Raw genomic sequence first — 51,200 nt, forward strand, 5'->3', positions numbered from 1 at the left:
CCACGCGCTCGGTGACGGACAGGTCATCCACCAGGAGACTCTGCTCGACTATGTGGCGTACTACCAACGCTCGCCGGAATTGGTCCCGAGCGTCTTCCTCGACGCGGTGGCCGGGCCGTTGAGCCCAGATGTCCTCGCCGCCTACGACGCACCGTTCCCCGACCGTAGGTTCACGGCCGGGCTGCGTCAGATGATCGCGTTGATCCCGTTGACGCGCAACGATCGCGGGGCTGCGATCGGACGCGCCACCATGGCCGCGCTGAGTGATTGGCGGCGGCCGTTCCTCACCGCGTACTCCGACGGCGATCCGGCAACGCGCGGTTGGGACAAGGTGTTCACCGACCACGTTCCCGGTGCGAAGGGCCAACCTCACACGACCGTGACAGGTGCCGGCCATTTCGTCCAGGAGCAACGGGGTGAGGAACTCGGTCGCATCATCGCCGAGTTCGTCACGCGCACCGGCTGATTACAGACCGAACTGGTCGTCGATGACGCCGAGCCAGATCTGGGCCGCGTCGATGGCCACCTTCTCGCTGATGAACGCGTGCTGGGTGCCGGTGTACATGTCGCGAAACGCTCGTTCCAGGCGGGTGCCCTCGCGAATCGAGCTGGTGCCCGCGACGAGATGCGCCCACTCCGCACATTGACGGGCCACGTCGGTGGCGTATACGGCGGCCACCCGCATGTCTGCGCGCAGGGCCGGGGTCAGATCCTCGCCCGCCGCGACAGCGCTTTCGGCCGTCTCGAAGGCGTCGAGCACCAGCAGCCGCGCCGCCCGCCAGGCAGCGACGTGGTGGGCCAGCCCCTTCTGGAAGGTCGGCCGACTGGCCAGCGACGCCATGTCGCTCATCCGGAACTTCGTCGCGGCAAGCTCTTGGACATCGTCGAGCATGCTCTTGGCCACCCCGAGTGCCCAGGACGCATGGCCGGCGGCGGTGACCGGCATCATCCCCATCCTCGTCGCGGGCGACGATCCGCGCAGCGGTTCGCGGGTGAACAACGCGAAAGTCCGTTCGGCCGGCACGAAGACGTCCTCGACGCTGTAGTCGTAGGAGCCCGTACCCTTGAGCCCCTGCACATGCCAGCCGTCGTTGAAGCTCACCTGCTCGCGCGGCAGCACCGCGACCTGCATGTCCGGCACACCTTCGCTGACCCAGCGCATCTCGCTGCCGTCCATCGGCAGGAAGCCCGCGGCGACATAGTGCGAATGCCCGATCCCCGACCCGAAGCTCCACGACCCGGTCAGCCGGTAACCGCCCGGTACGGCGGTGCCCTGACCATTGGGGAAGAACTGCCCGCCCATGGTCACGCGATTGTCGTGTGCGGTGAACACCTCGGCGAATCCCGCGTCGGGCAGGTAGGCGGCCGCGGCGAACGACGACGGCAGGTTGGCGATCCCGATCCACCCGAACGATCCGTCCTGCCATGCCATTTCGATCCAGGTCTCGATCATCTCGGCGAAGGACGGTTCCACCCCGCCTGCGGGTGCCGGATTGAACGCCGTCATCAGACCGGTATCCCACATCGCCTCGACGATCGCCGGGCTCAGCGTGCGCAGCCGCTCCGACTCCCCGGCTTCGCCCTGTACGGTCTCGCGCATGGTGCGGACCCGCCCCGCGATGCTCTCGGCGGATTCCAGTGTCGACGTCACCCGTCCTCTTTATCAGAAGGCCGCGTCAAAGCGCCGACATGTCACAAATCGGGTGCCTGCATACGTCTTGGGGTTGTCAATCACCGAACAAGGAAGGCAGCACCATGTACGAGATCGTGATCCTGGGCGGCGGCTACACCGGTATGGCGGCGGCGACCGGGCTGGCCGGGCGCCTGAAGCGCCGCGACGACGTGCGCGTCACGCTGGTCAACGCGCAGGCCCGGTTCACCGAACGGCTCCGTCTGCACCAGGTCGCCTCCGGACAGCGATTGAACGACCTGCAGATTCCGGACCAGCTCGCGGGCACCGGTGTCGAATTCGTCCAGGGCTGGGTGACCGGCTTCGATGCGCAGGCGCGGACCGTTCGGGTCGATGACGCGACGACGCTGCGCTACGACACCCTGGTCTTCGCGCTGGGCTCCGTCGCCGACACCGTCAGGGTGCCCGGGGTCGACGAGTTCGCTTACACCCTCAACAGCGCGCAGGACGCCCAGCTGCTCGCCGACCAGCTGGCTCGGCTCGGGGATGACGGCACGGTAGTGGTCGCTGGCGGCGGACTGACCGGCATCGAGGCAGCCGCCGAGATCGCTGAACAGCACCCCGGACTCGACGTTGTCCTGTTGAGCCGGCAGGAACCCGGCTCGATGATGGGCGCCCGCGCACAGGTGCGCCTGCATGCTGGTCTTGAGCGGCTCGGAGTTCGGGTTCGAGCCGGAGTCGACGTCGTCAAGGTGATGTCGGACGGCGTCGCGCTCGGCGACGGTGAGGTCATCACCGCACAGGCGGTCCTATGGACGGCGGGCGTGCGCGTCTCCCTGGTCGCGGCGGCGGGCGGGTTGGCCGTGGACGACCATGGTCGCATCGTCACCGACGAGTCGCTGCGGTCGATCACGCACCCGAACGTCTACGCCGTCGGCGACGCGGCCGCAGTTCGCCAGGGCTACGGCGTCATCCACGGCACCTGCCAAAGCGGCATCCCCACCGCGATGCACGTCGCCGCCTCCATCGCCCGGGAGCTGAAAGGCAAGCAGCCCAGGCGGTTCCGCTTCGGCTACATTCACCAGCCGGTGAGCCTGGGCCGTAACGACGCGGTGATCCAGTTCACCCACGCCGATGACACGCCGGGCCGGTTCTACTTGGCCGGCCGAATGGGGGCGGCGTACAAAGAGACGGTGAGCTCGAGCCCGTGGTCGACCTATCGGTTGGTGAAACTGATTCCGGCACTCGGCGCTGCGATGTGGCGCCGCGGCGGCAGGGCCACCCGGTGAACGATCAGCAGACATTCGCCGACCACCGGAACCTGTTGTTCGCGATCGCTTACCGCATCCTCGGCTCGGCCGCCGACGCCGAGGATGTGGTGCAGGACGCGTGGTTCAGGTGGTCGGCCGACGATCGCGCAATGGTCTCCGATCCCAAGGCCTATCTTTCCCGCATCGCCTCCAACCTGTCGATGGACCGGCTGCGTGCAACGCAGCGTCAGCGCGAAACGTACGTCGGGCCGTGGCTTCCAGAGCCGATCCTGACCGAATCCGACGCCTCCGACGACGTTGTCGCCGTCGATTCGGTATCGATGGCGATGCTCGTTGTGCTCGAGACCCTCAGCCCGCTGGAACGCGCGGTGTTCGTGCTCAAAGAGGCATTCGACTTCAGCTACCGCGAAATCGCCGAAGCCGTGGAGCGTTCCGAGTCCGCGGTGCGGCAGGCCGCGCATCGCGCTCGCGGACACGTGCAGGCCCGCAGGCCGCGATTCGAGGCCGACCGGTCCAAGAAGCGGCAGGCCACCGAGCGGTTCTTCGCCGCGAGCGTGGGTGGTGATATCAATGCGCTGATGGAGCTACTCGCGCCTGAGGTTACGTTGTGGACCGACGGCGGTGGCAAGGTCCGCCAGGCGATGCGCCCCTTGATCGGTGCAGAAAAGGTCGCACGCTGGATCGCCGGAACGGTTCAACGCCCGTACGAAGGCGTCGAAATCAGCGATATGACAGCGGAAGTCGTGGAGATCAACGGTGCGCCCGGGATCGTGCTGCGCGGCGCCGGCCGCGTGCTCGCCACTCTCACCGTCGATCTCGACGACACCGGCCGTATTGCGGTAATCCACAACATCGCCAATCCCGACAAGCTGCATGCCGTCGCCGACGGGGTTCGCAGGCTCTAAGCTGATACCGAAAGCACCTGTCCGCCAAGGGTAATCCGAGGCTAGCGGCCGCCCTACCGCCGCGCGCTGTCAGTGCACCAGCAGAACGTGGGTCGGGGTCCTGCGCGTCACCTGCTCGCTGATGGACCCGATGAGTTGCGACATCCGGCCCGTGAGCTGGTGGTTGCCCATCACTATGAGGTCGGCACCCGTCTTGTCGGCGACCTTGAGCAGACCCTTCATCGGGTCGCCCGCCACGATCACGCGCTCGGCCACCCGGGCACCGAGCGCCCGGGCGTGGCGCTCGGCGTCCTTCAGCACGGACTCGATCGAGAAAGAGCCCTGAACCAAGTAGCTCTCGTCGTCGAGGGCATTGATGGCGTTCTCCAGCGTGGGTCGGAAGAGTTCCTCGTAGGCTCCGAAGAGGATCAGGTCGGCGTCGAAATCGACGGAGAGCTTGGCCGCCCTGTCCAGCGCGGCCCTCGATCGCGGGGTGTCGTGCACGCCGACGAGGACCGTGCGGCGGTAACTTGACGGCCGCCTCCGCAGGCGGACGCGCCAGCGCTGAGAGGTGGTCTGCACGACGAAGACGTCGCACTCGGCCTCCCGGACGACCCCGCCCGGGACAGAGCCCAGCAATCGGCCACTCAGCGTTGCCAGCCCGTGGCTACCCACCATGAGCACGGGCGCCTGGTGCTCCCGCACGGCGTTGACCAGCACTGTCACCGGATCGCCCGCGACCGCATGCGTCTCGGCGTTGTCAACTCCGAACGCCTCGCATATCTCCAGGGCGCGCTTGAGGGCCAACTCGGCCGGACCAGGGCCGGCTTCCAGGTAGGAACCGCTTTCATGCGGCCGACGCTCTCCGGCGCCGTAGGCAGCGACGAGGACGAGCCGAGCCGCCGTCTCGGTACTCAGTGACGCCGCGAGCTCAACGGTGCGGCGGCCGCTGGCGCTGTCATGTACGCCGACAACGACCTTCTCGTATGTGGGCATCGTTCCGCCATTCCCTCGGACGTCCGCGGTCAGCAGCCGCTGTGCAGTGGACGTCTTGCTGGTATCGATGCTCCTCCGCGCGATGCATCACCGCAACGGAATCGGCGAAACCGTCAAATGCCTGGTAGGCAGGTGAATTCGGCTGATGCGGTCCGAGGCCGTCATCTTTGGAGACTGCGCGTACCACGCGGTCGTCGACTGCGGACTTCTATGCTTCCGGGTGGAGAAGCGTGGCAGTTGCGTAGCGTGACATAGCGTCGAGGCCTGCCTCTCACTTGATGATGCGAACCAGGTACGGCGCCATGTTGTTGGTGCGCACTGCCGAGACGGTGACAGCAGGCTCGGTGGCCTCCAGCATCTGCCCGTTGCCGAGGTACAGCGCGACGCTCTGGTTTCCGTTGGGGCCGTAGAAGATCAAATCGCCGGGCAACGCCTCCGACGGCAACACCTTCTGTCCGACGGTGTACTGCGCGCCCGACGACCGCGGCAGCTTCACCCCGATGCCGGCGAAGGAATAGACCATCAGACCGGAGGCGTCGAAACCGACGGTGCTGACTGCCGGGTTGAGGCCGACGACGTGACCCTCGCGGTCGAGCCCTGCGACGTTCTCGGCCGTGCCACTACCTTTGGTCGGTCCGTTCGCATCTCCCCCGCCGTAGGAGAACGGGACACCGCGCTGCGCCAGGCCGCGGGCGATGACGGAGTCAACCGCCTGCTGGTTGGCCGCGGACCGCGGGGACGGTGCGGCGGCGGCTACCCCGGGAATGGTCACCAACAGGGCGACACCGATCACCAAGGCGTAGATGCGTCTCATGGTTCGTTGCTCTTTCTCGACTGCGCATACCGATGGCGCTGTATCACTTGTACCGTCTGGACCTTCGAAGCTGCCAATTCGCGCCTGGCTCAAAGTCAATGAGATGCAGTACCGTAACCGAACAGTGATTACTCCCCTCCGATGCCCGTGCTGGACCAGCGATGAGTGAACGCGTCGCAGTGGTCGGCGGCGGCATCCTCGGCGTCGCAGTGGCCCGCGAGATCCTGCGGCGCAGCCCGGACTGCGGGGTGACGCTGTTCGAGAAGGAAGACCGCCTCGCGAAACACCAGACCGGGCGCAACAGCGGGGTGGTGCACGCGGGTCTGTACTACCCACCCGGTTCGCAGAAGGCGGTGCTCTGTCGTCGCGGGGTGAAACTCCTCGAGGCATTCTGCGCCGAGCGCGGGATCCGCCGGATCGCTTGCGGCAAGGTGTTGGTGGCGCTCACCGACGAAGAGCGGGCGCGGCTTGCCGACATCGAGCAGCGGGCGTTGGCCAACGGCGTTCCAGGGGTGCGGATCATCGGCGCCGAGGAGCTGAACGAGCTCGAGCCCAACGTGCGGGGAGTCGCCGCCCTGTACTCACCCTCGACCTCGATCGTCGACTACGCCGAGGTGACAAGGGCACTTGCCGCCGATGCGATCGACGCGGGCGCGAAAGTGCTTCTGCAACAGCAGATAACGGGGATGCGGCCGGGCAGTGCCGAAGTGGTTGTCAGCGCCCGTACGGCCGCCGGCGACGAGGAGGCCGCGTTCGACCGGGTCGTCGTGTGTGGCGGTCTGCAGAGTGACCGGCTCGCCGAGTTGGCCGGTGACGGCTCCGATCCGGTGATCATGCCGTTCCGCGGCGAGTACTATGCGTTGAAACCACACCGGCGCGATCTCGTCAACGGATTGGTCTATCCCGTGCCGGACCCGCGCTATCCCTTCCTCGGTGTCCACATCACCCCACGGGTGGACGGTGAGGTGCTGATCGGACCCAACGCCGTGCTGGCACTGGCGCGCGAGGGCTACTCGTGGCGCACGGTGTCGATGCGGGATGCGGCTGAAATCGCGCGAGCGCCTGCCTTCTGGCGCTTCGCCCGGCGGCACTGGCGCACGGGGATCCGCGAGGTGGCGGGTTCCTTGTCCAGGCGGCGGTTCATCACGGCCGCGAGGGCCTATGTGCCCGCATTGCGTGACGACGACGTGGTGCCCGGCACCGCGGGGGTGCGGGCCCAAGCCCTCGACGCCGACGGCGGGCTCGTCGACGACTTCCGGATCAGCATCCGCGATCGCGTTGTCCTACTCCGTAATGCGCCGTCTCCGGCCGCGACGTCCGCGCTGGCGATCGCCGAACACATCGTCGCCAGGCTCACGCCGGGCGAACAGCCCGGTAATAGGTGAGCCTGCCGACGAAGCGATGCCGTTGAGTGTCGACCTCGCTGCAATCGAAGCCGACGCTGCGCAACAGCCGCGGAATCGCGTCGCCGAGATTGCCCGCGACATGCGAGCTGCGGAGCATGCGTCGTGCCGCAAGCCCGTCGTCGGCGGTCATGTCGCCTCCGACGTCGACGAGGTACAGCCTGCCGCCGGGCCGCAGGACGCGGAAGATCTCGCGTGCGGCTTCGCTTTTCACATCGCCACCGAGATGGTGCCACATCATCGACGACAGCACCCGGTCGAACTCGCCTTCGGCATACGGGAGCTTCTGGACGTAGCCGCGCTCGAACCGAATTCCGGTCAATCCGCGGGCCTTTCGTTGAGCACGGGTAAGCGCTCGCGGGTCGGGATCGCAGCCGACGGCCGTAAGGGCCGGATAGCGGCGCTTCGCGCGGATACTGACATTTCCCGTCCCGCAACCGACTTCGAGCACCGACCTCGCGGCCGCGAGTTCGGCCCGGCTGATCAGAGCGTCGTAGACCCTGTTCATCCCCAATAATCGGGTCAGCAGGTCGTAGCCCGGCAGAAATGCATCATGGCCCGCGGCGGGTAGATAGTCATGTCGGTTACCCATGGCACCGGCGACGGAGTTTGGATGATTTTCGGTCATGCTTCCATCGTGAACGCCTGCAGCCTAACTAAGTTAGGTGATATTTGTAGAAACTAGGACTATCTTTCGTCATATGGCGCTGGCATCCCGGTTGGTCAGGCATCGAAGTGGCGTACCGATGTACCAGTATCCGACCGGTCCGGACACACCCCCGGTCTCGGTGGTCCGCGCTGGCCGGGATGAGGTGCTCGAAAGGGGTCGCCACATCCACGACTTTCCCGCCTTGTGGTACGTCTCGTCGGCCGGGCTCGTCTATGTCGCGGCGGCCGGTGCGGTGCTCGATCCGAGCCGGGTGGACCGCTCCGGTGGCGATGTCGGAATCTTCTTCGACCCCGTGGCGCTGGGCGAGGACGGCGAGTCGCCGTGGCCGGCGTGGCGGGCGCATCCGCTGCTGTTTCCATTCCTGCACAGTGAGTCCGGCGGCCTGCTCGAACTACGGCTGCCTACCGCCCGCCGCGGCGCCTGGGACGCCGCGATCGGGTCGATCGAAGCCGAGCTGACGGAGCGGAAGGACGGCTACCGGCAGGCCGCACTCGCCCACCTCACGCTGCTGCTTATCGACCTCGCCCGCCTCGCCGTTGACGTCGTCGGCGACTTGCGTCACAGCGGCGAACCCGTGCTCGCCGAGGTGTTCGCGGTGATCGACCGGCGGCACAACACGCAGCTCTCGCTGCGCGACGTGGCCGCCGAGATCGGCATGACGCCCGGCCACCTGACCACGTTGGTGCGCCGGCGCACCGGGCGCACCGTGCAGGAGTGGATCATCGAACGGCGCATGGCTGAGAGCCGCCGGCTGCTGGCCGATACCGACCTGTCGATCCAGGAGGTGGCGCGTCGGGTCGGGATAGCGGACCCCGGCTACTTCTCCAGGCAGTTCCGCCGGGTACACGGCACCTCACCGCGCATCTGGCGCGGTCGTCCCGGCTGATAACGGCAGCGTCAGCCAAGCGGTCGCCGTAGGGTGAATTCATGGCCATCATCGAAACGGACGCCGCGCCTCAGACCCCGTTTGAGCAGGAGGTCGCTGCCACCCAGCGGTACTTCGACAGCCCGAGATTCGACGGGATCACCCGCCTGTACTCAGCGCGCCAAGTCGCTGAACAGCGCGGCACGATCGCCTCCGACTACATCGTCGCGCGTGAGGCCGCCACCGCGTTCTACGCGCGTCTTCGCGAACTGTTCGCGCAGAAGAAAAGCATCACCACGTTCGGCCCTTACTCGCCCGGGCAGGCCGTCACGATGAAACGAATGGGCATCGAGGGCATCTACCTCGGTGGCTGGGCGACGTCGGCTAAAGGGTCCACGACCGAGGACCCGGGACCCGACCTCGCCAGCTACCCCCTCAGCCAGGTGCCCGAGGAGGCTGCCGGTCTGGTCCGTGCGCTGCTCACCGCGGACCGCAACCAGCAGTACCTGCGGTTGCAAATGTCGGACAAGCAGCGCGACGCGACGCCTGCCGTCGACTTCCGCCCGTTCATCATCGCCGACGCCGACACCGGCCACGGCGGAGATCCACACGTGCGCAACCTGATTCGCCGATTTGTGGAGGCCGGGGTGCCCGGTTACCACATCGAGGACCAGCGCCCGGGTACCAAGAAGTGTGGCCACCAGGGTGGCAAGGTGCTCGTGCCGTCCGACGAGCAGATCAAACGGCTCAACACCGCCCGTTTCCAACTCGACATCATGAAGGTGCCCGGCATCATCGTCGCCCGCACGGATGCCGAGGCGGCCAACTTGATCGACAGCCGCGCCGACGAGCGCGACCAGCCGTTCCTGCTGGGCGTGACGAATCTGAAGGTGCCGTCGTACAAGTCCTGCTATCTGGCGATGATGCGTCGCTTCTACGAGGCGGGCGTCAGCGAACTCAACGGCCACCTGCTCTATGCGCTGCCCGAGGGTGAGTACGCGACCGCCAACGCGTGGCTGGACCGCCACGGTATCGGCGACGCCGTTGCCGAGGCGGCCTCGACGTACCACGACCGGCCGGACGGGGCCATCGACGAGATCTTCGACGAGGTCGAGTCGAAGTGCGTCGACGCCTGGCAGGTCGATGCCGGGCTGATGACCTATGGGGAGGCCGTCGCCGAGCTACTCGAGTTCCGCGAGAGTGAAGGCGAACAACTCGATATGAGTGTGACGGAGTGGCGCGATTTTGCCCGGCTCGCACCGTTGTACACCGCGCGCGAGAAGGCCAGGGAGCTCGGCGCGGCGGTCGGCTGGGACTGCGAACTCGCCAAGACCCCGGAGGGCTACTACCAGGTCCGCGGCGGCATCCCATACGCGATAGCCAAGTCGCTTGCCGCCGCGCCATTCGCCGACATCCTCTGGATGGAAACCAAGACCGCCGACCTCGCCGACGCGCGCGAGTTCGCCGAGGCGGTCCACGCCGTGTTCCCCGACCAGATGTTGGCCTACAACCTGTCGCCTTCCTTCAACTGGGACACCACCGGCATGACCGACGACGAGATGCGGGCGTTCCCAGTGGAACTCGGAAAGATGGGTTTCGTCTTCAACTTCATCACCTATGGCGGGCACCAGGTCGACGGCGTCGCATCCGAGGAGTTCGCCACCGCACTGCGACAGGACGGCATGCTCGCGCTAGCACGGCTGCAGCGCAAGATGCGGCTTGTCGAATCTCCTTACCGCACACCGCAAACGCTCGTCGGCGGCCCGCGAAGCGATGCTGCGCTGGCTGCGTCGTCGGGCCGCTTGGCGACCACCAAGGCGATGGGCAAGGGCTCGACCCAGCATCAGCATCTGGTGCAGACCGAGGTGCCGAAGAAGCTGCTCGAGGAGTGGCTGGCGCTGTGGGGCGAGCACTACAAACTCGATGAGAAGCTGCGGGTGCAGCTACGGCCGACGCGGCCCGGGTCGGACGTGCTCGAACTCGGGATCTACGGCGAGCGTGACGGCGAGGACGAGAAGCTCGCCAACGTGATCGTCGACCCGATCAAGGACCGGCACGGCCGCAGCATCCTGACGGTGCGTGACCAGAACACCTTCGCCGAGAAGCTGCGCCAGAAGCGGCTGATGAGCGTCGTGCACCTATGGCTGATTCACCGGTTCAAGGCCGAGATCGTCTACTACGTCACGCCGACCGAGGACAACATCTACCAAACCGAGAAGATGAAGTCGCACGGCATCTTCAGCGACGTTTACCAGGAGGTCGGGGAGATCATCGTGGCCGACGTCAACCAGCCGCGAATCGAGGAACTGCTGGCCTCCGACCGGGAGGCACTGGGCCGGTTGATCCGTAAGGAGGATTAGAGCGCGGCTCAGTTGCCCGGCGGTGACCAGTGCACGACCTTCATCACGGTCATCTCGTCGAGCAGTTCGGGTCCGAAGCCGAACCCGTTGCCGCTGGCGCGGCGCGGTTGCGACGCCCCGCCGGGTGCGCCCCCGAAGACGTCGTTGATCTTGACGGTGCCGACCGGCAACGCCCGCCAGGCCTGCTGCGCGTGGGCCATGTCGGGGGTCAGCACGGTGGCGGCCAACCCGTAGCGATCGTCGGCGGCCTCGCGCAGCGCGGTCTCGAAGTCGGGCACGACCCGCACCGGCGCGACCGGACCGAACGTCTCCTCCCGAAACACCCGCATGTCCGGTGTGCAGTCGGCCAGCACGGTGGGCGGGTAGAACGCGCCCGGGCCCGGTCGCGGTTCGCCGCCGATCAAAGCCCGCGCGCCGTTGGCGACCGCGTCGTCGACGTGGTCCTGCACCACCGCACGCTGCTGCCGATCGACCATCGGCCCGATCCGCTCGTCCCATCCGCGCGCTTCGTCGACCAAAGCGTCGAGGAAGGCGTCGGCCATCGAGCCGACCACGAAAACCCGCTCGACCGACACGCAGATCTGCCCGGCGTTCGCGTACGCGCCCAGCGCGGTCTGCTCGGCCGCCCACCGCGGATCCACTCCGGCGTCGACGATCAACGCGTCGTTGCCACCGTTCTCCAGCACCGTCTTGGCGCCGCGCTCCGCGCACGCCCGCGCGATCGCCCGGCCGGCCGCACTGCTGCCGACATGTGCCACCACGTCGACGTCCTGCGCCGAGGCCAGCTGGGCACCGACCGTTCCGTCGCCGTCGAGGATTTCCAACACACCGTCGGGAAGCTGTTCGGCCAGGAGTTCGGCGAACCGCCGACCGGTTGCCGGGCACCGCTCACTTGGCTTGTGCACCACCGTATTTCCGGTCACCAGCGCCGCGCCGAGCAGACCCGCCGCCACGGCTACCGGATCGTTCCACGGGGTCAGCACCGCCACGACACCGCGTGGTTCCGGGACCATCAGGTCGGTCGCGGCCCATGACCCGTGCAGGCTGCGCCCGCGGTGCACTGGACCGAGTTCGGCGTACTGCACCAACGTGCCCGCGCCGGCGTCGACTCCGCCCAACGCGTCGTCTCGCAGCTTGCCGGTCTCGCGTTCGTTGAGCTCGGCCAGTTCGGCTGCCGCTTCGCGGACCGCAGCGGCCGCTCGCGTCAGCGCGCCGGCCCGTTCTGCCGCGGGGGTACGCGCCCACGCCGGCGCGGCCTCATGCGCTCGCGCCACGGCTTCGGCACAGGCTGCGGGGTCGGTGACCGGAATCCGGGTCACCATGTCGCCGGTACGCGGGTCCAGAACAGTCAGATCCATGGTTTGGGACATCGAAGGGTGTTACCCGCTTCCCACAGGGTCAACCGCCGTCCGGCTCAACCCTCAGGCTCAAGCCCTCAGGCTCCAACCTCAAGCGTAAAGCTCCTCGAACTTGCGGATGGACCGGTCGATATCGCCCTTGACCGCCCGCGCGGCCGCCGATCCGATCGGCCCGAACAGCGGCGCGCCGCCGAGGTTGAGGGTGAGGGTGAAGGCGCTGCCCTTCTTCGTCGGAGCCACGGTCATCGTCAGCCCATACCTGGTGCCGCCGACGCCGTTTCCGGTCACCTCGATCAGCTGGGGCGGGTCGAACTTCTTGATGGTCCAGGTGACCCGGTTGCGCAGGCCTTTCGCGCCGGCCACTCCGACGATGGTGGTGCCTACCGACAGTTCGTCGGGCAACTCGCTTCGCCAGCCCTCGTGCATCACCAGCCAGTCACCCAGCGAGCTGAGGTCCGAGACGTGTTCCCACGCGTCCTGTGGGCTCAACGCCAATTCGCGCGACAACTCGAGTTTCGCCATCTTGGGATGCTAACCACCTCAGCTCGGCGCGGGCAGGCTCAGCACCAGCCGCGCGCCGCCCAGCGGGCTGGTTTCCATTGTCGCGGTTCCGCCGTGCAGCTCGGCCTGCTGGGCCACCAGCGCCAAGCCCAGTCCAGAACCGGAGCGTGCCGCGGTCGAGCCGCGCGAGAACCGTTCGAACACCGCGGCCCGTTCGTCCTCCGGTATCCCCGAGCCGTTGTCGTCGACGGTGATTCTCACGCCTTCGCCGGAACTGTCCGCGCCGAGCTGGATCTCGGTGGCGCCGCCGTGCTTGATCGCATTGGTGATCGCGTTGTCGACGACGAGCCGCAGCCCGGCCGGCAAGCCCAACATGAGCACCGTCGTCGACGAAGCCAGCGACACCCGCAGACCGGGATAGTTGCGCATCGCGTCGTGCGCGGCCCGGTCCAGCAGCTCGGTGATGTCGACGGGCACGAAGTCGTCGACGGTGGTCAACTGGCCCTGGGCCAGGCGTTCCAGTGCCGTGAGCATCGCCTCGACGCGGCTCTGGGTGCGCATCACGTCGGCGATCACCTCCTGGCGCTGCTCGTCGCGCATCTGCAATGTGGACAGCACCTCGAGATTGGTGCGCATCGCGGTCAGCGGGGTGCGTAGCTCGTGCGACGCCACCGCGGCGAAGTCGCGCGCCGATTCCAGCGCCGCTCTGGTGCGTTGCTGTTCGTCGCCGATACGGGCGAGCATCCCTTCGACCGCCTCGGCGATCTCGACGGCCTCCTGCACGCCGCGCACCTGAACCTCGTCGGGTTTCGACTGCGCGTTGATCGCGCGGGCCTGCTGGGCGAGCAGGCGGAACGGGTTGATCATGATCGACCACATCACCCAGCCGACGAGGACGGTGCCCACGATCACGCCGCCGCAGATCAGCAGCACCCGGCGGTGCAACTCGTCGATGCGGCGCTGGGTCTCGGCCAGCGGCGCGCCGACTGCGATCAACGCGTCACCGGCGGCGAATGTCCGCACCCGGTATTCGACGCCGTCGATGGTGGTGTCGGCGTAGCCGATGTCGAACTTCGGCAACACCACGTCCTCGGGTATGGAGACGGTGACGCCGTCAACCCGCGCGGTGCGCACCAGCCCGCCGTCCGGGATGGGTGGGTCGACGTCCACCTGCTGTGCGGTGCGCAGCAGCGTGCTGATGTCGCCCAGGCTGCTGACAGAGTCGAGGCGGCGGTCCAGTTGACTGTATTGGTCGTTGGTGACGCCGAACCACACCCATGCGCCCAGCGTGATCACTAGCGCCACCACCGACAGCGCCGCCACGATCACGATGATCCGAAGCGACAACACCCGCGTCAGCAGCTGGTACAGGCGTCCGCCGAGGACCATCAGATGCCGCGCGGCAGTTGCGCGCCGATGAGCGGCGCGATCTTCTCGGCCATATAGGTGTGGCCCGCATCGGTGGGGTGAACGCCGTCGGAGCCGATCAGCTCGGGTCTGTCGACGAACCAGCGCGCGGCGATCGGGTCGATGAACGTCGCACCCGCCAGCTCGGCCTGGTACTCGAGGGTGTCGCGGATGCGCATCACCTCAGCGGGGACGTCGGCTGTCGGCCACGGCGGCCCGATCACCAGCAGTCGCGCCGACGGTGCGATCCGACGCGCCAACTGGAATGTGCCGTAGATGAGGATCGACAGCTGGGTGGGATCGACACGCTGATCGTTGCGGGAACCGAAGAACACCACGAGGGTGTCGTCGGGCTTCACCGTGGCGGCGGTCAAATCCTCGAACAGGCTGCCGCGGTTACCGCGGGTGCCGTAGCCGGCCCCGCCTTCGGCACCGACGTCGGCCGTGGTGGCGACCCCTTGTCGAGCCAGGATCTGCCATGCCTGTGTCGGCCATCCTTTCGCGTCGAGCCCGCCTTCGTCGCTGCCGGTCGTGTACGAGTCACCGATCACCGCGATGCGATTGACCGCGAAGTTGAGCTCGACGATCTCTTTGTCGCGCAGTGGTTCCCGATGCTGGCATCCCGCGACGATCAAGAGTGCGAGCGACAGCACAATCGTCACCACGCGCCTCACCGCTCCAGCGTAGGGCTGCGACGACGCCAGCACCGCAGCGACTCGCGTGGTCATCCGGCGCGGGCCGAAAACACCTCTGCTCGTTCGCGCGGGTGCAACACGGTGTGCAACTTGCCATGGGTATCCGAACGCGTGGGGGCGCTCATCATGCCGCGCATCCATTTCCGGGCAGGCTCCTCGACGAAGTGGTACAGCATGACCGCGCCGATCAGCGCGGTGCCGAGCAAGGCAACCATTATCAACTTGCCCGTGAGGTCCGGCGACAGTTGCAGCTCGAATTGCGCCACCATCCAGTTCCAGGTGGTGTGCACCAGTTCATGGACCATGTACAGGCTGAACGACACGTGGCCCAGGTACACGATCGGCCGCAGCGACAGCAACCAGGGCAAGGTTCCCGACCCGATGGCCAGCGTGAACAGCAAGGGTACGAACAGCACATCGACCAGGCCTGCGCTGTCGGGGACCTTAGACAGCGGGTGGGCGTCGAGCAGGTAGAGGATGGCGACGATCGCACCGCCCAGCAGAACTGCGGCGTACCCCGCCGCACGCCGGGTCCGGTCGCTGGGTTGCAGCTTGCGGACTGCGGCACACACCAGCGCACCGGCGGTGAACTGCATGACGATCCGCGGCAGCCAACTCCACGGTGTGTAGAACAGCCCGGTGGCCAGCAGCAGCAGGATCGGCGGCATGGTGGCGACGAAGGCCAGCGCGATCAAGCCCCGCGCCCGTGTCGCTCGCGCGATCCGGAAGATCACCAGGATCAGCGCGCCGAACAGCAGATAGGCCAGCCATTCGGCGCTGATCGACCAGGCCGGGCCGTCCCAGCTGGACCCGTCGAAGAACGGCACGAACCACAATTGGACCATCAGCGCCTGGCGGATGTAGTTCGTGGCGGTCAGAGTGTCGGCCGCCGGCGACGGCACGTGGCCGATGTACAGGGTGAAGATGATCCACAACGCCGCCAGATGCATCGTCACCAGGTACACCGGCCATACGCGGGCCAGCCGCAACCAGAGAAAGCGCGCGGTGGCCCGCCACGAAAACGACGGCCCCATTCGATCGAGATAGTTCCACGTGAGCACGAACCCGCTGAGCATGAAGAACAGGTCCACGCCCTGCGCACCGCAGTTGAGCAGCGGCGCAAGCGCCGACCGGAAGCCCGGCACCGACTCCTCTAGAAGCGGCCGGAAGTGGAACAGCACCACCCACACGGCGGCGACGATGCGCAGGCCGGAAAGGGCTCTGATTTCGCCGGTGCGCACAACACTCTCTTCGCGGAAGTCCGTAGCTTCTCGTTCGGGTCTCGCCTGATGTCCACTCGCCGGGTGGTCCACTCCCCTGACCACAGACGGTCCCGACCCGGCAGCTTGGGAACAGTACCAGCCGCGCCGGTATCCGGAACAAGCGTGGAAACCCCGTGACACGGCCTCTGCGACATCGAAAAACGTTGGCGACGAGGCACTTCGGTCACTGCAGCAACGGTCCTGTCCGAATTTGCGACACGCCGCAGAAAGCCATGCCCAATCAAGTCTTGACTCATTCCAGATAACGCGGCATATTGACAGCGTGCCTTCCACGCCCGACTACGCGGACCGGCTGCGCGCGGCCGACCTTCGCGTGACTCGCCCGCGACTCGCGGTGCTCGAGGCGGTCTACGGCAACCCCCATTCGGACACCGAAACGATCTTCGGCGCGGTCCGCCTCGCTCTCCCGGACGTCTCCCGTCAGGCCGTCTACGACGTGCTTGCCGCGCTCACCACCGCTGGGTTGGTACGCCGGATCCAGCCCTCCGGTTCGGTGGCCCGATATGAGTCACGCGTCGGCGACAACCATCACCATGTCGTGTGCCGGTCGTGCGGCGTCATCGCCGACATCGACTGTGCCGTCGGCGAAGCGCCCTGCCTGACGCCGTCGGACCCCGACGGCGCGCTGGACGGCTTCGTGCTCGATGAGGCCGAGGTCATCTACTGGGGCCTGTGCCCGGACTGCTCGGCATCGCAAGTTTCCGGATCACGACCGTGATCGCAGCCCAAACAACCGATCGGAAGGAACGCTGTGTCTGATACCTCTGACGCTCGCCCGCCTCACGCCGACTCCAAGACGGCCAGCCACAGTGAGAGCGAGAACCCGGTTATCGATTCGCCGAAGCCGAAGACGCACGCTCCGCTGACGAACCGGGACTGGTGGCCCGAACAGGTCGACGTGTCGGTGCTGCACAAGCAGAACGAGAAGGGCAACCCGCTCGGCGAGGACTTCGACTACGCCGAGGAGTTCAAGAAACTCGACCTCGAGGCGTTCAAGCGGGACGTCGTCGAGTTGATCAACACGTCGCAAGATTGGTGGCCGGCCGACTACGGCAGCTATGCCGGTTTGTTCGTCCGCATGAGCTGGCACGCCGCGGGCACTTACCGCATCTTCGACGGCCGCGGTGGCGCCGGACAGGGTGCCCAGCGTTTCGCCCCCCTCAACAGCTGGCCGGACAACGCCAGCCTGGACAAGGCCCGCCGGTTGCTGTGGCCGATCAAGCAGAAGTACGGCAACAAGATCTCCTGGGCCGACCTGATCGCGTACGCCGGAGACGCCTCATTGGAGCAGTCGGGCTTCAAGACGATGGGTTTCGCGTTCGGCCGCGAGGACATCTGGGAGCCCGAGGAGATGCTGTGGGGCCAGGAAGACACCTGGCTGGGCACCGACAAGCGCTACGGCGGGACCAACGACAGTGACCGCCAGTTGGCCGAGCCCTACGGCGCGACCACGATGGGCCTGATCTACGTCAACCCGGAAGGCCCGGAAGGCAAGCCGGATCCGCTGGCCGCGGCGCACGACATCCGCGAGACGTTCGGCCGGATGGCGATGAACGACGAGGAGACCGCTGCGCTGATCGTCGGTGGTCACACGCTGGGCAAGACCCACGGCGCAGGTTCGGACGAAGGCATGGGGCCCGAGCCCGAGGGGGCCCCGATCGAACAGATGGGATTGGGCTGGAAGTGCCCGTTCGGCTCCGGCAAGGCAGGCGACACCGTCACCAGCGGGCTGGAGGTGGTCTGGACCCCGACTCCGACCAAGTGGGACAACAGTTACCTGCAGACCCTGTACGGCTACGAGTACGAGCTGACCAAGAGCCCCGCCGGCGCCTGGCAGTTCGAGGCCAAGGACGCCGAGGCGATCATTCCCGACCCGTTCGGCGGCCCGCCGCGCAAGCCGACCATGTTGGTCACCGACCTCTCGATGCGGGAGGACCCGATTTACGGCGAGATCACCCGCCGCTGGCTCGACCATCCCGAGGAGATGGACGAGGCGTTCGCCAAGGCGTGGTTCAAGCTGATGCATCGCGACATGGGCCCGATCAGCCGCTATCTCGGGCCGTGGATTCCCGAGCCGCAGCTGTGGCAGGACCCGGTTCCGCCGGTGGATCACGAACTGGTCGACGAGCAGGACATCGCGCAGCTCAAGTCGAAGCTGCTCGACTCCGGCCTGACGGTGCAGCAGCTGGTGAAGACGGCATGGTCGTCGGCATCGAGCTTCCGCGGCACCGATAAGCGGGGCGGCGCCAACGGCGCACGGATCCGGCTGGAGCCGCAGAAGAACTGGGAGGCCAACGAGCCGGCCGAGTTGGCACAGGTGCTGCCGGTGCTCGAGCGCATCCAGCAGGAGTTCAACTCCTCGGCCACCGGCGGCAAGAAGGTCTCGCTGGCCGACGTGATCGTGCTGGGTGGTTCGGCGGCGATCGAAAAGGCCGCCCGCGACGGTGGTTTCGAGATCGATGTGCACTTCGCGCCGGGTCGGACCGACGCCACGCAGGAGAACACCGACGTGGAGTCGTTCGCGGTGCTCGAACCGCGGGCGGACGGGTTCCGCAACTTCGTGCGGCCGGGCGAGAAGAATCCGTTGGAGCAGCTGCTGGTCGAGCGGGCTTACATGCTCGACCTGACGGCTCCGGAGTTGGCGGTGCTGATCGGCGGCCTGCGGGTGCTCAACGTCAACCACGGCGGCAGCAAGCACGGCGTGTTCACCGACAGGCCGGGCGTGCTGAGCAACGACTTCTTCGTCAACTTGGTCGATATGGGCACGGAGTGGAAGCCGTCGGAGACCGCCGAGAACGTCTACGAGGGTCGGGACCGTTCCTCCGGGGCGGCCAAGTGGACCGCCACCGCCAACGACCTGGTGTTCGGTTCGAACTCGGTGCTTCGTGGCATCGCCGAGGTCTACGCGCAGGACGACAGCAAGGACAAGTTCGTCGAGGACTTCGTCGCCGCCTGGGTGAAGGTCATGAACAACGATCGGTTCGAACTGGACTGAGCGCAATCGACGACGCGCGGCACCCCGCGGGCTCACCGAGTTCGCGGGGTGCCGTGCTGTCTAAGCCGTTCCTGCTGCTGTCGATCCGCGGCGAGGACGAAGCCGCCGACGAGGAGTATCGGGCGATGATGCGCTTCGCCGGCCTCGACACGTGCGGCATGCGGCGCATCCGGTTGACCCACGAGTCGTTGGGCCGCATCGACCTGACGGACTGGTCCGGCATCATCCTCGGCGGCGGCCCCTACAACGTCAGCGACACCGCCGAATCGAAGTCGGCGACGCAGCGGCGGGTCGAGTCCGAGTTGCTGGAGCTCATCGGCCGCATCGTCGACCACGATTTCCCCTTCCTCGGATGCTGTTACGGCGTCGGCACCCTCGGTACGGTCATCGGCGCGACAGTGGACCGGACACACCCGGAACCGGTCGGCGGGCTCACTGTGACCGTGACGCCCGCGGGCCGCGATAACGAGTTGTTCGCCGAGGTGCCCGACGTCTTCGACGCGTTCGGCGGGCACCGGGAGGGCGCGACCTCGCTTCCGCCGGACGTGGTGCGCCTCGCCTCGTCGCGGGACTGCCCGGTGCAGGCGTTTCGGGTCGGGGGTCACGTGTACGCCACGCAGTTTCATCCGGAACTGGACCTCGACGGCATGATCACTCGCATCGACGTCTACAAGAACCACGGCTACTTTCCGCCCGAGTCGGCTGAATCGCTGAAAGCGGCTGCCCGCCAGTGGGATGTCCGATATCCGCGAACCATCCTTCAACGATTCGTCGACAGGTATGCGCGTCGGCGGTGACAGGCACGGTTGGCCTCGCGGTTATCGGGGCACTCCGTAGTCCGTGCACACCGTCGAGTACTCCCCCGGCCGGTCCGCCGACGTCTTCGGCGACGCGTCCCAACCGACAGTCCTGATGTGGCACGGCGCGCAGACCGATTCGCGCGCCGCGATGCGACCGCTGGCCGAACGCTTGCACGAGCACGGCCCGGCCGTCGTGCTCGCCGACTGGGACTCGCACGCCGACGACCGCGGCCGGGCGGACCTGCTGGCGTCGGCCGGCTATGCGCGGGAACGCGCCGACGGTAAGCCGTTGGTACTTGTCGGCTGGTCGATGGGCGGGTTGGCGGCGGCGGGGCTGGCGATCCACGCCGGACAGTTCGGTGTGACCCACACCGTCTGCCTCGCAGGGGCATTCATGGTTGCCGACCCGATTTCCGGTGCCCGGCTGCCGGACCAATTGGACGGCGACCCGGTGTCGTTCACGCTGTTGCACGGCGAGCACGACGACGTCGTACCCGTCGAGGTGAGTCGCGGTTTCGCCGAGACGCTCTCGCGTAACGGCTGGCCGGTCGACTATGCGGTGGTGGCGGCGGATCACGGCTCGATCGCGGGCGCGACCTACGACCCGGCGGCGGACTGTTATCACCCGGCCTCCGACCCGACGACGCTCGAGGTCGCGGCCGACGTGGCGGCCCGGATCGCCGCTACGCTCTGATCACTCCGCAGTGTCGATTCGGTGGGCCCACCGCAGGTGGCCACCACCCATGTCGGCGCACACGAACGCCACGCCATCAGAGCCTTGAGCGGACAGATTTCGCTCCGGGCAGTCCATTGCGACGTTGTGCACACCGACCAGTGGGCCCGCGGGGGTCCAAACTCCGACCCTGTTGCAGACGAACGTCGCGCCGGTGGGGCCCAGCCCGTAGTTGAAGAACTTGCCCGGAGCACAAGGCGCTCCCTCTACGACGTTGCGCTCGACGTTGGGTACGCAGTCAGCGGAATAGCAGACCGCGGAGGCATTGGGCGCGAACACGATCGACGCGGCGACCGCCGTCAGGACCGTCGTCAGGACCGCCGTGCCGGCGGTGTGTGAGCACGCCATCTGTTGATGGTGGCACCTGGCTTCGAAGTTCGGGGAGAAATGACTTGACCTCAACAATAGTTGAGGTCGCAGGATCTTGTCATGGCTACTTCAACGACGCACGAAATGCTTCAACTACGCGAAGATCTCTGGCAGACCCGGATGGACACGCCTCTTCCGGGACTCACGACGCACGCCTACCTGTGGCGTGGTCCGCGCGGCAACGTGCTTTTCTACAGTCCCGCCACGGAAGCGGACTTCGACGCGATCGACGCCCTCGGTGGTGTCGCAGCGCAGTACCTGTCGCACCAGGACGAGGCGGGGCCGAACCTGGCGCAGATCGAGAAGCGTTTCGGTCGCCGACTGCACGCACCGGAAGCTGAGATCGAAGTAATCGCAAAGCACGGCCGCGTCGACGTGCCCATCGGTACCACGCGCCACGTCGATGACAACGGCGTCGAGGTGCTTCCCACGCCGGGGCATTCACCCGGCAGCACAAGCTATCTGGTCACCGGGGTCGGCGGGGAAAGGTATTTGTTCACCGGCGACACCATGTTCCCCACCGCTGAAGGCTCGTGGGCCACGTTCCTGGTTCCCGGCCGCGGCGATGCCGGTCAGCTCCGGGAAAGCGTGCTGCTGCTGGGCACGGTTACGCCTGATCTCGTGATCTCCAGCGCCTTCGGTGGCGACTCGGCATTTGTGGTCGTCGACGAGGCCCGGTGGGCCGAGTGCGTGGCTCAGGCGTTGGCGAGCGTCCCGTCCTAGCTTGGGAGTCTGGTGAACGAATCCCGCGCGTCAGGCACTCCTGACCGGTTGACTACAGCCACCGGGTGCGTGCTACCAACCGGCTAAGCGTCCTCGAACCACCGCGACGGCTCGTGTGTGCCGTATTCGTCGTGCCAGTCCCACCACTCGTAGGGCGGTGTCTGCGGATAGTCCTCCGGCGAATCCTCCCAATCCTCTTGGCGGCCAAGAGCGGTCATGTCGAGGTAGCTCCACGTCGTGACGAACGCCTCGTCGCCGCGCTCGTTGATGAAATAGGTGCGGAAGACGCTATCGCCGTCGCGAATGAAGGCGTTGTGGCCGTGCCACTCGTCGACGCCGAAGTCCTTGTCGAAGTCGTCAGTGATCGTGTACCACGGGATGTGCTCCCAACCCATCCGCGCCTTTAGCCGTGCGATGTCCGCCTGCGGGGCAGGCGAGGCGTAGACGAGCGTGGTGTCGCGAGCGTTGAGATGAGCCAGGTTCGGAACGTGGTCGGCCATCAAGGAGCAGCCACAGCAGGCATGGTCGGGCCAACCTTGATCGTCGGGTCCGTGGAAAGTGCTCGGCCCAAAGAACGCCCGGTAGACGATCAGCTGTCGGCGGCCTTGGAACAGATCTAGGAGACTCGCCTTGCCATCGGGCCCTTCGAACTCGTACTCCTTCTCCACCGCGGTCCAAGGCATTCGCCGGCGCTGTGCCGCCAACGCGTCTTTGGCGCGGGTGAGCTCCTTTTCCTTGACGAGCATTTCCTTCAGCGCAGCGTCCCATTCCGGCGCCGATACAATTGGTGGTGTTTTCATTTACTCTCTCTCCCTTACTATTTCAGCGTCAGGTCATCGGAGCGCCCGGCTTCAAGGCGCGGCCATTGGGATATCGGACGCCCGTTGCTACGCATAGGTTGGCCGTCGTCGAGGGGGTAAATGGGCCAGCCCGCAGGCGAGTCCTCCCACGCCTCCTGGCGTCCGTACACGGTGAGGTCCATGAGCGCGAGGCTGTAGTCCATGGCCTCTACGCCGCGGTAGTTCGTCCAATAGGTCTCGAAGACGCGGTCACCGACGCGGAGATAACACACGAGATGCATCAGGCCTTGTTGCCGCCCGACGAGCAGCGTTTCCAGCGAGTCATGCGCCGAATACCACGGCATGTCCCAGCCCATGAAGTCGCGGTAGCGGCGGCTTTCGTCGAACGGACCCTGACAGAACACCGCGTAGGTGATGTCGCGAGAGTGGAGGTAGGACAACTCCGCAACGTGCGTGGTGCACCAGGTGCAGCCCTCGCACTGCTCGGATGCCGGATGGCCCGGATACCACATGAAGTAGTACGCGATCAGTTGGCTGCGCCCCTCGAATGCATCGAGCACGGTGACCTGTCCTCGAGGGCCGATCAAGGGTGTCGTGGCATCGATTTCGACCATCGGTAGGCGCCGGCGGGCCGCCGCGATCGCGTCGCCTTCACGGGTGTGTTCCTTCTCTCGGATACGGAGTGCATCGATTTCCGCTTGCCACGTCGCCCGGTCGGTGATGGCAGGCATGCCCGTCATGACTGCTCGAGTTCTGATTTGAGGTTGGCGAGCTTCCACGGCCAGCCACCCGAGATCAGTTCGCGGACAGCGCTTTCCGGCGGGAAGTCGTCGTGTACGACGGTCAGCTTGACCTGGCCCTCGTCGACCGGCTCGATCTCGAACGTCACCTTGGACCGCCTCTCTGCCGCCGCCTTCGCGATGACATCCTCATTGAGGCCCAGCGTCGTCAGTTCGGGTACGAACGTGTGAAAGGTGAAGGCGAGCCTGCGGTACGGGTCCGACTCGAGGATGACCTGCTCCGGGTGTTCGATCTCCAGACCGCTGCGGTCGGACCATATGTACGCAGAGCCCTTCTCGAAGTCGGACACGAGTGCATGGCCCATGTAGCGACTCGAGAACGCGGGGTCGGTGATGGCCTGCCACAAGCGTTCGGGCGTGGTACGGATGTAGGTGACGTAGACGAATTCGCTGTTGCTCATCGGGTGGGTCTCCAATGCTGTCTTGAGGTCCGCGAGCGTCTGTACCCGCGCGCGGTCGTACTGGTTGATCCAGCGGTCGGCGATCGCGTTGATCGGTTCGGCGTTGAGGTAGTGCAGCTTTTCCCTCCCCCGCCACACGGTGGTGATGAGATTGGCGTCTTCGAGCACCGCGAGGTGCTTGCTGACCGATTGGCGTGCCATCTCCAGGCCTGCGCACAAGTCGCGCAGGCTCTGCCCGTTGCGGGTGTTCAGGCTGTCGAGCAGCAGCCGTCGGTTCGGATCGGCAAGCGCCCGGAAAACGTCGTCCATATCCGCCTCGGATATATGCAGCCAGATGGCTGCGTATCCGACTATATGCAGCCAGATGGCTGCGTGTCAATGCCTCTTCGGTGCTGACCCGACGTCATCGAAGTTGCGGAACCGCTTTGACCAGCATCCGCTGCGCGGGCCGTGTGGCAGGCTCGCCGGTGTGGACCTGCCGACGCCGGACCCGGACCTGGCGCACCTGGCCGATGTGGTGCCGTCGGTTTTATCGGCGATGGGCGCGGACGGCTTCGACAACCGGATCGGCCTGCCGGGCGACATCGCCGGGGCATGTGTCCTGCTGATCGACGGACTCGGCGCCGAACTGCTCGACACGTACGCCGGCGACGCGCCCGTTCTGGCGGGGTTACGCGGACAGACGCTCACCGTCGGGTTCCCCTCGACCACCGCCGCCGGACTCGCGGCGATCGGCACCGGCTGCCCGTCCGGCGAGCATGGATTCGTCGGCTATTCGTTCCGGCTACCGGAGGCCGGTGTGATCAATGCCCTGCGCTGGCGGCCGCACCCCTGGGGCGAGGACCTTCGCGGCACGGTGCTCCCGGAACAGGTGCAGCCCCGACCGACCACCTTCGAGCGGGCCGACGCGGTGGGCATCGCCGTCAACGTGATCTCGGGCGCCGAGTTCACCGGGTCCGGGCTCACCCGCGCCGTGCTGCGCGGCGGGCGTTATGTGGGCGTGCATGCGCTCGGCGATCTTGCGGCTGCGGTGCGGGATACGCTCTCTGACAACGGTTTCTGCTACGGCTATCACAGCGAACTCGACATGCTCGGCCACCTGCACGGCCCGGGGTCACCACCGTGGCGCATGCAGTTACGTCAGATCGACCGGCTCGTCGAGTCGGTGCTCGAGGCGCTGCCGCCCGGCGGGCTGCTGGCCGTGGTCGCCGACCACGGCATGGTCGAAGTCCGGGAAGCCGAGACCGTGGACGTCGACGCCAACCCCGCCCTACTCGACGGTGTGCAGGCGATCGGCGGAGAGCCGCGGGCTCGACACATCTATATAGAGGACGGCTCGCTAAGCGACGTGCTCGCCACGTGGCGCGCCACTCTGGGCGAGCGGGCATGGGTGCTCTCACGCCAGGAGGCCGTCGAGGCGGGGTGGTTCGGCGAGCGCGTCAGCGATGCGGTGCGGCCCCGCATCGGCGACGTGGTGGCGGCCGCCCGCGGCGCGGCTGCGGTGGTCCGGCGCACTGTCGAACCGCTGGAATCATCACTGATCGGACATCACGGCTCTCTCACCTTCGCTGAGCAGACCGTCCCGTTGCTGCTGGCGTACGGTTGAGACCTGCAGGACAGCGGGGCCGATTCCGCTGAAAGTCTTTTGCGTTCAGACTGTTTCGAGTTACTCCGTGGACGGCTGAGGGCAAAAGCTCTGTTGCACCGCATGATTCACGTTTGGCAATCGATGTTGCTATGCCGCTACGAAAAGTCACGATCTGCAATGACATTCGTGAAGTACGCAATAGAACGCGCAGGTTGTGAACGCTGTCACAGAATTTGGTGACGCTGCAACGGCACTTGTAACGTCCCGGCGCATGTTTGCTCTTGCCACGCTCTTGACGCTTGTGAACCAGGTGTCGGGCACGCCGTACGTCTCGGGCGGGGACTCCCCGGCGGGTACGGACTGCTCCGGCCTGGTGTCCTGGGTGACGAATGCGGCGACCGGTCGGCCCGTCTACGGCGACAGGTTCAACACGGGAAACATCGAGCAGGAGCTGCTCGAACGTGGATTTCAGTACGGCACCCAGCCCGGTGCGTTGGTGGTCGGCTGGAACAGCGGCCACACCGCAGCCACCCTGCCCGACGGCACCCCGGTCTCATCCGGTGAAAGCGGCGGCGTCAAGATCGGCGGTGGCGGCGCCTACCAGGATCAGTTCACCAACCACATGTTCCTGCCGGTGCCGCCCGAGCAGCCCTTGGCGCCCGGTGCGCCGCCCGCGCCGGTGGTGATGATGGCCGGGCACCAGCCCCTGCCGCCGGCCCCGCCTCCGCCGCCCGCGAACCCATTGCCGCCTCCGCCGGCGAACCCGTTCGCGCCGCCCCCGCCACCGATGGCACCGTCACCAGCACCCCTGCCACCGGCCTGATCGCAGCACCCGCCCGGATAGCCTCTCCGGCGTGATCGTGCTTCTTCCGCCCTCGGAGACCAAGCGGTCCGGGGGCGACGGGCCGCCGCTGCGCCTTGAGTCGCTCAACTCGCCGGAGCTGGGACCGCTGCGGGTCGAGTTGCTCGACGAGCTGGTGAAGCTTGCGCAAGACCGGCCGGCGTGCCGGCGTGCACTGGGGCTGTCGGCCACGCAGGACGCCGAGATCGACCGCAACGCCGAGCTGCGCAGCGCGCCGACGCTGCCGGCGATCAACCGCTACACCGGTGTCCTCTACGACGCCTTGGATATGGAGTCGCTTCAGGGCGCTGCTGCGAGCCGTGCCCGAGCCCGACTGGCCGTCGGTTCGGCGCTGTTCGGACTGTTACGTGCCGACGATCCGGTACCGCCGTACCGGCTTTCGGCTACGTCGAAGCTGCCCGGCCGGCCGACGTTGGCCGCGCGGTGGCGTCCCGTGCTGGAACCCGTGCTCAGCCGGTTGGCGACCGAGGACCTCGTCGTCGACCTCCGATCCGGTTCCTACGCGTCGCTCGGCCGGCTGGCTGCCGCCGTCCGCGTCGACGTGGTCGCCGAGCACTGCGACGGTAGACGCACCGTCGTGACCCACTTCAACAAGGCGCACAAGGGCCGACTCGCCCGCATCCTGGCCACCACCCGAGCCGAACCCGACGACGCGGCCGGGGTTGCCGCTGTCGCGCGACGCGCCGGGATGCGGGTGGAGCGACGCGGTGACGACCTGACCGTCGTCGTCCCCGCCTGACCCCGCGCGTCAGATGTCTTCGATCCAGTCGCTGGTGTAGAACTCCGCGGGGTTCTGCGAGAAAGCGTCGGGACGGGTGATGAACACCCACGCTCCGGTCGCGCCCGGTTCGACGGCGTCGTGAAGGGTGACGGAGCCGTAGCCCGCCCCATTGATCTGCAACACGCCCGCCGCCACACCGGGGTCGCCGCCGTGGCAGGTGGCCGCCGACGGCCGTGGCGCCTGGATGAGCCGGACGTCGTAACGCATGTTCGGTATCGCGGTGTTCATCTCGACGTCCGCGGAAACGCCCGAACCGGTGCTGCGGATGACACTGGTGGCGCGTGCGTAGCCGGTCGGACCGTTGAATTCGGTCCCGCCGTAGTCGCAGCGCCGCAGGACTTGATTCAGGGGAACGAACGTGCCGCCGCGCCCCGCGCCGACGGGTCCGTCCGCGACGGCGCTGCCGGTGCTGCTCGCCAGTCCGAGGGGCGCGGTGACGGCGACCGCGGCGGCCAGGGTCATCAACCGGATCGATCGGCGCATGTCTGCCTCCCCGTTCCTCATCCGCGGCGGTGTGCTTTGCTCACGGGATTGACCTCCGTCGCTACGGTAAACCACGAGTCACGCGTCCCGGACCAGTTCGGCGGGTGTTTGGCGCGACTCCGACCCGGCCGTACCGTGGAGGCATGACGGTGTTGCCGGATCTGGGTTCCGTGCGCAAGACCCTCGGTCGCGGCTTGTTCGGCATGGTTGCCGGCCCCGACGGCCCCGCCAACCGCGCGCGCATCCACGACACTCCCGGCCCCCGGTGGTTCGCCGAAGACCGCCCGATCCGCCGGGTGCACGCTGACGCCTCGATGTTCGTGGGCGGTCTACGCGCGTTGTTGCTGCAGTCGCTGCATCCCTTGGCGATGGCGGGCGTCGCCGAGCACTCCGACTACCGGGGTGACCCGTGGGGTCGGTTGCAGCGGACCAGCACCTTCCTGGCGGTGACCACCTTCGGACCCGCCGACGAGGCTCAACGCGCGGTCGACCGGGTACGCGGCATCCATCAACGGGTGCGCGGCGTCGCTGCGGACGGCAGGCCCTACCACGCCGCCGATCCGCATCTGCTGGAGTGGGTGCACATCGCCGAGGTCGACAGCTTCCTGCTCGCGCACCAGTTGTACGGTGAGACGCCACTGGACCAGGCCGGCCGAGACGGCTACGTCGCCGACACCGCCCGGGTGGCGTCGGCGTTGGGCGTCGTCGACCCGCCGCGTAGCGAAAAAGAGCTGGGCGAGCGGATCGAGCGGTTCCGGCCGGAACTCTGCGGCACCGCCGCCGCCCGCGACGCTGCCCGGTTCCTGCTGCTGACTCCCCCGCTGCCGATCGCGGCCAGGGCTCCCTACGGGATACTCGCGGCGACGTCGGTGGCGATGCTGCCGGCCTGGGCGCGAATGCCGCTGATGCTGCCGTACTTTCCGCCGGTCGAGGCGACCGTCATCCGATTGTCGGGTCGTGTCCTTGTCGGCGGGATCCGATGGGCGCTGACCGCGGAGCGCCGCGGTTAGTCTCGGCACTCCACGACGCTGTACGCGCCGTCCGCGTACCGGGACCTGATCAGCTTCTTGTCGAACTTGCCGACGCTGGTCTTGGGTACTTCGTCGATGAACGTCCAGTGTTCGGGCAGCCAGAAACGGGCGACCTTGTCGCTCAGGTGTTTCCGCAACTCCGCGGCGGTGACGGACTCGTCGCTGCCGACGACGACCGCCGCCAACGGCCGCTCCTGCCAACGGTCGTCCGGAACGGCGACGACAGCAGCCTCGAACACCGCGGGATGCTCGGTGATCGCCAACTCCAACTCCACCGACGAGATCCACTCGCCACCGGACTTGATGACGTCCTTGGCGCGGTCGGTCAGCGTGATGAAACCCTGCGGATCGATGCGGCCGACATCACCGGTGCGCAACCAGCCCGCGTCGAACTTCGACGGGTCGGCGTTCTGATAATAGGAACCGGTGATCCACGGACCGCGGACCTCGATCTCGCCCACGGCTTTTCCGTCGTTCGGTAGCACGGCGCCGTCGTCGTCGACGATGCGGATCTCGACCCCGCACAAGACGCGGCCCGCCGAGGCGCGCAGCGTCCAGTGCTCCTCACCGGTGACCTCCGGCGGCGGTGCGGCGGTGGCCGCCAGTGGTGAGGTCTCCGTCATCCCCCATGCCTGCCGGATCTCCACGCCGTACCTGTCCTGATACTCCTTCATCATTCCGAGGGGCACGGCCGAACCGCCGCAGGCGACCCTCTTCAGGGAGGAGATGTCGCGCTCGGGGTTGGCGTGCAAAAACTTCAGGACGTCGTTCCAGATGGTCGGCACTGCGGCAGCGACGGTGGGTCGGTGCCGTTCGATCATGTCGACCAGCGGAGCGGCCTGCAGAAAACGGTCGGGCAACACCAAGTCCGCGCCGGCCATCATGGCCGCATACGGTTGCCCCCACGCGTTCGCATGGAACATCGGCACCACCGGCAGCACCCGGTCACCGTCGATGAGGCCGAGGTTGTTGGCCGCGCACACCGCCATCGAATGTAGATAACTCGAGCGGTGGCTGTAGACCACGCCCTTCGGGTTACCGGTCGTTCCGCTGGTGTAACACATTGCGGCAGCGCTTCTCTCGTCGAGTTCGGGCCAGTCATAGTCGAGCGGCTGCCCGGCGAGGACGTCGTCGTAGCGGATAACGGTGCGACCCGACGCGCTGAGCTCGGAAAGGTCGCCGTCGCCGACCGCCACCACCGTGTGCACGGACGTCATCTGCGGCAGGATCGGCGACAGCAGCCCGGCGAGCGACATGTCCACCAGCACAACGGAATCGTCGGCCTGGTTCGCGATGAACGCGATCTGCTCACCGGCCAGCCGGATGTTGAGCGTGTGCAGCACCGCCCCCATGCACGGCGCGGCGAAGTACGCCTCGAGGTGTTCCTGGTTGTTCCACATGAACGTGGCGACCCGCTGCCCATCGGTCACTCCGAGAGCACGTAGCCCGTGCGCAAGCTGCGCGACCCGTGTCCCGAATTCGCCGTAGCTGATCTCGCGATGTCCGTCGGGCGTCGCGGTGATCACTTTTCGGCCGGAATTCCAGCCCGTGCCGTGCCGCAGAATCCCCGTCACGGTCAGCGGAAAGTCCTGCATCGTACTGTCCATGGCATCTCCCAGGTGCCGGCGTGTTAGCGACATGATCGCCGATGTACACGCGCTAGGGCGGGAAAACACGAAGGCGCCTACGCCACGGCGGTCGGCTGAAACAACTGAGGGCGGCTACCGTTTGGCCTACCGTTAGCCGGGTGGAAGCACACCCGGCAAAAGCCCCCGGCCTGGTAGCGGTCGAGGCACTGCGCTCAGGGGACCCGATCGTCGATGTCAACGGTGGCGGTCAGCACTACACGGTGTTGGAGGCGAAGGACCTCGGCGAGGGCTGTGTCGTTCTCGAACTGGAGTCCAAGGCCCACGACGAACTGCGCGTGATCGAGATGACGTTCCCCGCCGGCTACCAGATGGAAAGATCGCCCCGCCGACTGCTGTAGACCGCCGTCGTCGAACCCTTTCGAGATGGGAGTGCCCGGTGTTGCGCGATATCCGGGAGTTGACCGATTCGCCCGAGGAGTACGCCGAGGAACTGCGCAGGCGGTGGGGCGGGCTGTTGAGCTACCGCTACATCGGCCGCAGCTACGCGCAGATGGACCTCGTCGACGAGGACAACACCGTCACCGTGCGCCGCGATATGCGCGACGCCGCGGGGGGACTGCTGTTCGCCGTGCTGGGGATCTGCGCGCCCGAGAGCGGGCACATGTCCGACCTGGAGGCGGTGCCCAACCCGGTGATCCATTCCTGCCAGCTGCTCGACCCGGGCCTCGACGTCCGTCGCATCGAGGTGGTGTCCGAGGAGCTGCGGGTCGGCCGCCAGATGGGCTACAGCCGGGCGAAGATCGTCGACGCCGAACAGCCCGGCCGGGTACTTGCGCTGATCGAAGGTCAGGGTGTCAGCATCGGCACGCCGCCCGACGGACTGGGCCGGATGGAGGCCAACCCCCTCGAGGTGGTCGACTCCCCCGATCTGCCGCCGCTGTGGCAGGTGTTCGGCGGCCACCGCAGGCCCGACGGCCGGTGGGGACTGCCGGAGTTGTCGGTGGAGGTGGCGTCGCCCGACGCCGCGCTGCACGTCGGGCCGCAGTTCGTCATCCTCGAGAAGGCGGCGACCGACGCCGCGGCCAGTGTGGCCGGCACCGACCGTCTGCACGGGGTGTCGTGCCACGTCATGTTCATGGCCCGCGGCAAAGCCGGCCCGTTTCGGGTGGACACCGAACCGCTTCGCGGGTCCGCCGGCACTGTCGCGGTCCGGGTTCTGATGCGCGACGAGGGCGTCGACAACCGCGTCATCACCGCCGCGTCCTATGTCTTCCGGGTGGCATAGCTAACAAGCGCGCCGACGCGCCATGAGACACTTCGGACATGGTTGTCGCAATCGCCCGCCCCAAGCTCGAGGGCAACGTCGCTGTCGGCGACGATCGTCGGATCGGGTTCGCCGAGTTCGGCGCTCCACAGGGCCGCGCCATCTTCTGGCTGCACGGCACCCCGGGCGCTCGGCGCCAGATCCCGATGGAAGCGCGCGTCTACGCCGAAAAGGCCAACATCCGGTTGATCGGGCTCGACCGGCCCGGTATCGGATCGTCGACCCCGCATCGCTACGACACCGTCGTCGCGTTCGCCGACGACCTGCGCACCATCGCCGACACGCTCGGCATCGACAAGATGGTCGTCGTCGGCCTGTCCGGCGGCGGCCCGTACACGCTGGGCTGCGCCGCGGCGATGCCCGACCGGGTGGTCGCCGCCGGCGTGATCGGCGGCGTCGCGCCCACGGTGGGTTCCGACGCGATCACCGGCGGCCTGATGGGCAATCTCGGCACGCGCGTGGCACCGCTGCTGCAGTACGCGGGAACGCCGATCGGACTGGTGGCGTCGGCGCTCATCCGGTTCATCAAGCCGGTCGCCTCCCCCGCCGCCGACCTGTACGGTCGGGTGTCCCCGGAGGGCGACCGTCGGCTGCTGGCCCGCCCCGAGATCAAGGCGATGTTCCTCGACGACCTGCTCAACGGCAGCCGCAAACAACTGGCCGCGCCGTTCTCCGACATCGTCGTGTTCGCCCGGGACTGGGGCTTCCGGCTCGATGAGATCAAGGTGCCGGTGCGCTGGTGGCACGGCGACGCCGACCACATCGTCCCGTACGCGCACGGGCAGCATGTGGTGTCCAGGCTCGCCGACGCCGAGCTCTACCCGATGCCCGGCGAAAGTCACCTCGCCGGGCTGGGCCGTGCGGAGGAGATCCTGCAGACGATGATGAAGGTCTGGGACGAGTACGCCGACGGCGAACGTTCCTAGCCTGCCGAGCGGACGCAGGTAGCCGCGGCGCTACGCACCGCGGTTCAACCAGCCGGTCACCGTGGGCAGGTCGCGGCTGTAGGCCATCAGGATGTCGTCGTGGTACAGCGCTCCGCCGCTGATCGCGTCGGGTCCCTGCCAGATCACGTGAATCCGCACCGGACTCCGGGTGTAGTAGTCGGTGCGGTCGGCGTCTCGGCGGTCCCATCCGGCCTCTACGGCGCGCTGGGACATCTCGTCGCGCGCGGTTGCCGTCATCGATGTGTTCCTCCTGTGTCGCACGGGTACGTTATCGAATCCGATCGCGGTTCTGCCCTAGGAGGTGTCGATGGCGGTCGGTGACGCGGTGGTGAGCCTATCCGACGTTCCCACGATGGGCGTCGAGGAGGAGTTCTTCCTCATCGACCCTGTCACCCGCACGCCGCAACCGCGGGCCGCCGACGTCATCGCGGCCGTCGGCCATGAAGCGGCCGACTTGGTCTCCGGCGAGTTCACTCGACACCAGATCGAGGTGCGAACGCCGCCGTGCGGCGACGCCGACCAATTGCGCGCCGAATTGGCACGGGTGCGCGCGGCGACCAATACCGCCGCCGCCTCGGTCGGCCTGCGGCTGTGCGCGGCGGGCACCCCGGTGCTGACCGACAGGCGGGCCGTCGAGGTTGGCGACCACCCGCGGTATCGGGCTGGAACTGCGCAGTACCGCGCGATGCTAGACGACTTCGCGTTGTGTTCGATGCACGTCCACGTGCATATCCCCGACCGCGAGCTGGCCCTGCGAGTCGGCAACCACCTGCGGCCGTGGTTACCGACTCTGCTTGTGCTCAGCGCGAATTCGCGGTTCTGTCGGGGCGCCGACACCGGCTACTCCGACTGGCGTGCCGTTGTCCGCAGTCGCTTCCCGTGCCTCGGCCCACCGCCCTACGCTTCATCGCTGCGTCAGTACGAGGAACTTTCCGCGGCGATCACCGAGTCCGGGGCAATGCTGAAGGCAGACCTGCCGTTTTGGGATGTCCGGCCGAACCCGGTGTGGCCGACGGTCGAGATCCGCACGATGGATGTCGCTGCTGACCTCGACGACACCGTCGCGCTGGGGACCATCGTCAGGGCGCTGGTGACGACGGTTGCGAGGGCGGCGGGCGCCGGTGATCCCGGGCCGATGCTGTCCAGCGAGTTGTTGCGCGCGGCGTATTGGCGCGCGGCGCGCGACGGGTGGTCAGGATGCGTCCCCGACGCGGCGACGGGCCGCCTAGTTCCTTCACCCGAGCAGGCGGCGCGGTTGATCGACCACATCGAGGCCGCCCTCGTCGCCGGCGGGGACACAGAGGCGGTGTCGGCGTTCATGGACAGGCTGTCCGCCCGCGGAAACGGAGCCGATTTGCAGCGCGCGTCGGCCTCGCGGCATGGCGATCTCACCGGTGTGGTGGACGACCTGTTGGACCTGACGGCGCGAACGTGACGACAAGGACGTCGCGGCGCGCCGGTTTCGTCGGGTCCAGGGGTCGGATCGGCGTCACCCCGTGCAACGTACGACGGTCGTCGCCGAGCAACAGGGTGCCCGGCTCGCTCAGCGTGGTCGACAGCAGCTGGCGGCCGTCGGCGCAGAACACCGAACTCTCTCCGCCCACCGCATTGTCGCGACCGATCAGCAACGAGCTGACCAGGGTGACGCCGTCGCGGTGCAGCCCCTCCGGCGTGGGTTCGCCACCGTCGGACGTCGAGGCCAGCACGCGGAACGGGGTGACCTTAATACTCCAGCGGGGCAACTCGTCCAGCATCGTGGCCACCTGACCCAGTAGCCGCAGAAACCGTTGCAGCAGTGGCTCTTCGACGAATGCGTCGGTGAGCGGCTCGAAGTGGCGGCTGCGGTCGACATAGAGCGGGTTGGATGCCTGCGGCTGTACGAACGCGTCGTGCGGCAAAGGGTCGATGGCACCGTCGGCGGGGACGAACGCGAAATGTCCGTAGCGGCGTAGGCGCCGCGTGCCCAGCTCTGCGGCATAAGGATCGTCGGCCAGGGCGTTCCAGTGCCGGCCGAACCGCTGCCAGGCGCGGCGGTCGGTGCCGAGGCCCGCATTGAGTTCGGCCGGGGCCATCAGATATGCCCCGTCGGTGAGCAACGGGTGCTGTGCGAGTGTCATCTCGCCGCCGGAATACCCGCGTGCACACGGATTGAACGTGGCGACCGCTCAGCTCAGCTCAGCGCGCGGCGCAGCATGTGCATCGCGACGGTGGTGGACCGCTCGCGGATGTCGGTGCGGTTGCCGGGCAGCCGCATCGTCCTGGTGACCGTGAGACCGTCGGCCAGCTTGACACTGAAACACACGGTGCCCACCGGTTTTTCGGCTGTCCCGCCGCCCGGGCCCGCGACGCCGGTGATCGCGACGGCGGTGTCGACCCCGAAGCGGTTCAACGCGCCGTCGGCCATCGCCTCGGCGACGGGCTCGGACACCGCGCCATGCGCCTCGATCAGGGCCGGGTCCACGCCGAGCAGCCCCGCCTTGACGTCGTTCGCGTAGGCGACCACCGCTCCGGCGACGTAGGCCGACGAGCCCGCGAGGTCGGTCAGCCGAGCGGCCAGCAGCCCGCCGGTGCAGGACTCGGCGGTCGCGATGCGTCGACCGCCGAGCAACCGGGCGACCTGGTCGTCGATGCGGGAGCCGTCCTCGGAGAAGATCACCTCGCCGTGCCGCTCGCGCAGCAACGTCATCAGCTCGGCGTAGGTCTCGGCGGCGTCGGGCTCGTAGCGGGTGACCACTTCGAGCTCGCCGCGCCGCAGGCAGGTGGTGATCTCGAGACGGTCGAAACCGGCGATGCTGCGCTCGGCGTCACGCAGCGTGTCGGCGAGGCCGGACTCCGGCAGCCCGAACATCCGGACCGTCTCCTGGCGGTACGCGGTGCGGCCGGCGATCGCCTCCTGCACAGCGGGGGTCTGCACCGCCAGCGGCCACATCGGCTGCAGTTCGCGCGGCGGCCCGGGCAGCACGACGATCGTCGGCTTGCCCGCCACCACCACGCCCGGAGCGGTGCCGACCGGATCGATCACGTCGGCGCCGTCCGGAACCAGCGCCTGCTTGCGGTTCGACGCCTGGATTGCCTCGGCATCGACATTCGGGAAACGCGCCATCAGACGCGCCACGATGTCGGCGATCGTGGCCTCGAGCCGGTTGTCCAACACCAACTTTCGGCCCGCGAACCGGGCCACCGTCTCGACGGTCATGTCGTCGGCAGTGGGGCCCAGGCCGCCGCTGGTGACGATCAGGTCCACGCCCTCGTCGGCCAGGAACCGCAACTGGGCCTCGATGTCGCCCGGCCGGTCGCCGCAGATGGTGATGTGCGCCAACTCGACACCCAGCTCCAGTAGCCGATCGGCGATCCACGGTCCGTTGAGATCCTGCACCCGGCCCGTGAGTACTTCGGTGCCGGTGACCACGATGCCCGCGCGTGCGCTCACGAGCTACGACACTACGGGGCGCCGCGGTCGGGGCTCGCGCGCGAGTGTGGGGTTGGTCGACGCTCGGCGCGGCGAAGCGTGCGGTTGTAATCCACGTTCGCCCGAGAAGGGTGGGTTGCGGCTACTTGTGCGGGACGTCGTTGGTCAGGCCGCCGTCCATGATGTACTCGGCGCCGGTCGAATAGCTGGACTCGTCGCTGGCCAGGAAGACCACGAACGTCGCGACCTCCTCGGGCTGGCCCGGGCGGCCCAGCGGGATCCGCAACATGTTGTCCGGGAAGTGTTTGGTCATCGGGGTGCGGATGAAGCCCGGATGCACCGAGTTCACCCGGATGTTGTGGGCTCCCAGTTCGAGCGCCGCCGACTTGGTCAGCCCGCGCACCGCCCACTTCGAGGCCACATACGGGTGCACCATGACGGCGCCGCGCAGACCCTCGATCGAGGAGATGTTGATGATCGAGCCGCCGCCGGCCGCCTTCATCGCCTCCACCGAGTGCTGCATGCCCAGGAAGGTCCCGGTGAGGTTGACGTCGATGACCTTTTGCCACTTGGCCATGTCGAACTGGCCGATCTGGCCCAGCGCCACCGTGCCCGCGTTGTTGACCAGCACGTTGAGCTTGCCGAACTCGTTGACGGCGGTCGCGACGGCGGCTTCCCACTGGTCGGCCTGCGTGACGTCGAGGTGGACGTAACGGGCGGACTCACCGATCTCGTCGGCCAGCGCCTTGCCCTTCTCGTCGAGGATGTCACCGATCACGACCTTGGCCCCCTCGGCCACCAGCGCCCGGGCGTCGGCGGCGCCCATCCCCTGGGCGCCCCCGCTGATCAGTGCAACCTTGTCGTCCACGCGTCCCATGGGGCGTCAGGCTACCGCACGGGTCCAGTGAACTAGAACCTGTTCCAATTTCGCTGTGCAACACGCATACTGCTCGCCATGGCTATTCGGGTGGCGATCGTCGGGACCGGCAACTGCGGCAGCCTCGCGCTGAAGCAACTCGTCAACGACGCGCGGTTCGACCTGACCGGGGTGTGGGTCTCGTCGGATGCCAAGGTCGGCAAGGACGCCGGCGAGTTGGCCGGCCTGGACGTGGCCACCGGCGTCACCGCGATCAACGACCTCGACGCCATCATCGCCGACAATCCGGACTGTGTCGTGTACTGCGCGATGGGCGACACCCGGCTGCCCGATGCGATGGCCGACGTGCGCAAGATCCTCGCGGCGGGCGTCGACGTCGTCGGATCCGGTCTCGGTGTATTGCAGTATCCGTGGCAGGTGATTCCGGACAAATACATCCAGCGGGTGGAAGACGCTGCGCGAGAGGGCGATTCGACGGTCTTCATGACCGGTGTCGACCCGGGCTTCGTCACCGACCTGCTGCCGTTCGCGTTGGCGGGAACGTGTCAGAGCATCGAGCAGATCCGCACCATGGAGATCGCCGATTACGCGACCTACGACGGCGCGACGGTGATGTTCGACGTCATGGGTTTCGGCAACGAACTCGGCGACCTGCCCATGCTCTACCAGCCGGGCGTGCTGAGCATCGCCTGGGGTACGGCGGTTCGGCAGTTGGCGGCCGGCCTTGGCATCGAGGTCGACGAGATCCGCGACTCCGTCGAACAGGAACCCGCACCCGAGGATTTCGACGTCGCCGTCGGCACCATCAAGAAGGGAACCGTGGCGGCGGTGCGCTTCCAGATCGAAGGCATGGTCGAGGGCAGGCCGGTGATCGTCGTCGAACACGTCACCCGCCTTCGGGAAGACCTGCGACCGGACTGGGCCCAGCCCGCGCAGCCCGGCGGTTCGTACCGCGTCGAGATCGTCGGCGAACCGTCGTACACCATGGACATCTGCCCGACGAGCCGCAACGGCGACCACAACTACGCCGCCATCCTCGCCGCGGCGGGCCGGATCGTGAACGCCATCCCCGACGTCATCGCGGCCCCGCCGGGCATCCGGACCACCCTCGACATGCCGCTCGTCACCGGGAAGGGCGTGTACGCGGCTCAGTAGGCTGGAGCCCGCCATGCATGCGCAGCCCGCAGCACCCGACCCGATCGCCGAGATCGCCGCGAGCCCAGAAGGGCCAGAGGTGGGCGCGTTCTTCGATCTCGACGGCACGCTTGTCGACGGGTTCACCGCCACCGCGCACGCGGCCGACCGCATTCGGCGCAGACAGGCGCGTATCGGCGAAGTGCTCGGCGTCGTCGAAGCGTCGCTGCGATACCGGCTGGGCCGCATGCAGTTCGAGCGGCTTCTGACCCGCGCGGCGGGCTACCTGCGCGGCGAGTCGCTGGCCGAACTCGACGAACTCGGCGAGCGCCTCTTCGTCGAGCGGATCGCTGCGCGGGTGTTCCCTTACATGCACGAGATCGTCCAGGCCCACCAGCAACGCGGTCACACGGTCGTGCTCAGCAGTTCGGCGCTGACCATCCACGCCGAGCCGGTCGCCCGGTTCACCGGAATCGATCACGTACTGTGCAACCATTTCGAGCTCGACGAGGCCGGACTGCTGACCGGCCGGATCGCCAAACCGGTCATCTGGGGACGCAACAAGTCCACAGCGGTGCAGGTCTTCTGTGAGACCAACGGCGTTGCCTTGCAACGCAGTTACTTCTACGCCGATGGCGACGAGGACGCGGCGCTGATGGCCCTGGTCGGCAATCCTCGGCCGGTGAACCCACGCCCCGGCCTCGCCGCGATGGCCGCCCAGAACGGTTGGCCGGTGCTGCGGGTCGAGGGTTCCGGCGACCGCAGGCGGGTCTCGCTTCGAAGGCTGATCGGCTACGACTGATTTGCGTCGAGGCCGAATCGCACGATCGCCCGACGCGCGCCTGTCACGCTGAAACCGTCGAGGGTGCACATGAGCGCCGCCCGCCAGGCCGCCAGCCATACGCGGGCCCCGGGACCGCGCGGGTCGAGGACCTTGCGCACGGCGGCTTCGAGCAGATCGTCCCGTCCGGGCGGCACCGGAGCGCCGACCAGACGAACGCGACCGCTGTCGACGACGTAGTCGAAACCCACGAGCAGAGCCGCCCTCACGGCAACTCCGGGGGGATCCTCGGCCCGAGCGGCTAGCGCCCCTGCGACGCGGTCCAGCGTTCGCCGTTCCACCTCGAGCCGAACGACCTCGTACAGCCCGAGTTTCGTCTGGAAGTGGTGGTAGAGGGTCCCCGTCGTGACATCCGCCGTCTTGCAGAGTGCCACGACATTCACATCCTCGAACGCCTCGGCGCTGAACGCGTCCATGGCCCGCAGGACCAGGCGGCCCTTCGGCGAGCCCTCGGTAGGGATCCACTCCGGCACCCGCCGATCATAATCTATTGTGTGCGTTCCATAATTGGATTACGGTTCTGTCATGAGCACTCTCGCCTTCTTCTACCTGCCCGTTCCGGAACTGGCGCCGGCGCTGTCCTTCTACCGCGACACGCTGGGATGGCCGGAGGGATGGCGCGAAGGCGACCACACCGTGACGCTGAACATGCCCGGCGTCGCCGCCCAGCTGATGATCGACGTCGACCCCGAGCGGGTGGGTCGGCCGGGGCCGATGCTCATGGTCGACGACGCGCGCAGCTGGATCGACGAGCGACGGGGTGACCTGACCGTGTGGCTCGAACCGGTCGAGATCCCCGGCGGTTGGTGGGCGGGCTTCGAGGATCCCCATGGCAACGCTGTCTATGTACTCGACCAGTCCAACGACTGAAGGAAAAGGAAACCCTTGGCCCACAAGTTGAATGACGTCGCCGCGGTCGTCGCTGTCCGCGACTATTCCGTCGGTCGGCGCTGGTACAGCCGTCTGATCGGCAGGGACCCCGACCTCGAACCGGTCGAGAGGGTCGGCGAGTGGCAGGTCACCGCGACCGCGTGGCTGCAGCTCGTCGAGGACCCGGAGTCGGCGGGCCGGTCCGCGGTGCGCTTCGGTGTCGACGACGTAGACGCTCAGATCGCCGCACTGAACGGCGATGGAATCTCGACGGGCGAACCGCTGATCGTCGGCGAGATGGTCAAGATCGTCGACGTCCGCGATCCGGACGGCAACGAGGTGTCGTTCGTGGAGGACCTCACGACGAGCGTCGTCGAATAGCCGTCGTACACCGTACTTGCGCCGACGGCGCCGCCGGGTACTAAACTAGAACACGTTTCAATTTGCGGCGGCACATCAAGGAGCAGGCATGCGCACCCCCATCTGTGACGACCTCGGCATCGAGTATCCGATCTTCGCGTTCACCCACTGCCGCGACGTGGTTGTCGCCGTGAGCAAGGCCGGCGGTTTCGGCGTGCTCGGGGCCGTCGGCTATACCCCGGAGCAACTCGAGATCGAGCTGAAGTGGATCGACGAGAACATCGGTGACCACCCCTACGGCGTCGACATCGTGATCCCCAACAAATACGAGGGCATGGACGCCGCCGACCTGTCGCCCGAGGTGCTCAAGAAGACGCTCAACGACCTGGTGCCGCAGGAGCACATCGACTTCGCCAAGAAGGTCCTCGCCGATCACGGCGTGCCGGTCGAGCACAGCGACGACGACGCGTTGCAGCTGCTCGGCTGGACCGAGGCGACCGCAACCCCGCAGGTCGAGGTCGCATTGCAGCACCCGAAGTGCACGCTGATCGCCAACGCGCTGGGCACTCCTCCTGCCGACATGATCAAGCACATCCACGACGAGGGCCGCAAGGTCGCCGCGCTGTGCGGATCGCCGTCGCAGGCCCGCAAACACGCCGACGCCGGCGTGGACATCATCATCGCCCAGGGCGGCGAGGCCGGCGGCCACTGCGGTGAGGTCGGCTCGATCGTGCTGTGGCCGCAGGTAGTCAAGGAGGTCGCGCCGGTGCCCGTGCTCGCGGCCGGCGGGATCGGCAGCGGCGAGCAGATCGCCGCTGCCCTGGCGCTCGGCGCTCAGGGCGCCTGGACGGGATCGCAGTGGGTCATGGTCGAGGAGTCGGAGAACACCCCGGTGCAGCACGCCGCCTACGTCAAGGCCAGCAGCCGCGACACCGTGCGCAGCCGGTCGTTCACCGGCAAGCCCGCGCGGATGCTGCGCAACGACTGGACCGAGGCGTGGGAAGACCCGAACAACCCCAAACCCCTCGGGATGCCGCTGCAGTACATGGTCTCGGGCATGGCCGTCGCCGCCACCCACAAGTACCCCAACGAGTCCGTCGACGTGGCGTTCAACCCGATCGGTCAGGTCGTCGGCCAGTTCACCAAGGTGGAGAAGACCTCGACGGTGATCGAGCGCTGGGTGCAGGAGTACCTCGAGGCCACCGGACGGCTCGACGCGATCAACGAGGCCGCCTCGGTTTGATTCGCGGCTTGGCCGCGGTGGCCTGATTCGCGGCTTGGCCGCGGTGGCCTGATTCGCGGCTTGGCCGTCGGCGTTTCGCGGGCCGGCGGTCATGGTGGCGTGGTACGCCGTACCCATGAGGCATATCAGGCGGTGGGGCGCGGTCTACATCCTTCTACTGCTGTTCGCCGGGTCCTGGGCCGGTCAGTTCATCACGCAACTGGCCGAGTTCACCAGCACCCAGCAGCAGCACGGGCAGCCCTTCGTGTGGGGCGAGTATCTGCACCAGTTCTTCGCCAGTACTTTCGAGAACTGGCAGAGCGAGTGGCTGCAACTGATCTTCCAGGCCATTCTGCTACTCGGGGCCAAGCACTGGCTGTTCAAGGTCGACGCCGAAGACCTTGAGCGCATCGAGGCCAAGATCGACGACATCAAGGACCGGCTGGGTCTGCCGACTCCCCCGCCCGGCCAAGAATCCTGAACATTTGCGGCAGGTTCGCGGGGGGTTAATGGTGGCTCGCGGTGGTCTACTAGCCTGCGGTCCGCCGATTATGTAAGGTGACATACATAGCCCTTTCGGATGGAGGACCTCGGCGTATGGCTAGTCATCGCGAGCGGATGGTCGCCTCCGCGGCGCTGCTGATCCGGGAACGCGGCGCGCATCCGACGGCGATCGCCGACGTACTCGCACACAGTGGCGCGCCCCGCGGTTCGGCCTATCACTACTTTCCCGGCGGGCGTACTCAATTGCTCTGCGAGGCAGTCGATTTCGCGGGCGCGTACGTCGCATCGCAAATCGAGGAGGCGGCCAGCGGTATCGATGCGCTCGACGCGTTGGTGCTCGGTTTCCGAAAGCAGCTCATCGACAGCGAGTTTCGCGCCGGATGTCCGGTCGTCGCGGTGGCCGTCGAATCCGGCGCCAAGGGTGATCAGCTCGCGCCAGTGGTCGACCGTGCTGCGGCCGCGTTCGCCCGGTGGGGCACGCTGATCACCGACCGGCTGACAGCCGACGGCGCCGACGCGGACCGCGCCGAGGAACTGGCGACGCTGATCTTGACCGCCGTCGAGGGCGCGATCGTGGTCGCCCGTGCCGCCGGCGACGTGAAGCCACTCGACCTCGTGCACCGCCAACTTCGGGCGCTTCTCGAGACCGCGACGGAAAGTGAGGCCAAGCGATGAGCGATGACTGGCACCCCACCGCCTGCATCCTGTGCGAGTGCAACTGCGGCATCGTCGTACAACTCGACGACCGCAAGCTGGCCAAGATCCGCGGCGACAAGGCGCATCCTGCGTCGCAAGGCTATACGTGCAACAAGGCTCTGCGGCTCGATCACTATCAGAACAACCGGGCTCGGCTGACATCTCCGATGCGGCGGAGACCCGACGGGAGCTACGAGGAGATCGACTGGGACACCGCGATCGCCGAGGTGGCCGCGGGCTTCCGGCGCATCGCCGACGCCTACGGGGGCGACAAGATTTTCTACTACGGAGGCGGCGGGCAGGGAAACCACCTCGGCGGCGCCTACAGCGGCGCGTTCCTCAAGGCGCTCGGCTCGCACTACCGGTCAAATGCGCTGGCCCAGGAGAAGACCGGTGAGGCGTGGGTCGACGCGCATCTCTACGGCGGCCATACCCGCGGCGAGTTCGAACACGCCGAGGTTTCGGTGTTCATCGGCAAGAACCCGTGGATGTCACAGAGTTTCCCGCGGGCTCGGACCGTGCTCAACGCGATCGCCAAGGACCCGGGCCGATCGATGATCGTGATCGACCCGGTCGTGACCGACACCGCGAAGATGGCCGACTACCACTTGCGCGCGCGGCCGGGCACCGACGCCTGGGTCCTTGCCGCGTTGGCAGCGGTGCTGGTACAGGAAAACCTCTGCGACGAAGACTTTCTCGCCGAGCACGTGCACGGCGTCCAACCTGTACGCGACGCCCTGATGAAGGTGCCGGTCGGCGCCTACGCGTTGCGATGCGGAGTCGACGAGGAACTCGTCCGCGCCGCCGCGCGGCGTATCGGCACCGCGGGCAGCGTGTCGGTCTTCGAGGATCTCGGTGTCCAACAGGCGCCCAACAGCACGCTGTGCTCCTATCTGAACAAGCTGCTGTGGATCCTCACCGGAAACTTCGCCAAGCGCGGCGGCCAGCACCTGCATTCGTCGTTCGGGCCGCTGTTCCGCCATACGCCCGAGGTGGGCCGGACCCCGGTCACGGGTGCTCCGATCGTGGGCGGCTTGATCCCGAGCAACGTTGTCCCTCAAGAGATTTCCACTGATCATCCGGACCGGTTCCGGGCGATTCTCGTCGAGAGTAGCAATCCTGCGCATTCGCTTGCCGACTCGGCCGCGTGCCGCGAGGCGTTCGCGTCCCTCGAACTGATGGTCGTCATCGACGTGGCGATGACCGAGACGGCGCGACTGGCGCACTACGTGTTGCCGGCCGCGAGCCAGTACGAGAAGTGCGAGTGCACGTTCTTCAATCTCGAGTTCCCGCACAACACCTTTCACCTGCGCCATCCCTTACTGGAACCGCTCGACGGCACGCTGCCCGAACCGGAGATCTGGGCGAGGCTGATGCGCGCGCTGGACTTCGTCGACGACACCGATCTGCAACCGCTGCGGGTGGCGGCGCGCGACGGCCGGCAGGCCTACACGCAGGCATTTCTCCAGGCGGTCGGGACCAGTCCCACGCTGGCGAAGGTGTTGCCGTTCGTGCTGTATGAAACGCTGGGACCGACACTGCCGGAAGGCCTTTCCGGTGCGGCAGCACTGTGGGGGCTGGCGCAGAAGGCTGCGATGAGTTATCCCGACGCAGTGCGGCGGGCCGGCCACGCGGACGGAAATGCATTGTTCGACGCGATCCTCGACAGCCGGTCGGGTGTGACGTTCACCGTCCACGAGTACAGCGATGATTTCGCGTTGATCAGCCACCCGGACCACAAGATCGCGTTACACATGCCCGAGATGCTCGACGAGATCCGGGCGTTGGAGGCCCAGCGCGCACCTCTAGTCACCGCGGAGTTCCCGATCGTGCTGTCGGCGGGCGAACGGCGCGCCTACACCGCCAACGACATCTTCCGCGACCCGACGTGGCGCAAACGCGACCAGGACGGCGCCTTGCGCGTCAGCGTCGAGGACGCCGAAGCGCTCGGCCTCGTCGACGGCGGCAGGGCACGGATCACCACGGCGGCGGGTACCGGTGAGGCGAGCGTCGAGATCAGCGAGGCGATGCTGGCCGGGCATGCGTCGCTGCCCAACGGCTTCGGCCTCGATTTCGTCGACGACGACGGCCGGGCCCACGCCCCGGGCGTGGCGCCGAACTCACTGACGTGCAGCGACTGGCGCGACGCATATGCCGGCACGCCCTGGCACAAACACGTGCCCGCCCGGATCGAGGCCGTCGAACGTGAGCTTCTGCGCGAAGACGTCGAGAAAACTCGCGCATGACTCCGCGCTCGACCGTTCCGGTCGAGACGCCAGCGCGTTACGGCGCGGGTGCAGGTGCCGGCGGCGCGGGTTGAGCCGGTGGCGCGGGTTGAGCCGGTGGCGCGGGCGCAGCGGGTGCGTGCCGCGGCGGCGGCAGCCACGGCAGCGCGGGAGCGGGCGGCGGGGCCACGGGTTCGGCCGGTGAGATCGGCACGTACGGCCCCGGTGCCTCCTCCGGATAGGGCGTGTTCAGGGGGCGTTGCGCGAGCCCCATGATCAACGCTTCCTTGCCGCTGATCTGCTGGTTCTGCACGGCGTGCCACAAGTCCTTGAGATAGTTGACGTTCGGGCGCTCGTTGGGCTTCACGCTGGGGTCCATGGTGGTTCCCGGCGGCGGCGACTGCGGACTCGGGAGATGCGAAACACCTTCGGTGGGCGGGGCCGGCGCCACATCACCGGCGGCCGGGGCCGGAGCGGCGGCCGCCACCACGGGTGCGCCCGCCGCCGGTCGCGGAGGCGGCGGCGCGGGCGCCGCGGGATCAGCAAGGGCCTGCGGCGCGGCGACCAGAGCCGCGGCGATCCCCGCACCCAGTAATGACAGTTTCTTCGGGTCGAGCACGATCCTCACCGGGGCCCCCCTTTCCGGGTTACCGTCCCGCGACGGCACTGGCGCGTCGACGGCGTCACTGTTGCTTCGAAGAGTGTCGCAGAATTGTTACACCAGTGCTCGGTGTGACGAAGCGGTCAATAACCGGACCGTGCGGAACACGTTTCACTTCGCTTTCTGTCGCACTTTCGGTAAACCCGCCTCACCCTTCCCCAACTGTGGTGTAGCAATGCGATAGGGGCACTAGACCACGTCATGTGAGGAAAGCATCGATGCCGACTCCCAACCTTCCGCCCGGATTCGATTTCACCGATCCCGACATCTACGCAGAGCGACTGCCCGTCGATGAGCTCGCCGAGATGCGGAAGGTGGCACCCATCTGGTGGAACGAGCAGACGAAGGGCAACCTGGCCTTCGGTGACACCGGTTTCTGGGTGGTGACCAAGCACAAGGACGTCAAGGAGATCTCGCGGCGCAGCGACGTGTTCTCCAGCAACGCGAAGACTGCGCTACCGAGGTACCGCGACGAGGCGGACCCCGCGTCACTCGAGGCCGGCAAGGTCGTCCTGCTGAACCAGGACGCACCGCACCACACCCATCTGCGCAAGATCATCTCGCGTGCATTCACCCCCAGGGCCATCGAGTCCCTGCGCGAGGAACTGCGCGAGCGCGCGGCCAACATCGCCAAAACTGCAGCCGCCGAGGGTTCCGGCGACTTCGTCGAGCAGGTGTCGGCCGAGTTACCCCTGCAGGCGATCGCCGGGCTGATGGGCGTCCCGCAGGAGGACCGGATGAAGCTGTTCCACTGGTCCAATCAGATGGTCGGCGACCAGGACCCTGAATACAGCAGGAACGACCCGACGGCTGCGTCGGTCGAGTTGATCACCTATGGCATGCAGATGGCCGCGGAGCGGGCCAAGAACCCGGGCGACGATCTGGTGACCAAGCTGGTGCAGGCCGATGTCGAGGGGCACAAGCTCTCCGACGACGAGTTCGGCTTCTTCGTCATCCTGCTGGCGGTGGCGGGCAACGAGACGACCCGCAACTCCATCACCCAGGGCATGATGGCGTTCACCGACTTCCCCGATCAGTGGGAGTTGTTCAAGGAACAACGACCCGCGACGGCCGCCGACGAGATCGTCCGGTGGGCGACCCCGGTCACCTCGTTCCAGCGCACCGCACTCGAGGACACCGAGTTGGGCGGAGTGACGATCAAGCAGGGCCAACGGGTGGTGATGTTCTATCGTTCGGCCAACTTCGACGAAGAGGTGTTCGACGACCCGTACACGTTCGACATCCTGCGAGATCCCAACCCGCACGTGGGTTTCGGCGGTACCGGGGCGCACTACTGCATCGGCGCGAACCTCGCCAGGATGACGATCGATCTGATCTTCAACGCGATCGCCGACGAGATGCCGAATCTGCGACCACTGGCCAAGCCCGAGCGGCTACGGTCGGGCTGGCTCAACGGCATCAAGCACTGGCAGGTCGACTACACCGGAGCGGGTAAGGCGTAGTCAGTAGTCGATGATCGAGCGCCAGTACTCCTCGGGTATCTCGGCGTTCGACCGAAGCACCATCGCCAGGCCGGTCGCCATCGCGATACCCAGCAGCCCCAGCCACAGACCGAAGAAGCCGATGACCGCCCACAGCACGGTGGTCACCGTCGGCCACGGCGACAGCACCGCCAGCACCGGCGCGAAGAAGAAGCCGGCGCCGATGTACCACGCGGACCCGGCGCGGTCGGAGATCAGCACGAAGCGCAGCCACCGCGGAATCGGTGCCGAAGCGGGCTTGACGGTCTCCATGTTTCTCCCTCTGCTCGATGGACACCTCCGACACTGCTCCCCCGAGGTAACCGGCGCAATTACCTGGGACGTAGTGGTCACGCCCGCCGTGCTGGGTGACACTGGCAGCCATGACCGCGGCGCGCGTGCAGACCCAGACGTTCGGTGCCTTGATGAAGGAGTGGCGACGCCGACGCCGGCTCAGCCAACTCGACCTCGCCATCGCCGCTGAGGTGTCGCCCCGGCACGTCAGCTTCATCGAGACGGGCCGGTCGGCGCCGAGCCGGGCGATGGTGCTGCGGCTGGCCGACGTCCTCGACGTGCCGCGCCGCGAACAGAACCAGCTACTGCTGGCGGCCGGCCTCGCCCCGGTGTATCCCGAGCGGTCGCTCGACGACCCGGAGATGGCCGCGATTCGCGCGGGGATCGAGCGAGTCCTCGACGCGTACAACCCGTTTCCCTGCGTGGTGGTGGACCGGCGCTGGCGGATCGTGCGGGCGAATTCGGGCGCCGGCGTGCTGCTCGACGGTGTCGCGCCAGACCTGCTCGAAGAGCCCAACGCGATGCGCATCGCTTTGCACCCCGACGGGATGGCACCTCGCATCCGCAACCTCGGCCAGTGGCGGCACCACCTCATCGAGCGGCTGCGCCGCGAGGTTGCCGTCAGCGGGTCGAACGAGCTGACCGCGCTGCTGGGTGAAATTGATTCCTACCCAGGCGATTCCGACGGTTCACTGGACGTCGGCGGCGTCGCGGTACCACTGGAGCTGTACACGCCCGACGGCAGGCTGCTGACGTTCCTGTCCACGGTGACGACCTTCGGCACCGCGCTCGACCTGACCGCCGCCGAGCTATCCATCGAGGCGTTCCTGCCCGCCGACGAGGCGACCGCTGCCGCATTGCGGTGAAACCGGCCGTCGCGCCGGTAGTCCGACCGAACCGCGCATGTGCGGCCGCCGACACCAATAGAGTCTGACGACATGGACAACCGACTCGTCGCGGCGGCCGCCGTCATCCTCGTCGCCGGTGCCGCGGGCTGCTCGACGCCACCCGCCGCGCTCGGCGGAACGACCGCGAAGGTAACCATCAACGGCGAGAGCACCGGCGGCCCCCACGCGGTGAGGTGTACGCAGACCGGATGGATGTGGACCATCGAGACTCCCGACGAAGACAAGGGTTTCACGGCCACCGTCGGCACCGAAGACGTCGTCACCGCCGAATCGGTCACCTTCCAGAACTTCGGTGGCTTCACCGGAAACTTCTGGAAAGGCAACGTCGGCGAGGCCGATGTGAAGGGCAAGGGCGGCACGTTCACGATCACCGGATCGGCGGACGGCTCGTTCACCGACAACCCGAGCAACGCGGTCACCGCCACGTTCCGCATCGAAGCCGACTGCTGAGCGCCCCGTGGTTCATGAGTTCCGCCGTGCGGTCGAAGCGGCCGATCTCGACGCCGTCATGGCCCTGTGCCGCGACGACGTCGTCTTCCACAGCCCCGTGGTCTTCACGCCCTACGAGGGACGGGATGCGCTGCGGCAGATCCTCGCTGCCGTGATGGAGGTCTTCGACGATTTCCGGTATGTGCGCGAGATCGGACCCGCCGACGCCCGCGACCATGCGCTCGTGTTCCGGGCGAAAGTCGGTGACAAGGAGATCGAGGGCTGCGATTTCATCCAACTCGACGAGGACGGCGCCATCAGCGAGCTCACCGTCATGGTGCGTCCGCTGTCCGCGACGCTGACGCTGGCCGAGATGATGAAAGCACGGCTCGCCGCAACCTGACCGCCACTGGTAAGACCACTTGACCTCTGGCCTATTGGGATGGCAGGCTGGCCGCATGGCACTTCAACCGGTGAACCGGCGCTCAGTGCCCGAGGACGTCTTCGAGCAGATCGTCGCCGAGGTGCTCAGCGGCGAGATGCAGCCCGGTGAGTCGCTTCCCAGCGAGCGCAGGCTCGCCGAGGTTCTCGGGGTCTCCCGGCCCGCCGTTCGGGAGGCGCTCAAGCGGCTCACCGCCGCGGGGCTGGTGGAGGTACGCCAGGGCGACGCGACCACGGTGCGCGACTTCCGGCGCCATGCGGGTCTGGATCTGCTGCCGCGCCTGCTCATTCGGGCCGGCGAACTCGACTTGTCCGTCGTGCGCAGCATTCTGGAGACGCGACTGCACAACGGGCCCAAGGTCGCCGAACTGGCCGCCGGGCGGTGCGGTCGCAGCCTGGCCGAGCCACTCAGCCAAGCGTTGGATGCCCTCGAGGCCGAAGACGATCCCGTCGAACGACAACGCCACGCGCTGACGTTCTGGGATCACATCGTCGACGGCGCCGACTCAATCGCCTTCCGGCTCATGTACAACACCCTGCGGGCCACCTACGAGCCGGCGCTGCCCGCACTGGCCACCGTGATGGCTGACGAGGTCGGCAGGCCGCAGGCATACCGGGACTTGGCCGATGCAATCACCGCGGGTGATCCGCCGAGGGCCCGAGCGGCCGCCCACGACCTTCTCGAACCGGCGACGACAGCGCTTCTCGACGCCCTCGACAATCTGGAGGATCAGTGACGACCTCGACCACGGGTAATGCGCGCACGGGCTTCACGCTCATCCATGCACAGCGCGAATTCTGGAAACACCCCTCCCCCTGGATGATCGGGACTACCCTCGTCGCCGCGCTGGTGGCCCGCATCGCCGTCGGTGACTGGCAGGTCACCGACGCCATCGTCCCAGTGGTGATGCTGGCGCTGTTTCCGTTCTTCGAGTGGATCATCCACGTCTGCGTCCTGCATTGGCGGCCGAAGCGGCTGGGGCCGTTGACAATCGACCCGCTGCTGGCCCGCGAGCATCGGGCACACCACAGCCATCCGCGTGACATCCCGCTGATCTTCATCCCGTGGAAGTCGCTGGCCACCTGGGTGTTGCCGGTGACGGTCGCGGTCGGACTGCTGGCGTTCCCCCGGTTGGGTATGGGCCTGACGTACCTGGTGTGCATCGGCACCCTCGGATTGGCCTACGAGTGGACGCATTACCTGATCCACAGCGACTACAAGCCGAAAACCGCTCTCTACCGGGCGGTCTGGCGCAACCATCGGCACCACCACTTCAAGAACGAGCACTACTGGTTCACGGTGACCAGTTCCGGAACCGCTGACCGGGTGCTCGGCACCTACCCCGATCCAGCCGTCGTACAGAATTCACCGACCGCGAAAAACCTGCACGCCGAACATCAGCCGGCGTGACTGCGCCAGCCCCTCAGTACTGGACGATGACCGGGTCGCCGAGGCTCACGGTGTTGAAGTACCAATCGGCGTTGTCCGGGCTGAGGTTGATGCATCCGTGGCTGACGTTTTCGTACCCCTGCGAACCCGTCGACCAGGGCGCGCCGTGCACGTACACTCCGCCCCAGGTGATCCGGACCGCGTCATAGACCGTGAGCTTGTAGCCCTCGGGGTCGTCCAGGGGGATACCGATGGTGCGCGAATCCATGATGACCACACTCTGCTTCTCCAGAACCGTGAATGATCCGGTCGGCGTTGCGAACCCGTACTTGCCCATCGACGCGGGCATCTCGCGCGCCACCTCTCCGTCGATGCTCACGGTGAACGTATGGGCGCCGATGTCGGCGACGCTCACTATCGCGGCACCGGTCTGAAAGCTCGCCTTGGCATTGCCGGCCGACACCGTGATGGTCGAGTGCGCCGGCCAGAATTCTGCCGGATCCCATTGCAGCACATGGTCATTGACCCAGGTGAAGCTTCCGTCAGGCGCTCCTTCGGGCATTGCGGGTGAGGAGATCTCGAGGGTCCGCTCGGCGGCCGCCCGGTCACGGATAGCCCGGTCGAACGTCACCGTCACCGGGTGCGCGACACCCACCGTCTGTCCAGCCGGTTGGATGCTGGCGACGTCGGTCGGTTTCGTGATGCCCGCAGCGCTGGTCGCGGTGGACCCCGCCAAGGTGAGCACCGCGAGGCTCGCCACCGCCAGCGCATTTCGAAGCTTCAGCACACTTCTATCCTAGTTCGTCTCGTGCGGTTACCTCGGCAACCGCAATTGGCGCCCGCGCGCGCATGTCTCAGCGCAGGCGGGCGTCGTCCTCACTGCCCTTATCGAATGTGCTGCTCAGATCGTTTCACCGGACGTCGAGGCGACGGCTGAGGCGAGCCGGGTGACCGCCAGCAACGATCCCGCGGGAGCAAAGGCGCCCGCGCTCCGCACACCGGCCGTCGGTCACGCAGGCGGTGGCAGCGGGGGTGGCGCAGGCGGCGGTGGCGGCGGCAGCACGGGCTGCGGCGGTGGGGGCGGCGTCTCTGGGG

General features: G+C 67.2%; 56 protein-coding genes (1 of these 56 running past the window's edge). 33 read left to right on the forward strand and 23 right to left on the reverse strand.

Features of this window, described 5'->3' with window-relative positions:
* On the forward strand, nucleotides 1–466 hold the 3' portion of the coding sequence (locus tag AU185_RS04655; protein WP_059102261.1) for a haloalkane dehalogenase. Its footprint begins 494 nt before the window's first position; the window shows 466 of its 960 coding nt (coding positions 495–960); the start codon falls outside the window, past its left edge; the stop codon is at nucleotides 464–466.
* Here the strand turns inward: AU185_RS04655 and AU185_RS04660 are convergent, their stop codons facing one another.
* Nucleotides 467–1,600 carry an acyl-CoA dehydrogenase family protein gene (locus AU185_RS04660; protein WP_156425403.1) on the reverse strand — a complete coding sequence of 378 codons (1,134 nt, stop codon included), beginning with the start codon at nucleotides 1,598–1,600 and terminating at the stop codon, nucleotides 467–469.
* Nucleotides 1,601–1,755: 155 nt separating this feature from the next.
* Here AU185_RS04660 and AU185_RS04665 point away from each other — a divergent pair, with 155 nt between their 5' ends.
* Together AU185_RS04665 and AU185_RS04670 are read left to right on the forward strand one after the other, a co-directional pair.
* Nucleotides 1,756–2,919, forward strand: coding sequence for an NAD(P)/FAD-dependent oxidoreductase (locus AU185_RS04665; protein WP_059102263.1), 1,164 nt, complete (start codon nucleotides 1,756–1,758; stop codon nucleotides 2,917–2,919).
* Nucleotides 2,916–3,806 (forward strand): RNA polymerase sigma-70 factor, encoded by an 891-nt coding sequence (locus AU185_RS04670; protein WP_082683741.1) that lies wholly within the window; start codon nucleotides 2,916–2,918, stop codon nucleotides 3,804–3,806. Before AU185_RS04665 ends, AU185_RS04670 begins: the two co-directional genes overlap by 4 nt.
* Nucleotides 3,807–3,875: 69 nt before the next feature.
* On the opposite strand, the gene AU185_RS04675 is transcribed toward AU185_RS04670, so the two are convergent.
* Nucleotides 3,876–4,781, reverse strand: a complete 906-nt coding sequence (locus AU185_RS04675) for a universal stress protein (protein ID WP_059102265.1) — start codon at nucleotides 4,779–4,781, stop codon at nucleotides 3,876–3,878.
* A 271-nt stretch (nucleotides 4,782–5,052) separates the two neighbouring features.
* On the reverse strand, nucleotides 5,053–5,595 hold the full coding sequence (gene ripD, locus AU185_RS04680; protein WP_059102266.1) for an NlpC/P60 family peptidoglycan-binding protein RipD: 543 nt from the start codon (nucleotides 5,593–5,595) through the stop codon (nucleotides 5,053–5,055).
* Nucleotides 5,596–5,756: 161 nt separating this feature from the next.
* Between ripD and lhgD the strand changes: the two genes are divergently transcribed.
* A complete protein-coding gene (gene lhgD, locus AU185_RS04685; protein ID WP_059102267.1) occupies nucleotides 5,757–6,980 on the forward strand; it encodes an L-2-hydroxyglutarate dehydrogenase in 1,224 nt (407 codons plus the stop codon).
* On the opposite strand, the gene AU185_RS04690 is transcribed toward lhgD, so the two are convergent.
* Nucleotides 6,949–7,626, reverse strand: a complete 678-nt coding sequence (locus tag AU185_RS04690) for a class I SAM-dependent methyltransferase (protein WP_059102268.1) — start codon at nucleotides 7,624–7,626, stop codon at nucleotides 6,949–6,951. The two genes, lhgD and AU185_RS04690, sit on opposite strands and share 32 nt — an antisense overlap.
* Before the next feature lie 73 nt (nucleotides 7,627–7,699).
* On the opposite strand from AU185_RS04690, the gene AU185_RS04695 reads away from it, so the two are divergent.
* Nucleotides 7,700–8,554 (forward strand): helix-turn-helix transcriptional regulator, encoded by an 855-nt coding sequence (locus tag AU185_RS04695; protein ID WP_059102269.1) that lies wholly within the window; start codon nucleotides 7,700–7,702, stop codon nucleotides 8,552–8,554.
* 41 nt (nucleotides 8,555–8,595) lie between these two features.
* A complete protein-coding gene (gene aceA / locus AU185_RS04700; protein ID WP_059102270.1) occupies nucleotides 8,596–10,893 on the forward strand; it encodes an isocitrate lyase ICL2 in 2,298 nt (765 codons plus the stop codon).
* Nucleotides 10,894–10,901: 8 nt separating this feature from the next.
* On the opposite strand, the gene AU185_RS04705 is transcribed toward aceA, so the two are convergent.
* The 5 genes from AU185_RS04705 to AU185_RS04725 form a co-directional block, all read right to left on the reverse strand.
* Nucleotides 10,902–12,251 carry an aldehyde dehydrogenase family protein gene (locus AU185_RS04705; protein ID WP_231740460.1) on the reverse strand — a complete coding sequence of 450 codons (1,350 nt, stop codon included), beginning with the start codon at nucleotides 12,249–12,251 and terminating at the stop codon, nucleotides 10,902–10,904.
* A 90-nt stretch (nucleotides 12,252–12,341) separates the two neighbouring features.
* A complete protein-coding gene (locus AU185_RS04710) occupies nucleotides 12,342–12,773 on the reverse strand; it encodes a type II toxin-antitoxin system Rv0910 family toxin (RefSeq protein ID WP_059102271.1) in 432 nt (143 codons plus the stop codon).
* Between the two features lie 18 nt (nucleotides 12,774–12,791).
* A complete protein-coding gene (locus AU185_RS04715) occupies nucleotides 12,792–14,141 on the reverse strand; it encodes a sensor histidine kinase (RefSeq protein ID WP_059102272.1) in 1,350 nt (449 codons plus the stop codon).
* A complete protein-coding gene (locus tag AU185_RS04720) occupies nucleotides 14,141–14,833 on the reverse strand; it encodes an Rv0518 family GDSL lipase (protein WP_059102339.1) in 693 nt (230 codons plus the stop codon). The genes AU185_RS04715 and AU185_RS04720 overlap by 1 nt, the downstream gene beginning before the upstream one ends.
* 50 nt (nucleotides 14,834–14,883) lie before the next feature.
* Complete coding sequence (locus AU185_RS04725) at nucleotides 14,884–16,095, reverse strand: acyltransferase family protein (RefSeq protein WP_059102273.1); 1,212 nt, start codon at nucleotides 16,093–16,095, stop codon at nucleotides 14,884–14,886.
* A 304-nt stretch (nucleotides 16,096–16,399) separates the two neighbouring features.
* Between AU185_RS04725 and AU185_RS04730 the strand changes: the two genes are divergently transcribed.
* From AU185_RS04730 to AU185_RS04745, 4 genes are read left to right on the forward strand one after another with little or no spacing between them, the layout of a single operon-like run.
* Complete coding sequence (locus tag AU185_RS04730) at nucleotides 16,400–16,855, forward strand: Fur family transcriptional regulator (protein ID WP_059102274.1); 456 nt, start codon at nucleotides 16,400–16,402, stop codon at nucleotides 16,853–16,855.
* Between the two features lie 33 nt (nucleotides 16,856–16,888).
* A complete protein-coding gene (gene katG, locus AU185_RS04735; protein WP_059102275.1) occupies nucleotides 16,889–19,132 on the forward strand; it encodes a catalase/peroxidase HPI in 2,244 nt (747 codons plus the stop codon).
* Nucleotides 19,133–19,185: 53 nt separating this feature from the next.
* Entirely contained in the window at nucleotides 19,186–19,929 is a 744-nt protein-coding gene (locus AU185_RS04740; RefSeq protein ID WP_156425398.1) for a glutamine amidotransferase, read from the forward strand.
* Nucleotides 19,930–19,972: 43 nt separating this feature from the next.
* Nucleotides 19,973–20,626 (forward strand): alpha/beta hydrolase family protein, encoded by a 654-nt coding sequence (locus AU185_RS04745; RefSeq protein WP_059102276.1) that lies wholly within the window; start codon nucleotides 19,973–19,975, stop codon nucleotides 20,624–20,626.
* On the opposite strand, the gene AU185_RS04750 is transcribed toward AU185_RS04745, so the two are convergent.
* A complete protein-coding gene (locus AU185_RS04750) occupies nucleotides 20,627–21,013 on the reverse strand; it encodes a hypothetical protein (RefSeq protein WP_059102277.1) in 387 nt (128 codons plus the stop codon).
* A gap of 81 nt (nucleotides 21,014–21,094) precedes the next feature.
* On the opposite strand from AU185_RS04750, the gene AU185_RS04755 reads away from it, so the two are divergent.
* Nucleotides 21,095–21,757, forward strand: coding sequence for an MBL fold metallo-hydrolase (locus AU185_RS04755; protein ID WP_059102278.1), 663 nt, complete (start codon nucleotides 21,095–21,097; stop codon nucleotides 21,755–21,757).
* Nucleotides 21,758–21,840: 83 nt separating this feature from the next.
* Here AU185_RS04755 and AU185_RS04760 read toward each other — a convergent pair whose 3' ends face one another.
* From AU185_RS04760 to AU185_RS04770, 3 genes are read right to left on the reverse strand one after another with little or no spacing between them, the layout of a single operon-like run.
* Nucleotides 21,841–22,557 carry a DUF899 domain-containing protein gene (locus AU185_RS04760; protein WP_059102279.1) on the reverse strand — a complete coding sequence of 239 codons (717 nt, stop codon included), beginning with the start codon at nucleotides 22,555–22,557 and terminating at the stop codon, nucleotides 21,841–21,843.
* Between the two features lie 17 nt (nucleotides 22,558–22,574).
* Nucleotides 22,575–23,297, reverse strand: a complete 723-nt coding sequence (locus AU185_RS04765) for a DUF899 family protein (RefSeq protein ID WP_059102280.1) — start codon at nucleotides 23,295–23,297, stop codon at nucleotides 22,575–22,577.
* Nucleotides 23,294–24,067: an ArsR/SmtB family transcription factor gene (locus AU185_RS04770; RefSeq protein ID WP_059102281.1), complete on the reverse strand. Its 774-nt coding sequence runs from the start codon at nucleotides 24,065–24,067 to the stop codon at nucleotides 23,294–23,296. The genes AU185_RS04765 and AU185_RS04770 overlap by 4 nt, the downstream gene beginning before the upstream one ends.
* A gap of 160 nt (nucleotides 24,068–24,227) precedes the next feature.
* Here AU185_RS04770 and AU185_RS04775 point away from each other — a divergent pair, with 160 nt between their 5' ends.
* The 3 genes from AU185_RS04775 to yaaA all read left to right on the forward strand — a co-directional run bounded on the left by AU185_RS04775 (nucleotide 24,228) and on the right by yaaA (nucleotide 26,947).
* Nucleotides 24,228–25,364, forward strand: coding sequence for an alkaline phosphatase family protein (locus AU185_RS04775; protein ID WP_059102341.1), 1,137 nt, complete (start codon nucleotides 24,228–24,230; stop codon nucleotides 25,362–25,364).
* A gap of 253 nt (nucleotides 25,365–25,617) precedes the next feature.
* Nucleotides 25,618–26,169, forward strand: a complete 552-nt coding sequence (locus tag AU185_RS04780) for an NlpC/P60 family protein (RefSeq protein ID WP_059156944.1) — start codon at nucleotides 25,618–25,620, stop codon at nucleotides 26,167–26,169.
* A 31-nt stretch (nucleotides 26,170–26,200) separates the two neighbouring features.
* Nucleotides 26,201–26,947 (forward strand): peroxide stress protein YaaA, encoded by a 747-nt coding sequence (yaaA, locus tag AU185_RS04785; protein ID WP_059102283.1) that lies wholly within the window; start codon nucleotides 26,201–26,203, stop codon nucleotides 26,945–26,947.
* A 9-nt stretch (nucleotides 26,948–26,956) separates the two neighbouring features.
* Here yaaA and AU185_RS04790 read toward each other — a convergent pair whose 3' ends face one another.
* Entirely contained in the window at nucleotides 26,957–27,472 is a 516-nt protein-coding gene (locus tag AU185_RS04790) for a hypothetical protein (protein WP_172800253.1), read from the reverse strand.
* Nucleotides 27,473–27,615: 143 nt separating this feature from the next.
* Between AU185_RS04790 and AU185_RS04795 the strand changes: the two genes are divergently transcribed.
* Complete coding sequence (locus AU185_RS04795) at nucleotides 27,616–28,482, forward strand: oxygenase MpaB family protein (protein WP_059102285.1); 867 nt, start codon at nucleotides 27,616–27,618, stop codon at nucleotides 28,480–28,482.
* Here the strand turns inward: AU185_RS04795 and AU185_RS04800 are convergent.
* The gene (locus tag AU185_RS04800) at nucleotides 28,479–30,110 is read right to left on the reverse strand and encodes a fatty acid--CoA ligase (protein WP_059102286.1); all 1,632 of its coding nucleotides are present in this window, start codon (nucleotides 30,108–30,110) and stop codon (nucleotides 28,479–28,481) included. The two genes, AU185_RS04795 and AU185_RS04800, sit on opposite strands and share 4 nt — an antisense overlap.
* 140 nt (nucleotides 30,111–30,250) lie before the next feature.
* Here AU185_RS04800 and AU185_RS04805 point away from each other — a divergent pair, with 140 nt between their 5' ends.
* The 3 genes from AU185_RS04805 to AU185_RS04815 are packed head-to-tail and all read left to right on the forward strand — an operon-like array spanning nucleotide 30,251 to nucleotide 32,342.
* The gene (locus AU185_RS04805; protein WP_059102287.1) at nucleotides 30,251–30,490 is read left to right on the forward strand and encodes a hypothetical protein; all 240 of its coding nucleotides are present in this window, start codon (nucleotides 30,251–30,253) and stop codon (nucleotides 30,488–30,490) included.
* 38 nt (nucleotides 30,491–30,528) lie between these two features.
* The gene (locus AU185_RS04810; RefSeq protein WP_059102288.1) at nucleotides 30,529–31,377 is read left to right on the forward strand and encodes an acyl-CoA thioesterase domain-containing protein; all 849 of its coding nucleotides are present in this window, start codon (nucleotides 30,529–30,531) and stop codon (nucleotides 31,375–31,377) included.
* Between the two features lie 38 nt (nucleotides 31,378–31,415).
* On the forward strand, nucleotides 31,416–32,342 hold the full coding sequence (locus AU185_RS04815) for an alpha/beta fold hydrolase (protein WP_059102289.1): 927 nt from the start codon (nucleotides 31,416–31,418) through the stop codon (nucleotides 32,340–32,342).
* Between the two features lie 30 nt (nucleotides 32,343–32,372).
* Here AU185_RS04815 and AU185_RS04820 read toward each other — a convergent pair whose 3' ends face one another.
* A complete protein-coding gene (locus AU185_RS04820) occupies nucleotides 32,373–32,600 on the reverse strand; it encodes a hypothetical protein (protein WP_059102290.1) in 228 nt (75 codons plus the stop codon).
* A 70-nt stretch (nucleotides 32,601–32,670) separates the two neighbouring features.
* Between AU185_RS04820 and AU185_RS04825 the strand changes: the two genes are divergently transcribed.
* Complete coding sequence (locus AU185_RS04825) at nucleotides 32,671–33,798, forward strand: carboxylate-amine ligase (protein ID WP_059102342.1); 1,128 nt, start codon at nucleotides 32,671–32,673, stop codon at nucleotides 33,796–33,798.
* Here AU185_RS04825 and AU185_RS04830 read toward each other — a convergent pair.
* The 3 genes from AU185_RS04830 to AU185_RS04840 all read right to left on the reverse strand — a co-directional run bounded on the left by AU185_RS04830 (nucleotide 33,752) and on the right by AU185_RS04840 (nucleotide 36,649).
* Nucleotides 33,752–34,480, reverse strand: coding sequence for a 2OG-Fe dioxygenase family protein (locus AU185_RS04830; protein WP_059102291.1), 729 nt, complete (start codon nucleotides 34,478–34,480; stop codon nucleotides 33,752–33,754). The two genes, AU185_RS04825 and AU185_RS04830, sit on opposite strands and share 47 nt — an antisense overlap.
* A gap of 53 nt (nucleotides 34,481–34,533) precedes the next feature.
* Nucleotides 34,534–35,793 carry a competence/damage-inducible protein A gene (locus AU185_RS04835; RefSeq protein ID WP_059102292.1) on the reverse strand — a complete coding sequence of 420 codons (1,260 nt, stop codon included), beginning with the start codon at nucleotides 35,791–35,793 and terminating at the stop codon, nucleotides 34,534–34,536.
* A 121-nt stretch (nucleotides 35,794–35,914) separates the two neighbouring features.
* Complete coding sequence (locus tag AU185_RS04840; RefSeq protein ID WP_059102293.1) at nucleotides 35,915–36,649, reverse strand: glucose 1-dehydrogenase; 735 nt, start codon at nucleotides 36,647–36,649, stop codon at nucleotides 35,915–35,917.
* A 78-nt stretch (nucleotides 36,650–36,727) separates the two neighbouring features.
* Here AU185_RS04840 and AU185_RS04845 point away from each other — a divergent pair, with 78 nt between their 5' ends.
* Together AU185_RS04845 and AU185_RS04850 are read left to right on the forward strand one after the other, a co-directional pair.
* Nucleotides 36,728–37,804, forward strand: coding sequence for an NAD(P)H-dependent amine dehydrogenase family protein (locus AU185_RS04845; protein ID WP_059102294.1), 1,077 nt, complete (start codon nucleotides 36,728–36,730; stop codon nucleotides 37,802–37,804).
* A gap of 13 nt (nucleotides 37,805–37,817) precedes the next feature.
* A complete protein-coding gene (locus tag AU185_RS04850; protein WP_059102295.1) occupies nucleotides 37,818–38,585 on the forward strand; it encodes an HAD family hydrolase in 768 nt (255 codons plus the stop codon).
* On the opposite strand, the gene AU185_RS04855 is transcribed toward AU185_RS04850, so the two are convergent.
* Complete coding sequence (locus AU185_RS04855) at nucleotides 38,576–39,097, reverse strand: TetR/AcrR family transcriptional regulator (protein ID WP_059102296.1); 522 nt, start codon at nucleotides 39,095–39,097, stop codon at nucleotides 38,576–38,578. The genes AU185_RS04850 and AU185_RS04855 overlap by 10 nt on opposite strands.
* Nucleotides 39,098–39,149: 52 nt before the next feature.
* Between AU185_RS04855 and AU185_RS04860 the strand changes: the two genes are divergently transcribed.
* The 6 genes from AU185_RS04860 to AU185_RS04885 all read left to right on the forward strand — a co-directional run bounded on the left by AU185_RS04860 (nucleotide 39,150) and on the right by AU185_RS04885 (nucleotide 44,522).
* On the forward strand, nucleotides 39,150–39,494 hold the full coding sequence (locus AU185_RS04860) for a VOC family protein (RefSeq protein ID WP_059102297.1): 345 nt from the start codon (nucleotides 39,150–39,152) through the stop codon (nucleotides 39,492–39,494).
* A gap of 15 nt (nucleotides 39,495–39,509) precedes the next feature.
* Nucleotides 39,510–39,875, forward strand: coding sequence for a VOC family protein (locus AU185_RS04865; protein ID WP_059102298.1), 366 nt, complete (start codon nucleotides 39,510–39,512; stop codon nucleotides 39,873–39,875).
* An 88-nt stretch (nucleotides 39,876–39,963) separates the two neighbouring features.
* Entirely contained in the window at nucleotides 39,964–41,097 is a 1,134-nt protein-coding gene (locus AU185_RS04870; RefSeq protein ID WP_059102299.1) for a nitronate monooxygenase, read from the forward strand.
* A 115-nt stretch (nucleotides 41,098–41,212) separates the two neighbouring features.
* Nucleotides 41,213–41,557 carry a DUF6766 family protein gene (locus AU185_RS04875; protein ID WP_059102343.1) on the forward strand — a complete coding sequence of 115 codons (345 nt, stop codon included), beginning with the start codon at nucleotides 41,213–41,215 and terminating at the stop codon, nucleotides 41,555–41,557.
* Nucleotides 41,558–41,673: 116 nt separating this feature from the next.
* Nucleotides 41,674–42,255, forward strand: a complete 582-nt coding sequence (locus AU185_RS04880; protein WP_059102300.1) for a TetR/AcrR family transcriptional regulator — start codon at nucleotides 41,674–41,676, stop codon at nucleotides 42,253–42,255.
* Nucleotides 42,252–44,522: a molybdopterin-dependent oxidoreductase gene (locus AU185_RS04885; protein WP_059102301.1), complete on the forward strand. Its 2,271-nt coding sequence runs from the start codon at nucleotides 42,252–42,254 to the stop codon at nucleotides 44,520–44,522. The genes AU185_RS04880 and AU185_RS04885 overlap by 4 nt, the downstream gene beginning before the upstream one ends.
* Before the next feature lie 37 nt (nucleotides 44,523–44,559).
* Here the strand turns inward: AU185_RS04885 and AU185_RS04890 are convergent, their stop codons facing one another.
* Complete coding sequence (locus tag AU185_RS04890; RefSeq protein ID WP_156425400.1) at nucleotides 44,560–45,129, reverse strand: hypothetical protein; 570 nt, start codon at nucleotides 45,127–45,129, stop codon at nucleotides 44,560–44,562.
* A 251-nt stretch (nucleotides 45,130–45,380) separates the two neighbouring features.
* Between AU185_RS04890 and AU185_RS04895 the strand changes: the two genes are divergently transcribed.
* On the forward strand, nucleotides 45,381–46,625 hold the full coding sequence (locus AU185_RS04895) for a cytochrome P450 (RefSeq protein ID WP_059102302.1): 1,245 nt from the start codon (nucleotides 45,381–45,383) through the stop codon (nucleotides 46,623–46,625).
* Here AU185_RS04895 and AU185_RS04900 read toward each other — a convergent pair whose 3' ends face one another.
* The gene (locus AU185_RS04900; RefSeq protein ID WP_059102303.1) at nucleotides 46,626–46,916 is read right to left on the reverse strand and encodes a hypothetical protein; all 291 of its coding nucleotides are present in this window, start codon (nucleotides 46,914–46,916) and stop codon (nucleotides 46,626–46,628) included.
* 110 nt (nucleotides 46,917–47,026) lie between these two features.
* On the opposite strand from AU185_RS04900, the gene AU185_RS04905 reads away from it, so the two are divergent.
* The 5 genes from AU185_RS04905 to AU185_RS04925 all read left to right on the forward strand — a co-directional run bounded on the left by AU185_RS04905 (nucleotide 47,027) and on the right by AU185_RS04925 (nucleotide 50,126).
* Nucleotides 47,027–47,803 carry a helix-turn-helix domain-containing protein gene (locus tag AU185_RS04905; RefSeq protein ID WP_059102304.1) on the forward strand — a complete coding sequence of 259 codons (777 nt, stop codon included), beginning with the start codon at nucleotides 47,027–47,029 and terminating at the stop codon, nucleotides 47,801–47,803.
* A gap of 72 nt (nucleotides 47,804–47,875) precedes the next feature.
* On the forward strand, nucleotides 47,876–48,295 hold the full coding sequence (locus tag AU185_RS04910) for a lipoprotein LpqH (RefSeq protein ID WP_059102305.1): 420 nt from the start codon (nucleotides 47,876–47,878) through the stop codon (nucleotides 48,293–48,295).
* A gap of 7 nt (nucleotides 48,296–48,302) precedes the next feature.
* Complete coding sequence (locus AU185_RS04915; RefSeq protein ID WP_059102306.1) at nucleotides 48,303–48,677, forward strand: nuclear transport factor 2 family protein; 375 nt, start codon at nucleotides 48,303–48,305, stop codon at nucleotides 48,675–48,677.
* 55 nt (nucleotides 48,678–48,732) lie between these two features.
* Nucleotides 48,733–49,452, forward strand: a complete 720-nt coding sequence (locus tag AU185_RS04920) for a FadR/GntR family transcriptional regulator (RefSeq protein ID WP_059102307.1) — start codon at nucleotides 48,733–48,735, stop codon at nucleotides 49,450–49,452.
* A complete protein-coding gene (locus tag AU185_RS04925; RefSeq protein ID WP_059102308.1) occupies nucleotides 49,449–50,126 on the forward strand; it encodes a sterol desaturase family protein in 678 nt (225 codons plus the stop codon). The genes AU185_RS04920 and AU185_RS04925 overlap by 4 nt, the downstream gene beginning before the upstream one ends.
* 13 nt (nucleotides 50,127–50,139) lie before the next feature.
* Here AU185_RS04925 and AU185_RS04930 read toward each other — a convergent pair whose 3' ends face one another.
* The gene (locus AU185_RS04930; protein ID WP_059102309.1) at nucleotides 50,140–50,892 is read right to left on the reverse strand and encodes a L,D-transpeptidase; all 753 of its coding nucleotides are present in this window, start codon (nucleotides 50,890–50,892) and stop codon (nucleotides 50,140–50,142) included.
* Nucleotides 50,893–51,200: the final 308 nt, after the last annotated feature.

The sequence above is a fragment of the Mycobacterium sp. GA-0227b genome (genome assembly GCF_001499855.1).
GTDB lineage: Bacteria > Actinomycetota > Actinomycetes > Mycobacteriales > Mycobacteriaceae > Mycobacterium.

Coding starts and splice junctions, on each gene's coding strand:
- AU185_RS04660 (WP_156425403.1), bottom strand. CDS start 1,600: ATGCGCGAGACCGTACAGGGCGAAGCCGGGGAGTCGGAGCGGCTGCGC.
- AU185_RS04665 (WP_059102263.1), top strand. CDS start 1,756: ATGTACGAGATCGTGATCCTGGGCGGCGGCTACACCGGTATGGCGGCG.
- AU185_RS04675 (WP_059102265.1), bottom strand. CDS start 4,781: ATGCCCACATACGAGAAGGTCGTTGTCGGCGTACATGACAGCGCCAGC.
- ripD (WP_059102266.1), bottom strand. CDS start 5,595: ATGAGACGCATCTACGCCTTGGTGATCGGTGTCGCCCTGTTGGTGACC.
- lhgD (WP_059102267.1), top strand. CDS start 5,757: ATGAGTGAACGCGTCGCAGTGGTCGGCGGCGGCATCCTCGGCGTCGCA.
- AU185_RS04690 (WP_059102268.1), bottom strand. CDS start 7,626: ATGACCGAAAATCATCCAAACTCCGTCGCCGGTGCCATGGGTAACCGA.
- AU185_RS04695 (WP_059102269.1), top strand. CDS start 7,700: ATGGCGCTGGCATCCCGGTTGGTCAGGCATCGAAGTGGCGTACCGATG.
- aceA (WP_059102270.1), top strand. CDS start 8,596: ATGGCCATCATCGAAACGGACGCCGCGCCTCAGACCCCGTTTGAGCAG.
- AU185_RS04705 (WP_231740460.1), bottom strand. CDS start 12,251: ATGGATCTGACTGTTCTGGACCCGCGTACCGGCGACATGGTGACCCGG.
- AU185_RS04710 (WP_059102271.1), bottom strand. CDS start 12,773: ATGGCGAAACTCGAGTTGTCGCGCGAATTGGCGTTGAGCCCACAGGAC.
- AU185_RS04715 (WP_059102272.1), bottom strand. CDS start 14,141: ATGGTCCTCGGCGGACGCCTGTACCAGCTGCTGACGCGGGTGTTGTCG.
- AU185_RS04750 (WP_059102277.1), bottom strand. CDS start 21,013: ATGGCGTGCTCACACACCGCCGGCACGGCGGTCCTGACGACGGTCCTG.
- AU185_RS04755 (WP_059102278.1), top strand. CDS start 21,095: ATGGCTACTTCAACGACGCACGAAATGCTTCAACTACGCGAAGATCTC.
- AU185_RS04760 (WP_059102279.1), bottom strand. CDS start 22,557: ATGAAAACACCACCAATTGTATCGGCGCCGGAATGGGACGCTGCGCTG.
- AU185_RS04765 (WP_059102280.1), bottom strand. CDS start 23,297: ATGACGGGCATGCCTGCCATCACCGACCGGGCGACGTGGCAAGCGGAA.
- AU185_RS04770 (WP_059102281.1), bottom strand. CDS start 24,067: ATGGACGACGTTTTCCGGGCGCTTGCCGATCCGAACCGACGGCTGCTG.
- AU185_RS04780 (WP_059156944.1), top strand. CDS start 25,618: ATGTTTGCTCTTGCCACGCTCTTGACGCTTGTGAACCAGGTGTCGGGC.
- AU185_RS04790 (WP_172800253.1), bottom strand. CDS start 27,472: ATGCGCCGATCGATCCGGTTGATGACCCTGGCCGCCGCGGTCGCCGTC.
- AU185_RS04795 (WP_059102285.1), top strand. CDS start 27,616: ATGACGGTGTTGCCGGATCTGGGTTCCGTGCGCAAGACCCTCGGTCGC.
- AU185_RS04800 (WP_059102286.1), bottom strand. CDS start 30,110: ATGGACAGTACGATGCAGGACTTTCCGCTGACCGTGACGGGGATTCTG.
- AU185_RS04815 (WP_059102289.1), top strand. CDS start 31,416: ATGGTTGTCGCAATCGCCCGCCCCAAGCTCGAGGGCAACGTCGCTGTC.
- AU185_RS04820 (WP_059102290.1), bottom strand. CDS start 32,600: ATGACGGCAACCGCGCGCGACGAGATGTCCCAGCGCGCCGTAGAGGCC.
- AU185_RS04825 (WP_059102342.1), top strand. CDS start 32,671: ATGGCGGTCGGTGACGCGGTGGTGAGCCTATCCGACGTTCCCACGATG.
- AU185_RS04830 (WP_059102291.1), bottom strand. CDS start 34,480: ATGACACTCGCACAGCACCCGTTGCTCACCGACGGGGCATATCTGATG.
- AU185_RS04840 (WP_059102293.1), bottom strand. CDS start 36,649: ATGGGACGCGTGGACGACAAGGTTGCACTGATCAGCGGGGGCGCCCAG.
- AU185_RS04845 (WP_059102294.1), top strand. CDS start 36,728: ATGGCTATTCGGGTGGCGATCGTCGGGACCGGCAACTGCGGCAGCCTC.
- AU185_RS04850 (WP_059102295.1), top strand. CDS start 37,818: ATGCATGCGCAGCCCGCAGCACCCGACCCGATCGCCGAGATCGCCGCG.
- AU185_RS04860 (WP_059102297.1), top strand. CDS start 39,150: ATGAGCACTCTCGCCTTCTTCTACCTGCCCGTTCCGGAACTGGCGCCG.
- AU185_RS04870 (WP_059102299.1), top strand. CDS start 39,964: ATGCGCACCCCCATCTGTGACGACCTCGGCATCGAGTATCCGATCTTC.
- AU185_RS04875 (WP_059102343.1), top strand. CDS start 41,213: ATGAGGCATATCAGGCGGTGGGGCGCGGTCTACATCCTTCTACTGCTG.
- AU185_RS04880 (WP_059102300.1), top strand. CDS start 41,674: ATGGCTAGTCATCGCGAGCGGATGGTCGCCTCCGCGGCGCTGCTGATC.
- AU185_RS04885 (WP_059102301.1), top strand. CDS start 42,252: ATGAGCGATGACTGGCACCCCACCGCCTGCATCCTGTGCGAGTGCAAC.
- AU185_RS04895 (WP_059102302.1), top strand. CDS start 45,381: ATGCCGACTCCCAACCTTCCGCCCGGATTCGATTTCACCGATCCCGAC.
- AU185_RS04900 (WP_059102303.1), bottom strand. CDS start 46,916: ATGGAGACCGTCAAGCCCGCTTCGGCACCGATTCCGCGGTGGCTGCGC.
- AU185_RS04905 (WP_059102304.1), top strand. CDS start 47,027: ATGACCGCGGCGCGCGTGCAGACCCAGACGTTCGGTGCCTTGATGAAG.
- AU185_RS04910 (WP_059102305.1), top strand. CDS start 47,876: ATGGACAACCGACTCGTCGCGGCGGCCGCCGTCATCCTCGTCGCCGGT.
- AU185_RS04920 (WP_059102307.1), top strand. CDS start 48,733: ATGGCACTTCAACCGGTGAACCGGCGCTCAGTGCCCGAGGACGTCTTC.